We start from the raw sequence: 57671 nt of genomic DNA on the forward strand, positions 1-57671 counted from the left end.
AAAATAATCATATTCTTCGCTTTCATAACAACGTAAAAATCAGTTTGGATTTCGTGCAAAATAAAAGAGGCATTTGAAGCAGGAAAATTACTCATCCGCTTCATTTTTTCTTTATAACAGAAATTCGCTGGCTTATTTTATCCTTTTAATTCGGTCGCTACTTTTTCAAGTTCCATATACCAATCTTCGCCAAATCTCCGGATGAGGGCCTCGCGAACAAATTTATATACGGGAACTTCCAGTTCAGCACCTAGGGAACAGGCGGGATCACAAATATCCCAACGGTCGTAATTAACCGCGGAAAATTCTGAGAAATCCTTAATACGGATCGGGTACAAATGACAGGAAACCGGTTTTTTCCAACTGACAATACCCTGATTATAGGCTTGTTCAATACCACAGAGTGCGGTTTTGCCATCAAAAATCACATAAGCACAGTCTTTATTATCAATCAGCGGCGTCTCCAGGTCACCGTCGGTTCCTGTTACCCAGGTTCCCTGTGCTTCAATTGCCGCTATACCTTCTTTACGTAAAAAAGGCTTCACTTTAGGGTAGATTTCCTCCAAAATCCGGGTCTCCTCCGCACTTAGTGGCGCACCCGCATCACCATCAACACAGCAGGCACCATGGCAGGCTGAGAGGTTGCAGACAAAATCTTTTTCTAAAATATCTTCCGATACTATGGTTTTTCCTAATTGAAACATGGCATTAAAGTACTGTAATTATTGTATTATTTCGTAATCGGCAAAGATACAAAGGATATATTCACAAATATGCAATTCAGTGAATTATAGCTAAAAATTAATTTATTCATAGCCACAATGCCAATTTATTGCAATATTTTTGCACCTTTATAATAAAAAGAATTATGGAGTTTGATTTAGGGTTCGACTGGAGGGAAATTGTTACAGCTACGATGGTATTATTTGCCGTGATCGATATTTTTGGCAGCATCCCAATCATTATTAACCTGCGAAATAAAGTTGGAAAAATTGAATCGGAAAAAGCCTCTATAGTAGCCGCTGTCATCATGATCGCGTTTCTTTTTGTCGGCGAGGAAATCCTGAAACTCATCGGGATCGATGTCAATTCATTTGCTGTTGCAGGATCCTTTGTGTTATTCTTCCTGGCATTAGAAATGATATTAGGCATACGCCTGTACCGGGATGAAGAAGCGAGTACCGCCTCTATTGTTCCTATCGCCTTCCCGCTTATTGCCGGAGCCGGAACCATGACCACCCTCTTATCGCTGCGTGCAGAATACAAAACCATCAACATTATCGTTGCCATTGCCTTAAACATCATACTCGTTTATATCGTACTGAAAGCCTCTGCAAAAATAGAGCGGATCATCGGTCCCAATGGACTGGGTATTATCCGTAAGGTCTTTGGCGTTGTACTTTTAGCTATTGCTGTTAAATTATTCGCAACTAATGTTAAAGGTCTTTTTGAATAATTGAATATTTAATAATTTTATCGCATAATTTTCTTTCCAGAATACACACCTCATGAAAGTTTTCACTACAATACTCGTTGTTTTAGCCTTAGGCTTAATTGTCTTCAATGTTACATTACTGGATTTCAAAAACCCATTTGCAGGAGACAGCCTTGTGGCATTAATTGGAATTGCCAGTTCTTTCTGTGCGGTTTTAATTATCCTGATCTTCAGAATGTCCCGTATGGTAAACGAGAAAATAAAAAATCAATAGTCTATGTTTGACGTTTTAATCATCGGAGGCGGTGTTTCTTCGATGTCCTGTGCGCTGATTTTAGGATCTGCCCACAACAAGCCTTTCGTTGCTGATAAAAAAACAGGGATTCTTACCCACCAAAAAGCCTCTTCACTTCAGGACGCCCTTTTCAATAACGCTTATGGCATCCCTCCTGGAAAATTAGGCTCGGAATTATTGACCGAAAGTACCCAGCACCTCAAGGATATGTACCCACAGATCCAACAGATTCCAGATGAAAAAGCAATGAAAATTGAAGGCAGCTATCCTGCTTTTACGGTTATTACCAATAAAAACAGCTATACTACTAAAATTGTTGTGTTAGGCGTAGGTGCTTCCAATTCTTTTCAAATTGAAGGACTGATGCAATACGTCGTGCCCCATGCAAAAATGCCAGCGGTTAAACAACGGATCCAATTGACCAATACCGATCATAAAGTAGCCGAAGGCATCTACGCCATTGGTACACTGGCAGGATGGAGAAGCCAGCTGTCGATCGCTGCAGGTAGTGGTGCTTCTGTAGGAACTGATATCCTCACCCTATGGAATGACGGCAATCATGCCGATGCTCACGATAGCATTAGAAAATAATAGTACAAACTTACAGATACAAAAACAGCCGGTTCAAGCCGGCTGTTTTTGTATCTTATAATGTCTTAGCGTCGAGGGCTTTCTTTACCATCGCATCTTCTTTTAAAATGATCTGGTAATATTCTTTTTCCCCATACAGCTGCCGGGCAAATTCTGCCGTGAGGTAGCGCTTTACAAGGCCTTTGTTATGATCCAAAGGCAGTGTCACCCCATTGTTCTTCAGGTACTTTTTAAAGTTGGTAAAATAAGTGTCGTTTTTATCCATCTTCAAAAGAAAGTCCGGAAAGGCTACCCCTTCAAATTGCTTACGATCTTTATCCAACTGCTCAAAAACAAAATAACTCACAATCCCTGACTGCATCACCAATCCTATCGATTCGTCTCCATGCTTACCTTCTAACGGCACAAACACATCCGGAACAATACCACCACCGCCATACACAATTTTACCTTTTGGGGTTTTAAATTTCAGTGTATCAGCTATTTTGATACTGTCTGCAGCATAAAGTTCGCCGGTTTCATAACGGTGCCCAAATTCTTTAAAATATTCCGCAGCACCATGATCATACGATTTCTGAATTGATCTTCCGGTAGGCGTATAATAACGCGCTACGGTAAGGCGTACTGCCGAACCATCACCTAATGGCATTTCGCGCTGCACGAGGCCTTTACCAAACGAGCGTCGCCCGATGATGGTTCCCCTGTCATTATCCTGTATGGCACCTGCGAGTATCTCACTGGCAGAAGCACTATTTTCATTAATCAGTATGGCCAGTTTTCCGGTTTCAAAAATCCCGCCTTCAGTCGCATACGTTTTATCTTCTTTTCCGCCTTTATTTTTGGTCATGACGATCAGGGTTTCGTCTTTCAGCAATTCGTCCGCAATACGTACGGCTTCTTCAAGATAACCACCCCCATTTTCCCGTAAATCGATCACCAGGCGCGTAGCACCTTCCCCTTTGAGCTTGACCAGCTCCCTTCGGAACTCACTGTACGTCGTTTCTGCAAAACGGTTAATCTTGATGTATCCGGTATTTTTATCCAGCATGGCCGAAATGTCCACACTTTTTATCGGCACAACATCGCGTTTGACACGCACCTTGAATTTGCGGTTCTCTTCCTTCCGGTAAATTGTCAGGGTCACTTCGGAATCTTTAGCGCCTTTTAGCTTTGGAAACAAACTGTCATTTGGCAGCTTCCGGCCAAACAGCACATCATTATCCGCCATCAGGATACGATCCCCCGACTTGATTCCGGCTTTTTCAGATGGCCCGCCTTCTACCGTCTTGATTACGGCAAGCGTATCTTTATACATATAGAAATTGACACCAATACCCACAAAATCGCCTCTCATGCTCTGGGAGACTTCCTGTAGATCTTCGGAATTAATATATACGGAATGCGGATCGAGTTGCGCGAGTATATCATTGACAGTGATATCAATAATGGAGTCGGTATTGACATTATCAACATAGTCATTTTCGATAAAATCGATCAATCGGTTGAGTTTGCCTTTGTTCGTAGCATTGGTGGTAAATCCCGTTGCGGGTACCGAAAAGTTAATTTTGCCGCCAATCAGGATTCCGAGCGCCAACGCTCCACAAACCATAATAGGCACATACTTGGTATTCATCTTCATTGATCTGTCCTCATTTTATTCAACACTTGAAACATATTCCACTTCGACCCCTGCTTTTATCAAAAAATCAATACCGGAAGTATCTTTATAATTTTCATAATAGACCACTCTTTTTATTCCCGATTGGTGGATGAGCTTGCTGCATTCTTTACAAGGGGAAAGGGTGATGTATAATGTGGCTCCCTCACAGGATTGGGTAGAGCGGGCGACTTTTAAAATCGCATTGGCTTCAGCATGCAGCACATACCATCGGGTATATCCCCCATCGTCTTCGCAGCAGTTTTCAAAACCCGAAGGCGTACCATTATAACCATCAGAGATGATCATGCGGTCTTTCACTATGATAGCTCCTACTTTTTTGCGCTTGCAATAAGACAGCTGTCCCCATTCTTTGGCAATCCGAAGATATGCCTTATCGTATTTGTTGAGTTTTTTTACATTCATCCTCTGATGCAGGCCTGGTTTTTAAAGCTTATAAAATTAAGTTGCAATTTATTAGTTCTGCTGTTATTATCGTTAATTTTTTACCAAATTTTACTTTCGATAATCATTGGCAAAACTACACCAATTATGAATGCGGACATCGTTAAAGACCAGTCTCTTTTTGAAAATCTGAAAAAAGTCTGCACCACATACGAAAGGATCAGTATAACCAGTACCACAATCAGTTGCGCGGCTTCGATTCCCAGGGCAAATTCCAATAAAGGCAGTATTTTTCCCGAAGGCGATCCCGGCAATATGGTCTTGAAATAATTGGAAAAACCCAGTCCGTGTATGATCCCGAAAAACAGGGTCACAAAACCGGCAAAGTTAATATTATTAGTGTTCTTGGAAGACTTACCGGATGTAAAGAGATTGTAGGCTGCGGTACAAAGGATCGTAATAGGAATCAGGAATTCCACTACGTTGACATTGATTAAAATGATCTTATATACCGAAAGTAACAAAGCGGTTGTATGGCCTAATGTAAAAAGGGTAACCAGGACCAGGACCCTGCTCCATTCTTTAAAACTGTACGGTACGGTTAATGCCATCAGGAAAAGTACATGGTCATAGGCGTGAATATCCAAAACATGTTTTAATCCTATATTAAAATACAACCAGAACTCCGACATAAGTGATAACGTTTATAGTATTTGAGAAGCCAAACTTACAATTTATTTTGAAAATAAGCGATTGGTTTACAAAGTCATCCCCAGTGTTTTCGGCAAAACAGGTAACGAAATGAAAATCTTTCATAATATTAACGGTTAAAATTGAAATAGATTTATATTTGCAAAATATTTAAAAAAACGATTATGTCAATTTCAGATTTATTTGATAGCGGATTTAAAAACAGAAACAAAGGTCATTTTGCTTCTATTGTTCGTGTAGCAATGGAGAATGGCCACCTGAGTCCGGAAGAAAAGATTTTCCTCGATAAGCTTGCCACCCAATTAGAAATTTCTCCTGAAGAATATACAGAAATTTTAGCAAATCCTTTCCGATACCCAATTAACCCACCGTACCTGCACACCCAACGTTTGGAACGTCTTTATGACCTTTCCCGTATGGTATATGTAGAGCATGTATTGGGGCAGCGCCAAAAAGATATCCTTAAGAAATTTGCCCTTGCTTTAGGGTTTACCCCAGGCAACGTAACGTACATCGTAGACAAGTCCCTTTCGCTTTTAGTGCTGAATGTCGACCTTGACACTTTCCTTTTCGAAATGCAACACATGAACAAATAATAAAAAAGCCCTGAAATTCAGGGCTTTTTTTATCGCTATTTTAGAGCATTCCGTATGCCTACAAAACTGCTTTCTTCATAAACTCTTCGGCTTTTTCCACCATATTGTAGCTACCGCAGAAAAACGGTACGCGCTGGTGCAGTTCTGATGGCCGGATTTCCATAATACGCCCAAAACCATCAGAGGCTTTTCCTCCTGCCTGTTCCGCTAAGAAAGCCATTGGATTACATTCATACAATAATCGCAGCTTCCCGCTTGGTGCTTTGGAACTGGTAGGGTAAATGTAAATCCCTCCTTTGATCATATTCCGGTGAAAATCGGAAACAAGGCTACCGATATACCTTGAAGTATAGGGCCTGTCGCCTTCTTCCAACTGGCAATATTTGATATAATCTTTCACCCCTTGTGGGAAATGAACATAGTTCCCTTCGTTAATGGAGTAAATGTGCCCGTCTTTTTTATATTGCATGTTGGGATGTGACAGGTAAAAAGTCCCTATAGCCGGGTTCAGTGTAAAACCATTGACCCCATGTCCGGTCGTGTATACCAGCATGGTTGATGTCCCATAGATTACATATCCAGCCGCTACCTGGTTGATTCCCGGTTGCAGGAAATCTTCCAGCGTTACCGGGCTTCCGATAGGCGTTACCCTGCGGTATACGGAAAAAATAGTCCCTACAGACACATTCACATCAATATTGGAGGAACCGTCCAACGGATCCATCAAAACCACATATTTGTTATTATGGCTTTCATCTTTACCCTTGATTGTGATAAAATCATCATTTTCCTCGGAAGCGATACCACAAACGATCTCCCGGTTAATAAGTGTCTGAATGAACACTTCATTGGCATACACATCGAGCTTCTGCTGATCTTCGCCCTGGATATTCTGTTCTCCTGCCGCACCGATGATATCGACCAGTCCGGCTTTATTTACTTTATAGTTGACAACCTTTGCCGCCAGGCGGATGGAGTTGATAAGTCGTGATAATTCTCCCGAAGAATATTGAAATTCTTCCTGCTTTTCGATAATGTATTCCCCTAAGGTTTTGTTGCGTTGGTCCATGTACTAAAACGTTGTAGTTAACGTTCACAAATATCGTTTTTTTTGTGAAATAGAAATAATTATTACAGTATAGTTTTCCATAATTGTACATTTGCTGAAATTTAAACAGCAATTGTTAGTAAAGCATTCCCTTGTTTAGGAGCTACCAACATCAAAACCAATATTCCATGCAGATCCGTAAAGGAAATAAAGCAGATATGGCGGCAGTTTTGCTGCTCATCAAAGAGTTAGCCGCGTTCGAAAAAGAACCGGAAGCCGTAGTCATTACCGTGGCCGACCTCGAGCGGGACGGATTCGGGACAGTGCCGCTATTTCATACCTTTGTCGCCGAGATCGACAATGTGATTGTAGGCGTAGCTTTATATTACAACCGTTATTCCACCTGGAAAGGAAAGACCATTCACCTCGAAGACCTGATTGTCAATGAAAGCGTTCGGGGTAAAGGCGTTGGTTTTGCTCTATATTCCGAAATCATCCGGCAGGGCAAGACAGATAATGTCCGCCGAATCGAATGGAATGTACTGGACTGGAACACGGCGGCTGTAGATTTTTATGTAAAATCCGGGGCAGTAGTCCTGAAAGACTGGCAAACCGTACAAATGGACGAAGTGGGTATCGCCAGGTTCCTCCAGCAATAAATAGTATAGAATTCAAATTTTTGTGTTAGAATTATGAGAGTATTCAAATTTGGTGGCGCTTCGGTTAAAGATGCTGCCGGTGTCCGAAATGTTTTTGATGTGCTTCAGGTGGCCGGCTATGAAAATGTGATCCTGGTAGTTTCCGCTATGGGAAAAACGACCAATGCCCTGGAAGTGGTAATCAAAAACTATTTTGCAAAATCACGGGAACTGCAATCTTCTGTACAGGAAGTGCGCAAATACCATAACGAAATCCTGATTGACCTTTTTGAGGACGATAAGCATGCGGTCTTTGCAGCTGTCAACAAGCTTTTTTCCGACCTCGAGAATTTCCTGAGCGAGAACAAATCGCCCAACTATAATTTTGTCTACGACCAGATTGTGAGTTATGGAGAGCTCATCTCCACGACCATTATCAGCCACTATATGACCTTTAGGGGTATCACTACCGAATGGCTGGATGTGCGCAATTTTATCAAAACCGACACCAACTACCGGGATGCTACTGTAGACTGGGATGCTACGCAAAAGAATATTACCAAAAACGTCAAAACCAAACTGCTGAATATCACTCAGGGGTTTTTAGGATCTGACGAGAACAATTTCACGACCACGCTTGGCCGTGAAGGATCCGATTATACGGCGGCTATTTTTGCCTATTGCCTGAATGCCGAAAGTGTCACCATCTGGAAAGATGTACCGGGCGTGATGAATGCAGATCCCCGCTATTTTGAAAATGCCGTATTGCTCAACCAGATTTCCTACCGCGAAGCGATCGAGCTTGCTTTTTATGGGGCGACAGTAATCCACCCTAAAACGCTGCAACCACTGCAACGCAAAGAGATTCCATTATATGTCAAGTCATTTATCAACCCTACCCTTGCCGGCACAAGCGTAAGCAAGGGTGCCGATCTGGAACCGCACAGCCCGTGTTTTATCGTAAAGAAAAATCAGCTGCTGATCTCGCTGTCCTCGATCAACTTCTCTTTTATCATGGAAGAAAACATCAGCGAAATTTTCGCGTTGTTGCACCAGTTCAAGATGAAAGTACACCTGATCCAGAATTCTGCGATTAGTTTCTCGGTATGCGTAGATGATAAATTCGGGAATTTCAAGGAACTGAAAAGCCTGTTGTCCAAGAAATTCAAAGTCACCCATAATGACGATGTTTCGCTCTATACGATCCGTCATTTTACCGATGCCGCTTCCAAAATTGTAGAGAATGGTAAAGATGTCCTGATCAAGCAGGTGAGCCGCGAGACCATGCAAATCGTCACCAAGGCCGAATAACCTAATACCATACTGCCGGGAATACCGTTAAATTAAGTGGCGATCTCCCGGCAGTATTGATTTTTTAAGGGACAATACACTACTTTTGACGTTTTGGAGTTATTAAGAGTATGTTAAAAAAGTTACTTTTCCCGATCGTCCTTTTTTTCTGTTCCGTAGTAGCGGCCCAGGAAATCAATCCATCGCATAAAAGTATCCGCATTGCTGCCACTTCCGATACCATCCATATTGACAGTGTGAGCATCAACCCCAACGGATTCCGTGTCCGTACGGCCAGCGGACAGGTGATTGACAGCACCGCCTACACCATCAATTACCAAAAAGCAACCTTACTTTTCCGAAAAGGCAAAGCAGCACCAGGAGACAGCCTTACGGTAGACTATGTTAGCCTCCCCCATTTCCTGACCAAAGAATACAGTATTTATGATGACAGCAGGGTCGTCAGCAACAGTGCCTTAAATGGCAGTTTATACAAAGTCAACGCTACGGCCCTCAAGCGTTTTGTTCCTTTTGAAGGGCTAAATACTTCCGGTAGCATTACACGGGGCATCACAATCGGGAACAACCAGAATGCCGTGGTCAATTCGGCACTCGACCTGCAGATTACAGGTAAGATCTCCGATAAAGTAAGCCTTCGCGCCTCCATACAGGACAGCAACATTCCCTTGCAGGAAGGTGGCTATTCCCAAAAGCTGGACGAATTTGACCAGATATTCATCGAACTCTTTAGTGACAAATGGAGCATCCGCGCCGGGGATCTCTTCTTAGAAAACCGCAAATCCCGATTCCTGAATTTCAATAAAAAAGTACAGGGTGTCGCGGCCAATTTCGAATTCGGCACACCCGATAACAAGACTACCATATTTGCGTCTGCGGCACTCGTCCGGGGCCAGTATGCCAAGAGCACTTTTACCGGGCAGGAAGGCAATCAGGGCCCGTATAAACTCAAAGGCAGTAATGGAGAATTGTATGTCCTGGTCATTTCGGGAAGCGAACGGGTCTATGTCAATGGGATCTTGCTCGAACGTGGCGAAAACAAAGATTATGTGATTGATTATAATGCCGGGGAAATTGTATTTACCTCGCTTTTTCCAATCACTTCCGAAATGCGTATCAATGTCGAATACCAATTCACCGACCGCAACTATACGCGTTTTGTAACTTATGCCGGAGTAACCCATGAACGCAAGGACTGGAGTATTGGTGGCTATCTGTATTCCGAAAATGATGTCAAAAACCAACCGCTACAGCAAAACCTTTCGCCCGAACAGGTACAGGCGCTGGTTGATGCCGGTGATGATCCTACACAGATGGTGGCGCCATCAGCTTATATTGACAGCTATTCCGCCAACAAAATCCTGTACCGTAAAATCACGGTCAATAATGTGGAAGCCTTTGAATATTCTACCAATCCCGAAGATGTACTCTACAACGTCCGTTTCAACTTAGTAGGCAACAATCAGGGGAATTATACGATCGGGAATAATGCCGCAGTAGGTAAGATCTACCAGTATGTCGCCCCGGTTAGTGGCGTACCCCAGGGGAATTATGAACCGATCATCCGGCTGGTACCACCAACAAAAATACAGATCGCCACCCTGATGGGAAAATACAACCCGGACGAAAAGACCAATATCGATTTTGAAATCGGGGTGAGCAACAATGACCTCAACCTCTTTTCAACCCTCAACGACGATGACAATACAGGCATGGCAGGAAAGATCAATGCTAAAAAAAGGGTGTATGACAAAACCTGGCAAATTGATGCCTTTGCCAATTACCAGTTTGTCCAGAAAAACTTCCGGACCATTGAACGCCTTTTTACCATTGAATTCGACCGGGACTGGAACCTGAATACCACCACTACGGGGAATCAAAGTTTCCTGATTGCCGGTGCACGTTTTAACCTGCCGCAGAAAGGCTATTTCAATTACCAGTTTGAAAAACTGGATTTCTCCGATACCTTTTCCGGTAGCCGCCAGGTATTGGATGCCAATTTTAAGTTTGGGGGCTGGAGGCTGCTCAATCACGGAAGCTACCTCAAGAGCGATGGTACTTATGCCGAATCCCAATTCATCCGGAACCAGTCCCAGGCGCGGTATCATTTTGGCAAAAACTGGGCGGGTGGTACGTTACGATTGGAAAACAATGAGGAGAAAATCAAGGAAACCGGATTGTTCTCGGCTTTAAGCCAGCGGTTCACCGAGTTTGGTGTGTTTACCGGACGTGGGGATTCTACCAAAGTATTTGTGGAAATCGGTTACCTGAACCGGGTAAATGACAGTTTGCAAAACGGGTTGCTAAAACGCGTGAATGCCTCCAATTCCTTCTACCTGAAATCACGCCTGATCCAGAATGAGAAAAGCGACCTGTCATTGTTCGTCAATTACCGGAGCCTGAAATTTGAAGACCGCAGTATTCCCAATGAACCTTCACTCAATTCGAGGTTGCTGTACAACGATCGTTTCTTTGACCAGTTAATCCAGCTGACTTCAGCATTTGAAACCACTTCCGGAACCATCGCCCAACAGGAATTCACCTATATCGAGGTCGATCCCGGCCAGGGGATTTATATGTGGAACGATTATAATGGCAATGGCATCCAGGAGCTACAGGAATTTGAAGTTGCTCCCTTTATCGACCAGGCAAAATACATCCGGGTCTTCCTGCCCAACCAGGTATTTGTAAAAACACATCAGAATAAATTCTCCCAATCGGTCATCCTGAATGCGATGCAGTGGCAAAATGAAAAAGGCTTCCGCAAACTGCTGTCTTATTTTTACAACCAAACCTCCTATCTCGTCGACCGTAAGATCATCCGCGACAAAGACAATTTCGACCTCAACCCTTTTGGGAAAAATGGTGATGATGTCCTGGGCCTGAATTCCAGCCTCCGAAACAGCCTTTTTTACAACCGTGGTAAGCAGAATCATTCCGTGACCTATACCTACTTGAGCAATAAAGCCAAAAACCTGCTATCGGTGGGATCCCAGGAAAACCGGATCAATTCCCATCAATTGCAGTATGTGCATTTGTACAAAAAAAGCTGGCTTGTTACCTTGTCAGGGAAAACAACCGCAACGACAACCCTTTCCGAGAATTATGAGAGTAAGAATTATGAAGTCCATGCCCGGCAGGCTTCTCCTAAAATCTCCTACCTGTTTTCGAAGAATGCCAGTTGGGATGTCTTTTACGAATACCAGAAAAAGAAAAATGATATTGGTAACCTGGAAACACTCAACCAGCAGCGTATCGGGACTTCTTTTACCTACAACAGTGACAAAAAATTTTCGATGAATGGCGAATTCTCCTTTTACCAGAATGATTTTACCGGTATTGAAACCTCAGCCGTCGCCTATCAGATGCTGGAAGGCCTACAGGCGGGACAAAACCTCACCTGGCGGTTATTGCTCCAGAAGAACCTGACGCAATACCTCGACGTCAATATCAATTACCAGGGCCGGAAAAGCGAAACCAGCCAGACCATACATACTGGAAGTGTGCAGTTAAGAGCTTACTTTTAGCCCGAACTCTTTTTTATTTATTATATTTGGATTCTAAATATTTATAACATGAAGCTTTCATTACTATCAGGACTTTTACTGACTGCTTTGGTAACACTTTCATGCAAAAAAGAATTGCAGCCACAGGAAAGTTCAGCGACCGAAGCCCAAAATATAACCCCTAACACCAATGTGGTACCCAATCAGGGTGTTCCCGATCCAAGCATGCTGCAGGCTCCGGCTGTAGTAGCAGCTACAGCACCCGGCATGAATCCGCCACACGGGCAGCCCAATCACCGTTGTGATATTGCAGTAGGCGCTCCATTAAATTCTACACCGCAGGCACAAGCACCACAAACTGTTACTGCCGGTACACCACAAATGCCAACTCCCGTTACCGTGACCCCTACACAGGGCAAACCCGTGGCTACCGCACCGGGAATGAATCCACCACACGGGCAACCCAACCACCGTTGTGATATCGCAATAGGCGCACCATTAAATTCACCAAAAGCTGCCAGCACTCCGGCACCCGTACAAACACAAGTACAGACCCCCGTGAATGTAGCGGCCAATTCCAGTGCAGCAGTAGTTACCGCACCGGGAATGAACCCACCGCACGGACAGCCGAATCACCGTTGTGATATCGCAGTAGGCGCACCACTCGATTCTCCAAAAGCAGCAGCCAAAGCAGCTACATCAGGAGTTCCGGGTATGCTGGCACCTCCGGCCACCGCACAATAAAACAGTCTTTACAGCCATAAAAAAAAGGAATTACAGTAGTGTAATTCCTTTTTTTTATGATGTCCTGTGTCCTTTTAGTCACAGTGATCAATGCACAATACATTGGCACCAATATAATCTTCATACTTCCGTTCCAATTGCGTATCGTGTACAAGGATCATAATCTCTACCGATCCCGTCCCTACAGTGCCCTCCAAGATATGGCCACCAAAAGCATTGAAGTTTTTATCCGTCACCACACCATGTGCATGAACTGATACTTTCCCCTTCTGCCAGGCAATAGTCCCATTCATACTGGCTAATTCTACCTTTTTAAACATTTTGGGATCAAACTTGCGGGTTTCGAAGTTGAAGAACCCAAATTTCATATCCACAAAACCCATTCCGGTAAAGTTCGCGGCTGGTATTTTCTCCGCTTCTGCAAAAGCTTCCAGCTGGCTGATTATGTTGTCTCCCTGTAAAAGCACCATAAGGTAGCCCTGTGGCACTTTGACATACCGTTTGACAGTAGCATCAGGCCGTTGGGCCATTGCTGTCATCCCAAAAAATAAACTGAACAGTAGTGTAGCATAAAATCGCTTCATAGAAAATGGATTAAGTACCGGAACAAAACAGTTTCGGTGGTTAGTAGTGCCGATTAGTTACCGGTTCTTTTAAAAGGCCCCTGTGGAGCAATAATTTCGAGGTGCGTGCCATCCGGATCATCGAAGTAGGCTACGGCAGTTCCAAAACCCGCTTTGAGCCCATCTTCTTCCATAAAAGTAATCGGATCGCCCTGCAGCCTGATTCCTGCCTTACACAGTCGGGCGACGGCATCATCGATATTGTCTACTTCAAAACACAGGTGCATCGCACCGATTTGGTTGTTAGCATACTGTGCTTTCGAAGGTTCCGGTGCTTCATACTGCAGCAAATCGATGTTCAGGTTATCCAGGTGGATCGTCGCATAGCGAATCAGGGCTTTATCCAGCCCCAATACACCTGCCATCCGCTTGCCGCCTATTTTATCCTGAGGCGCTGCTTTCTTTCCGGTAAGGGCTTCATAGAACCGTATCGAAGCATCCAGGTTGGAGGTAACGATCCCCACGTGGTTTGCCCGGCTAAAGCCCATTGTTGCCAATGCTGTTGTATCGTTCATAACGGTCTTTTTTATCGTTTGTGCCTGGCCCAGCCCCACTGTCAAAAGCGTTGCTGCCAAAAGTAATGTACTTGCTTTCATCGCTTATAGTTTGGAGAGTGCCTCGTGGATAAAAGTAAGTTCTGCTGCTGAAATTGTCAGGTCCATGGCTTTGGCATTTTCAATCGCCTGTGCTGCATTTCGCGCTCCCGCCAACACCACCGTAATTCCGGGCTGCAGGCTGGTCCAGCGCAGTACCAACTGAGATAAGGATGCATTTTTAGCTTCCGCTATCGGAGCGATGGTATCCAGGAATGTTTTTACCGCATTGGCTTCAAACTGCCCAAAGTACCCATTTCTATGATCGTCTGCTTTTAGTTTGGCCTCCTTAAAATATTTCCCGGTTAGCAATCCGCGTTCCATCGGGCTATAGGCAATAACCCCAATATTCTTATCGATAGTGTAAGGTACAATATCTTTTTCAATGCCCCGGTTCAGCATGCTATACGATACCTGCTCTGAAGCCAGTACCACTGTTTTTTCTGCGGCTTTCAGTTGTGACAGGTCATAGTTGCAAACACCCGCTGCCCTGATTTTGCCCTGTTCGATCAGCCGTTGCAACGCTTCCATCGTTTCATCAATGGGCGTTGTAGCATCCGGCCAATGGATCTGTAGCAAATCGATATAATCCGTACCCAGGCGTTTCAGGCTTTCTTCCAGCTCCTTAATGATATTCGCTTTGGATCCTAATTTGTACACCGGGTAATTACGGCCATCTTCTGTAGCGTCAAAGAAATACTCCCCTTTGCCGTTATTGCTTCCGTCCCATACCAGCCCGAACTTCGTCAACAGTTGGATTTTATCCCGGCTTCTGTCCCGGATCGCTTCCCCAATCAGTTCCTCGCTACGACCCAGGCCATAAAACGGTGCAGTGTCTATTGAGGTCATGCCATGATCCAGTGCAGCATGTATGGCTTTAATCGAGTCTTCTTTTTCATTGCCGCCCCACATGGTACCCCCGATGGCAAAAGCACCATACGCGATTGCTGATACGTTGAGGTCAGATGTCCCTAATTTTCTATATTCCATGTTTTATGCTATTAAAGTTGTTTTGTAAAGTTGTGCCGGTTGCGCCAGCAATGCCCCCGAACGGGCTATAAAATCCTGTATGTAAGGTTGTGCGTTGTGCTGCTCCAGTCCTGCTTCATCTGCCCACAATTCGTGAAAGATAAATACGCGGGGATCTTCGCTGCTTTGGTACAGTTCATACTGCAGGCAGGCGGCTTCCTGTACCGATTGTTCCACCATTCCGCTAAGAAGGGTTTTCAGTGCAGCGGTACTCTCTGTAGTACCGGTAACGATTGCTGTTAAATGTATGGCCATGATTATGCGATAAATGTTTTTGTTAAATGAGCTTTGTAGGATTCAATATCTCGTGCCACATCAGCATTCTTTTCAATATCATGAAAATGCATGCTTTCCAGAGGTTCCATTCCGGTAAAGGCGTTCATACGATGGAAACCAAATAATGGCCCTTCGTCTACCGACTTCTGGCTGAAAAATTCGCCCGGCAGGGTAAAGGCTTCTTTTGGCGCATTCCAGGAAGTGGTCAGCATGTACTTACGGCCATGCAGCATACCACCTGTCCCATAATTGACCGTAGGATTGGCAGCAGTACGCCCGTCACTATGATAGATTCCTTTGGCATGCCCTTCGGTAAAGACCACATCAATGTATTTTTTAAAACCGTGGGGCAACTGGAACCACCATACCGGAGTATGATAGATGACCACATCGGCCCAAACGAATTTTTCGACTTCTTCTGCCGCAACATAATCACTGTTGATATCGGTTGTTTTTATTTCAAAGTCGGTATGCCCTTCAAAGAAGGAAAGTGTTTCCTGTGAAATGGTTTCGTTGAACCTTCCGCCGGAGTGGCCGAATTTCTGACCCCCATTAATGATGAATATCTTTGTCATTGTACTATTATTTTTTGATGGTACAAAGTTACCGCGCCTTTTCCTATTATTAAAATAACTTAATTCATACCTTTGTATCATAATTATAATAGCTACAATCATGGTAAATCTGGAATGGTACCGTACTTTTAAGGCGGTGTATAAATCGGGAACCCTTACGGGGGCAGCAGAAGTGCTGTTTATTTCACAGCCGGGTGTCAGCCTGCACCTGAGTTCCCTTGAGAATTATGTAGGCTACAAGCTTTTCGACCGTACCGGAAGGAGGATGGTGCCTACCGAACGCGGAAAGGTGCTCTATAATTTTATCATAGAAGCGCTGACCAAACTCGAGGAAGCCGAAAAAAACTTCCAGCGCAGTACCGAAAAACATACGCCTACCATCAGTATCGGGATGTGCTTTGAAACATTCCAGATTACGCTCGAACCTTATATTGCTACCTTGCCGTTTAATGTCATCATTATGTTTGGTGAATACCCGGAGATGGTCGAAAACCTCGAAAAAGGGATACTCGATATCATCATTACCCCACAGATGGTTCCGCGCAATACGATTGAATACCAGCCTTTTTCTTCCGAAACCATTGTGCTGGTCGGTGGGAATGATACTGATGTAGCAGCTTTTGAGGCCGTTGTCCAGCAAGAGGATCGTACAGCCGTTGAAAACTGGCTGAAAGAACAAAAATGGTACGGGACTACAGGCGATATGGAACACCTGCGCCGTTTCTGGCAATTGAATTTCAACAAATACCCGGATTTCCGCCCGAATTATATTGTACCCAACCTCAACTCCATCGTCCGTTGCCTGGCCAGTGGGATTGGGCTTTCTGTAGTTCCGGATTTCCTCTGCCGCAAAGAAATCGAAAACGGCAGTATTCAACTCGTGTGGGAAGGCAGCCCGAAGTTGGAGAATACCCTTTATTTTGCGACACGCAAGAAAACCATTTACGAAGATGAAATTGCAAGTATCAAAACCATCTTTTTAAAAGTGATGACCGCCACACCATCCGAAAATCCGTTACACTCCAACGGATTAACGAAAATGCCATCCGAAAGGGTATAACGCAACAAAGGATTTTCATAATGAAAATCCTTTGGCGTTCTTAGTGGTTTGGCAGATGTTTATTTAAAAATAATTTGCAGCACGCGGATCATAATCCGGTTGATGGGATACACCAGTCCGTTCGCGCAATAAGCAATACTCAGTTCTTCTTCCGGGTAGTACCACACCTGGGAAGCAAAACCATCTAAAGCACCGTGGTGCCCATGTCCGGGTTTACCGCAAAAACCAATCGGGTGGATGCCCATCCCGAAGGTATCCTTCTCCGTTAACAGGTACTCCAGTGTCTCCTGGGAAAAGAACTTTCCGGTGAACACGGCACGTATAAATAGCGTCAGGTCATAGGGTGATGCGACGACCGCTCCTGCACCATGGGCGATATCCATACAGGTCGAATCTTCCACTACCCAGTCCTCCTGGAAAGTATAGGAATAACATTCGTTATGCTGAACGGCAATCTTGCCACCATAATAGGTACTGTTGAGTTGTCCCCTATTACAGATCCGCTCTTTGATCAATTGTTTTAAAGACAGGCCGGTGACCCGTTCCGCTATAAATCCGAGGAAGATATAATTGGAATTCGAATATACCGCCATTTGGTCCGGTTCAAAATCGGGAGTGCATTGTATGATCCGGTCGATGACCTGCTGTTGCGTCTTCGGCACAATAGACCACGCCCTAAAGTTGGGTGTATCACTGATATCATGCAGCCCGCTCCTGTGGTGGAGCAGGTCACTGATCCGGATACGATCCCCGTTCGGGACACCCGGAATGTATTTGGACAGTACGGCATTGAGGTCCAAAAGGCCTTCTTCGTACAACTGAAAAATCAGGACGGCTGTAAAGGATTTTGAAATGGAACCTACCCGGTACCGTGTATATTGGTGTGCGGGGATTTTCCCGGTAGGAGTGGTAAACTTATACCCTACCGAATGCTGGTAGACAACAGTATCTTTTACAGCGATACAAATGCTGCCCATCCCCATATTATTGTCATAAAGCGTATTGAAAAATGTGGCTAATGCTTCTTTAGCCAAGTCGGAAATGATAGATCCGGTTTCCGGTACCGGCTGGTTTTGATACTGCATAACAGTGCTTTTTTAAAGGTTGTGATGTATTCGCTGCTGTAAGATTGCTGTCACAAAATTCCCCACCCCGTTATCATTATTGGAGGTGGTCATACAATCGGCTTTGGAGCGCACCAAGGCATTGGCATTGGCCATCGCGACCCCAATTCCCGATGCGACCAATAATTCAATATCATTCACATCGTCCCCAAAGGCAACCACATGCGACATATCGAGCCCCAGGCTTCCGGTAATGTATTCCACAGCACTGCATTTTGAAATCAGGCGTGGCATGACCTGGATGAATTTCCCTTCTTCGGTAATCAGCAACCGTTGGTCTTCCGTCAGGAGTGCTGTGATTTCATGGTGTGGAAAATTCCGGTCTTCGGCGATTACCGTGACCTTGTTTACCGCTTTCTCCAACAGTACTTCCAAAGGGTGGAGCTCCGCCTTAAAATCGGAATTTGGCTGCTTTTCGATACAGGGAGCATAAATGCGCCCACCCGATTCTATAGAGAAAAAGTAGTGGCTGTAATCCGTATGGAGTTTGGTAATCAGCGGGGCTATGTGCAGCGCATCCATGGTGATATTAAAGAGTTCCTTCCCCTCTTTCTGCGCCGTTGTACCGTTGGAAAACACCCAATAGTCCTGGCAGAATGCCTCATATACTGGCTTCGGGATCATGCTGGCGGGACGGGCCGTATTAAAAATAAGGTGCATGCCCAGCGCCCTGCATTCGTTTAAGGCGTCCACTGTAATAGGAGCCACTGTGCCGTCTGTTTGCAATAAAGTGCCATCAAGGTCGATGGACAGGACCTGTATATTCGTATAATTTTGAACTGTCATATCAGTAAGGATAATTATTGATTATAGTAGCCATTTGGGCTAACTGTTCCGGCGTATACCGCTGATGCACCGGGATTGTGGTGGTCGTTTCTAACAGATGTTCTGCATTCGGGCAGTCGGCACTGTATTTCCAGAGCACCGGATATTCATACAGCGGCCAGATATTGTATTTTTTCATATCCGATGGTATGCCCTCTTTTACGAGATAGCTGGCCAATGCAGCCCCACCCTGATCCGATTGCAGCAGCAGCCGTTGGTAACTCGGTATTGATCCCGGCACTACTTCCAGTTCGCGGACTGCCGGATGATCAATCTGTGCTATAATACTTTGGCTTTGTTGTGCCCGCAGGTTCAGATTGTCCGGGAGTTCTGCCAGGGCTGATATACCCTTTTCCGCTAAATAGGGACTCAGCCTGTAGTTCACCCCAAAATCAATTCCGTTGAGGTTCCCCATCCGGCTGTAGGACAGCGCCCGCCGGTAATATGCTTCATTATCCGTCAACAGGAAACCACCCTCCCCGGTCGAAAACATCTTATTCTTCTGGGTGCTGAAACAGGCAATATCACAAAACTGCGACAAAGGTAATCCGTTATACTGTGTCCCGGCACAATGAGCCAGGTCAAAAATCAGGGGAATTTCCCTTTCGGCCGCCCAAAGTTCAATCGCTTCCGCCGGGATGCCATACCCCCACATGGGGACTTCCACTATCGCTTTGGTCTTTCGGGTAAGCGAATGCTGTAATCCGGCGATATCCAGGCCAAAGTGGGTCCGGCAGCAATCCGAAAAAACCAGTTCAGCCCCGGTGGAAAGAATGGGAAACGCAGTACACAATGGTGCTGCGGCCGAAGTAATCACTTCATCCCCGGACTGGATCCCTACTGCCTGCAAGGCAACAATAATGGCCGCCGTACCCGAGGTGAGCGAAACACAATAGGCTGCATTAAAATATTTTTTGAGCGCATTTTCATAGTCGGTTACCGACGCGCTGTGGTCCAGGGCATCCATACCCGGAAACAATACAAAATCGGTGATGTCCATCTTATAATAGTGTTGAATGTTCTACTTCGGTTTTGAGCCGGCTGGATTTGTAATCCATGCCTTTCTGGATATCTTCCATCGCTTCATAGACCTTAATCATATCCGTCAGGGCATGTTCATAGGGCGTGTCGTGCAATACATGTTCAAAGAAGATATTCAGTTCCGTTTCATATCCGGCTTTCGAATACCCACTTTTCAACGGACTGGGCGTGTAGACCGTTACGCATTGTTTCGCTTTGAGGTCAAAGGGCGCAATGGCATTATTACCCGTGGTAATTTCAATATTGGCAAGGTCATCAATCCGTACCGTATTCCCCTGGTCGCTGATCATTTCCACCTGGTGGCGAAAGCGCGGATAATAGGAACCACTTTTCAGGCAACCGATGATCCCGTTTTCAAATTCGATCATGATCTGGAGCACCAGCGGATAGTCATTTTTAGAAAAGTGAACATCCAGCGTTTTATATTTCCCCCCAATCGAGAGGATGTAATCCAGCGGATGGATGAGTTGTGCCAGCAAGAAAGATTCTATCGTAGAGTCAAGGTTCCATAACGGTTCTTTGGGTTTGCTGCTAATGTGCTCAATAAGGACAAAGGACAGCGCACCAAAATCGGCATTGCAAATCACGTTTTTCAATATCTCATGCGAATCCGTATAGCTGAAATTCATACCTACTCCCGTTTTGATGCCCTGTGCGGCTGCGATCCCTACGAGGTCATTCAGCTGTTCCAGATTTCGCGTCGGCGGTTTTTCAATGAATACATGGATTCCATTTTGCATCGCATGTTTCGCTACCGCATAATGGATATCGGGATAGGAAGAGATCACGATCACATCGATATTTTCGGTCGCAATCATCACTTCATACGAGGTATACTGCTGGAACACCCCAAATTTATGTTCAAAAGCGTCCAGTGCCTTTTGCGAAACATCACAGATCGCTACAATCTTGGTGTACTGGCTGATGGAAATCGGGACAAACAAATTATCACACATTTGCTCGCCTAACCCGACCACCGCGATTCTTAGTTTTTTAGATTTCATAATTGCTTTGGGGTGTTACATAGTTTATTATACGTATCGGTAATGGTGCTTCGGGTGCCTTCAAAGGTGTTGACCGTCGCAATGTCGGCTATGGGTACCCATCGTACAGCTTTAGTCTCGGCAGCATTCAGGGTCAGTTCCCCTCCGATGGCTGTACCGATATAGGTCATGTCGATATGGTAATGGGCCGCCTCTTTTGAAGAAGCCGGTATCAGTTGCTGGTAGAGGTATTCGGGAGGCAGCAAACATTCCGCATCCGAAACCGGGTGCAGCTGGTGAAGGAAGGAAACCAGCCGGATCCCTATTCCCGTTTCTTCCAGCACTTCCCGTATGGCGGCTTCATTGGGATTTTCAACCGGTTCCACGTGGCCGCCCGGTACCATCCAGCGGTCAAACTTCCGGTGGTGGATCAATAATACATCGGTATCCTGCGCTAAAGTGCGGAATACGATTACACTAACAGTAGGTTGTTTTTTCATCAGGTGCTGTAGATTATATTTAAAAACAGGTCCAGTTCTTCTTTGCTAAGCCCTTCATGAACCGGAAGGGAAAATATCGTGGGAATCAGGGCTTCCGCATTCGGGCAGGACGAGGCATAAGGCGCGAACAGTGGCATCTTATACAAAGGCTGGTACTGGTACCGGAGCGGATCGGAAATGATATTGGATTGCCGTAATGCCTCTTCTATCCGGGCACGGCGGGCGATAGAAGTCTTGCAAACAATCGAATAATAATTGTCTTCGGAGGGCATGCCATTGGTAATTTCCCGGATATCATCCGTATACTGGTGGAGCTGTTCGGCCAGGTAACGCCCATGTTCCTGGCGCACTTTGATCTTGGCGGGTAATTTTTGCAGTTGCGTACTGCCTAAGGCGGCATTAATCGCACTCATCTTAAAGTTAAGCCCGGAGAAAAAACCATAAGCTCCTTGTACATTTCGGTATTCCGGATCGGTCCGGCACACTTCCCCAAAAGAGCGGAGCTCCATCAGGCGGTTGTAATCGGCCAGGGCCCGAATCAGGAAAAAAGCCCCTTCCCCGGTGGTGACCAGTTTTCGTTCATGGGTGCTAAAAATAGCATAATCCCCAAAGGAACCTAAGTAACTATCTTTCAGTCGGGTGCCGTGGCAATGGGAATTGTCTTCCAGTACTTTGATGCCTTTGGCGCGGCAAATATCCGAAATACGATCTACATTATTCGCATAGCCCCACATGGGGACATTGATCAGCAGCCGGGTTTTATCGGAGATTTTCTGTTGCAGGTCCGTCACGCAGACATTGAAATTCCCGGGTTCATTATCGACAAATACGGGAGTGGCTCCGGCATTCAATATCGGTAATATCGTCATCACCGGGGCCGTTGGCGGCAGGAGCACTTCGTCTCCGGGACCAATATCCTCCAGGAGCAGGATCATATAAATCCCCATAGTGGCATTGCTGCAGCACAAGGTATGGGGAACCTTAAAAAAATGGGCCAGATCCTGTTCAAACTGCTTTACAGCCGGGCCTTTGCCCGAAATACTGTCGGCCGTCAATGCAGCGACCACACTTTCAATATCCTCTTGCTCAATGTTGACATGGCAATTGTCGTACTTCTTCATGCGTATGTAAGTTTTAGGGTTACTTATCAAATGGTATAGTAGGATTATGCTGTTTTTTGTTGTTCCGATACACATCACTACCAGGACAACAAAATAGTTTACAGCTCTACTGGGCGGGGAGCCCCTATTGAAAGCTGTTTTTTTGAATTGTATTCTTATGGCTCGTACTTCCGAAACACCCGCCAATTCGCTTTATGTGTACCCATTGCTGAAATACAACAATATGACTACAACGTTTTCGTAAAATAAATACACCGTAGAGACACAATTTGCCGCGATATGTTTTTTTTATATCAGATAACGATATATTTCGTGTAAGAAAAAAGTACGTGCGCTATAGGAATGCCGTTCTGTAAACAAATTTGATGATACCTTGTCCCGACGATTCCCGACGAAAGTAATCGCATAATAATCCCCTGGAAACGGATACTATAATCAGGACGTAGCCCAATGGGTTTCGCTATACAGCAATAAGGGTTCCGGTAGCCAATTACCGGAACCCTTTTCGATGTTATGCTGTCCAAACGGTCAGCAGTGAATCATTGCTTAATCTGCCAATGTTTTCGGATCTACCGTACCGGATAAAATACCCTGGATTTCATCGCTGTAGCCTTTTACTGTAGTATAAGCGATTCGTTGTGCGGGGGTAAACCCGCTTAATCCTGCTGTTCTTGCTGCCGGAAGGCCATTAATGATTTCGTCCGCCAGGGTATTAAACAGTGCCAGTATCTCGGTCTGTGATAATGGAGCGGTTGCCGCTGCCGTTTTTGCAATGGTATAGCCCATACGTGCTGCTGCCATGCGCTGTTGCGGAGTTCCATGGTGCCCTGCATCCTGGAATTCACAGTCCCCAATCTGGAAGAACAACTGGTAAAAGTCGACTTCCTCACTCCACAGGTACTGGCTGCCTTCGGGATGGGTCATAAAATAAGCTGCCATAAAATCGGCACCCAGTTCATTATGCCGTGTCCATTCCGGTGTCGCCTGTTGATCGGTAACGTTATTAAACTGGATCTGGTGGGCCCATTCGTGTGCCAATATTCCTGTCCATGCAATCCCTTTTTCCACCTGTGCAACCTGCGCCATGATATCAATCATCCCATCCCCTATCACAATGGATCGGTTACCCCCCTGAATTTGTGCATAGGCATCCATCACATAAATCGGTGTTCGCAACGTCGAATTCTGGTCCGCATACGCAGCTATAATCAGGTCGGCTTGTGCTTCAACATCGCCCACGGTAGCCTGATTACAAATGCTATACGCATTCAATAGTGCCGTACGGTCTCCAAAAAAAGAATGGTGCTGGCCCAGTAGCGTCACAGGATCCCAAAATTGCCAGAAGCGCTGTAATTCCGTTTTTCGTTCCTGCATTAGTACCGTATATTCCCCATTCGCGCCAAAAGTAACATTAGTCGTATCACTTATAAAAGCATTGATTAAGAATAAGAGGCTCAATGTTTCCCCGTTCGTGACCGAAAAAGCATCCCGCTGCTGCCCATAGGCCCGGATGATATTCCCAAATTCCAGGTTATTGCATTGCTCCGTACTATTCATGGCCCGCCGTAATACGCTGCCATAATTATCGGCCAATCGACCCTGTGGTGGATCACAGACCAGTGCGAGAAGTTCCGGTGTTTCAACAGCCTTTGGCTCAGTACCGATGACGCTATTGTCATCATCATTTTTGTTACAGGCGACAAACCCTGCGCAGCATACTGCTATTGCTGCCGCAATTACTCTTGTTTTTGTTTTCATTCATTAAGGTTTTTAGTTAATTATTCCGTTACCGGATTACATTACCTAATGGCTTTGAGAAACCCTAAATACTAATTGGCTATTATTTTGGGTCTCGTGTACCGGAGGTAATTTCTTTGATTGTTACTATTTCGATGTTGGCCGAAGCCAAAGTACCGGACAGGCCTCTATTGCTTTAGGCTGAGGGGATGTTACTATCACTCTAAAAGCTGCCACTGACAACAACTGCTTCTTTTTTACATTTTCACTATAGTATCAGTAACCTAAGACTGCTTTTTACACTAATGTGATATGTATTTCAAACCATACCTGCTAAACATTCAGGCAAAGCTATCGTTTCAGAATACAACAAAATACCCCTAAAAGCCATATTAATAACAGTATAGGGTAGAAACGTTATTTTTTTAACAATCATACTCCCCATCTGAGCACCTTTGACCTGTGAGTTATTCGAGCGTTAGTCTTATTCGCTGTGAGCCAAAACCAAAAAAGCCTTCCGGTGAGGGAAGGCTTTGATAAGAGTATGCGGCAGCTGCTGCTACCGCTCAAAAATGAATTTAATATTAAGGTGTCACATACAAATAACCCGAACGTTCTACCGTACCACCGTGGGGTGTTTCATATTTCAGGATATAGAAATAAGTTCCTGCAGGCACGACCTCCCCTTTGCTAATGGTACCTTTTCCTTCGGAAATACCGCGGAATACATTACCATTCGTATGGTATCCATTCGTATGGTAAATACGGGCACCATACCGGTTAAAGATTTCAACGGAATTGTTTGGATAGCGTTCCAGCCCTTCAATATTGAAATAATCATTTTGCCCGTCACCATTAGGGGACAGCCCGTTGTATATCACAATACCGGAAACGGTAATCGTCGCTTCATCACGGTTGTTATCCGGATTCGGGTCTTCCGGGAACGAACTTTCAAGGTAGGCTACATTCAGGTAGTCTCCGGATCCCTTCACGATTGCCGTCACTTTTAAGGTCAGTGTTTCCCCACCTTCCAGTTGTGCAATAGTCCACAATCCGGTTAGGGGATTATAACTGCCACCCGTTGTAAAGGCTTGTACAAAAGTGTACCCATCCGGCAGGGTTTCGTTAATGACCACATCGGTAAAGGCTACCGTACCCAAGTTGGTCGCTGCAATAGTAAAGACCACTGTATCCCCTACTGCTACGGTACTGCTGGCATCTACCGTTTTGGTGATGGCAATATCTCCGCAAAGGGTGATCGTTACCCCAAAGGTGATCTCAACAATCGGGTCACAGTTGGCTGCATTGATATAAGCTACGCTCACCGTTCCCGCACCTGCTGTTATCCATTGTACGGTAACATAATTATCCGTCAGTTGACCACCGCTAAGGATAGTCCCGCCACTTATGAACCAAACGTAATCGGACATTCCGGCCACAGTTGTGTAGGTCACCGTTTCTAAGACACAGGCCTCCGGGTTCCAGCCGGAAGTATCGCCCGGCAAATCGGTTCTTAGAACCGCCGTTACTTCCAGGCGTATTTCACTTTCGCAACCCGATACCAAATCCGATTCGGTGGCATAATACACCGTTCCATCCGTTAGCAGCTGATTCAATGGAAGCGGATTGCCTCCCGTTGGTGTAGCATACCAATTGAAGTTGGTTGCATTGACCTGCAGGTCTGCTACCGTTGGATTATCAATCCCACAGAATGACTGTATGGGATCATTTGTAGTCGGTGTAGGCACATGGGCTACCGTCAGTGTGATGGGTTTGCCCGTGTACGGATCGTTGATGCACACATCATAACCCGATACCGCGATATAATAGGTTACCGTTGTCGCTGGTGCTACACTATAGGTCGCACCGGTATGGACCAATTGGGTTAATTCAGGATCACTATACCAGGTATACACAGGGCTCACTACAGTACCACTCGCGGTCAGGAGTACGGTGTCACCCGTACAGACATAACGGTCGGCAATTGTAATATCGGCCGCTGTGGCTTTTCTGTTTACTGTAACCGTTGCCGTTTGGGCAGTACCCGGCGTATTTTCACAATAGCCGTCTCCCGCTACCGTAACATAATATGCAGTTGTCACCACCGGGCTCACGGTAAGCTGTGCTCCCGTACCCAATACTGTCATCAGATTGCTATCGGCATACCAGGTAAATACCGGATTCGGCACCAGGGTACTGGCTGTTAAAACAGCGGTTTCATCCACACAGATCGTTACCGGATCCACCCCGATCAGGGCAGCCCAGGCAGCAGGGGTTAGCGTAACCATCACGGCCAAACGTTGGGTACTTTCACAACCACCTGCAGTCTGTGAGGCATAATAGGTTGCCCCCTGAACTACTACCGTTGCAGGGTCTAAAGCTACTCCACCCGTAGCCGAAGCATACCATTGTATCGCATCACCGGTAGCAACCAGGTTGGCGACTGTAGGTATTGTTGCCGTGCAAAAAGATTGTGTAGTAGCACCTGTTGGTGGTGCCGCATCGTTTAAGATCACGGTTATCGCCAAACGCACTGAGCTTTCACAACCGCTCGCATCGGTTAGCGAAGCATAATAAATACCACCATCCGTTAAGGCTGTTGTTGGAGGAAGAATAGTTCCGCCTGTTGGCAAATTATACCACGTTACATTCGTTTCATTCACCTGTAAATTGGCCACTGTTGGCACGTTGATCACACAGAATTCCTGCGTCAAATCTGGAGTCGTTGGTGTCGGCGCATCGTTTAAGATGACGGTTATCGCCAAGCGTATCGAACTTTCACAACCGCTCGCATCGGTTAGCGAAGCATAATAAATAGCGCCATCCGTTAAGGCTGTGGTTGGAGGCACAATAGTTCCGCCGGTTGAAGCAGTATACCACGTTACATTCGTTTCATTCACCTGTAAATTAGCCACTGTTGGCACATTGATCACACAGAATTCCTGCGTAGGGTCTGGAGTCGTTGGCGTTGCCGCATCATTTAAGATCACGGTTATCGCCAAGCGTACCGAACTTTCACAACCGCTCGCATCGGTTAGCGAAGCATAATAAATGCCACCATCCGTTAAGGCTGTTGTTGGAGCGATAATGGTTCCGCCTGTTGGCAAATCATACCACGTAACATTCGTTTCATTCACCTGCAGATCGGCTACCGTTGGCGTGTTGATCACACAGAATTCCTGCGTCAAATCAGTAGTCGTTGGTGTCGGCGCATCGTTTAAGATGACGGTTATCGCCAAGCGTACCGAACTTTCACAACCGCTCGCATCGGTTAGCGAAGCATAATAAATACCACCATCCGTTAAGGCTGTTGTTGGAGGAACAATGGTTCCGCCTGTTGGCAAATCATACCACGTAATATTCGTTTCATTCACCTGCAGATCGGCTACCGTTGGCGCGTTGATCACACAAAATTCCTGCGTAGGGTCTGGAGTCGTTGGCGTTGCCGCATCGTTTAAGATTACAGTTATCGCCAAACGTACCGAACTCGCACAGCCATTAGCATCCGTCAGCGAAGCATAATAGATACCACCATCGGTTAAGGCTGTGGTTGGAGGCACAATAGTTCCGCCTGTTGGCAAATTATACCACGTAACATTCGTTTCATTCACCTGTAGATCCGCTACTGTTGGTGCATTGATCACACAGAATTCCTGCGTCAAATCAGTAGTTGTTGGTGTGGCCGCATCGTTTAAGATGACGGTTATCGCCAAGCGTACCGAGCTTGCACAACCGCTCGCATCCGTAAGCGAAGCATAATAAATAGCGCCATCCGTTAAGGCTGTGGTTGGAGGCAAAATAGTTCCGCCTGTTGGCAAATTATACCACGTAACATTCGTTTCATTCACCTGTAAATTGGCTACTGTTGGCGCATTGATCACACAGAATTCCTGCGTCAAATCTGGAGTCGTTGGCGTTGCCGCATCATTTAAGATTACAGTTATCGCCAAACGTACCGAACTCGCACAGCCATTAGCATCCGTCAGCGAAGCATAATAGATACCGCCATCCGTTAAGGCTGTTGTTGGAGGAACAATGGTTCCGCCTGTTGGCAAATCATACCACGTAATATTCGTTTCGTTCACCTGCAGATCCGCTACTGTTGGTGCATTGATCACACAGAATTCTTGCGTCAAATCAGTAGTCGTTGGTGTCGGCGCATCGTTTAAGATGACGGTTATCGCCAAGCGTACCGAGCTTGCACAACCGCTCGCATCCGTAAGCGAAGCATAATAAATAGCGCCATCCGTTAAGGCTGTGGTTGGAGGCAAAATAGTTCCGCCTGTTGGCAAATTATACCACGTAACATTCGTTTCATTCACCTGTAAATTGGCTACTGTTGGCGCATTGATCACACAGAATTCCTGCGTCAAATCTGGAGTCGTTGGCGTTGCCGCATCATTTAAGATCACGGTTATCGCCAAGCGTACTGAGCTTGCACAGCCGTTAGCATCCGTCAGCGAAGCATAATAAATGCCATTATCCGTTAACGCTGTTGTTAGAGGCACAATGGTACCGCCAGTCAAAGCATCATACCACGTAACATTCGTTTCATTCACCTGCAGATCCGCTACCGTTGGCGCATTGATCACACAGAATTCCTGCGTAGGGTCGGTAGTCGTTGGCGTTGCTGCATCGTTTAAGATCACGGTTATCACCAAGCGTACCGAACTTTCACAACCGTTAGCATCCGTCAGCGAAGCATAATAAATGCCAGCGTCCGTTAACGCCGTAGTTGGAGCGATAATGGTACCGCCTGTTGGCAAATCATACCACGTAACATTCGTTTCATTCACCTGTAAATTGGCTACCGTTGGCGCGTTGATCACACAGAATTCCTGTGTGGTGTCAGTAGTCGTTGGCGTTGCCGCATCATTTAAGATCACGGTTATCGCCAAACGTACCGAACTCGCACAGCCGCTCGCATCCGTCAGCGAAGCATAATAGATACCAGCATCGGTTAAAGCTGTAGTTGGAGGCACAATGGTACCGCCTGTTGGCAAATCATACCACGTAACATTCGTTTCATTCACCTGTAGATCCGCTACTGTTGGCGCGTTGATCACACAGAATTCCTGCGTGGTGTCTGGAGTCGTTGGCGTTGCCGCATCATTTAAGATCACGGTTATCGCCAAGCGTACCGAACTTTCACAACCGCTCGCATCGGTTAGCGAAGCATAATAAATACCACCATCCGTTAAGGCTGTTGTTGGAGCGATAATGGTTCCGCCTGTTGGCAAATCATACCACGTAACATTCGTTTCATTCACTTGCAGATCCGCTACCGTTGGTCCGTTGATCACACAGAATTCCTGCGTGGTGTCTGCAGTCGTTGGTGTTGCCGCATCGTTTAAGATGACGGTTATCGCCAAACGTACCGAACTTTCACAGCCATTAGCATCCGTCAGTGACGCATAATAGATACCACCATCCGTTAAGGCTGTTGTTGGAGGAACAATGGTTCCGCCTGTTGGCAAATCATACCACGTAATATTCGTTTCATTCACCTGCAGATCGGCTACCGTTGGCGCGTTGATCACACAAAATTCCTGCGTAGTGTCTGTAGTCGTTGGCGTTGCCGCATCGTTTAATATTACTTCAATATCCAGGCGCACCGTACTTTCACAACCGCCAACATCCGTCAGGGCAGCAAAATAATGCCCGCCATCGGCTAACGCTGTCGTTACCGGCAGGCTATTCCCTGCGGTAGCAGCATCATACCATACAATAGTAGTTTGATCGACCTGTAAGTCGGCTATTGTTGGGGCATTGATCACACAGAATTCCTGGATCGGGTCTCCGGTCGTAGGTGTGGCAATATCGGTGACATTGACGGTCACGTCTTTTCCGGTATTCGGTTCGTTTTCACAATAACCATCACCCAAAACTGTCGCATAATACGTTGTGGCTGCTATTGGGCTTACCGTTAAAGTAGCTCCTGTAGGATCACTGCCATCCGCTGGTATTTCCAGGGTCAGGGCAGGATCGCTGTACCATTTAAAAATCGCATTTGGAATCGCACTGCTCGCTACCAAAGTAGTTGCAGTCCCGCGGCAAATACTTGCCCCGGAAGCGGTAATATCCGCAGCAACCGCATACGGTTTTACGTTGACCACAAGCTCAAAAGCGCGCCCTGGAATATTTTCGCAAAGGCTTGCAACGGTATCCTGTACCGTCACAAAGAAACTGGTGGTCGTCAGGATAGGTGGTGTCGTATAATCGGGTCCGGTATGCAGTAGGAAAGCCAACGTATTGTCGGTATACCATTTGAATTTCGGACTGGTTACAAAGTTGGAGCGTACACTCAGGTCGGCCGATGCACCATAACATACCGGTGGCACAGGATCGGACTGGATCATCGTTTCATTAGCCGTAGGAATGATGTAGACCTGAATGTAAGTACGTCCCGAGCTTTCACAACCGCCTATGGTCTGAGAGGCATAGTATATACGCTGATTTACTGCTGCCGTAGGATCCAATGGCGTGCCACCCGTACTGGTGCTATAGAATAACACATTGGTACCCGTGACCACAATATCGCCTATCGTAAATCCATAGCCACTGCAAAAACGTTGTGGGCTGACGGCCGTTGGTGCTGGTGTATCGGTTAAGATCACTTCAATATCCAGGCGCACGGTACTTTCACAACCGCTAACATCCGTCAGGGCAGCAAAATAATGCCCGCCATCGGCTAACACTGTCGTTACCGGCAGGCTATTCCCTGCGGTAGCAGCATCATACCATACAATATTCGTTTGGTTCACCTGTAAGTCGGCTATGGTTGCGGCACTAACCACACAGAATTCCTGCGTAGGATCGCCTGTTGTAGGTGTCGCAATATCATGGACCGTAATGGTCAGCACTTTGGCATTAGACGGTTTGGACTCGCAATAACTTGGACCGGAAGTCGTAATATAATAGGTAGTCGTTGCAGTAAGTACCGGAGTGGTAAAAATCGCAGGATTGCTATGGGCCGTAAATTCTGCTATTTTATTGGCCGGATCCAGGTCGGCAGTAGTATATACCCTTGTAGTCGGCACTATTATTGCGGAATCTATTGTAATAGGCACCGAAGCTGTCGTACCGCTACAAATGGCCTGATCGGCTGCTGTAATAGCATTGGCATCAGGATTTCGCATATAAACCCGGACTACTGTTTTCGTCTGGCTGCTGTTTAGCGCTTCACATTTGTTGTCGCCCGCTACTGTAACGATCCATTGTTTGGTTATCGTCGCAGGATCGGGAGGTGTAAATTCCGGTCCGGTATGCAGCAAGGCACCCCCAATCCCAAATTCATACCAACGGAAAACCGGGTTGATTACCGTAGTACTGGAAGCACTGAACGTACCATATTCGCCATCACAGACGTAGATAGGTGTCTCTTGAATATCAATATCCGTAAAGTTTTCTGCCAGCGGCTTAAAGTTAGCCACCACCTGCAGTCGGTTTACGCTTTCACAGCCTGTCAGCAGTTGTGCTGCATAATAGGGCGTGCCATCCGTTAAAAGGGTGGTGTCCGGAAGCAGATTCCCTCCAACAGCGGCATCATACCACACCACATTCGTTGGCGAAGTCACTAAATCGGCTACTGTAGGTGCGTCTGCCGCACAAAACAACTGTGGGCTTGCCCCTGTAGGTAATCCTGGTGCCGCAGTAAGCGAAGCGCGTACCGCAAGGCGGGCCGTACTTTCGCAGCCCGTCACAGGATCCGTTTGGGACGCATAATAAAAATTAGTATCGACCAAAGCCGTCGCAGGATCCAATAAGGTTCCTCCTACATTGGCCGTATACCACTGAATGTTGTTTCCAGTTGCCAACAGTTGGGCTACAGTGGGTGCGGCAGCAGCACAAAAAGTTTGTGTAGTAGCTCCTGTTGGTGCTCCCGGTAGTGGGATCACCGTTACGGTATGCGTTCCCGCGACACTACCGTTACATCCGGTAGCGGTAGCGGTAATCACAGCTTCCCCGGAAAAGGCAGTATTCCAGCGAATGGTGGCACCATTTACCAAGCTGGTAATGGTGCCGGCAGATGCGGGTGTTATCGTATAGTTATTTCCAACGGGAACTTCATTATTGCCTACCGCATAGTACAACTGGGTCGCTCCCGCACAAATGGATGAGGTAGCCCCTAAATCAAAAGCCACACTATCCACCCGTGCGCGCACCGTTATTACCGTGCTTGCGGTAGAGTTGACACCATCACAACCGTATACCGTTCCGGTCACTGTTGCCGGGCCATAATAATCCGGATTCCAGGTGATTTCTCCCGGTGATTCCAAGCCATAAGGTGGAAAATCCTCAAATGGCAATGTGGCTATCGTACCCGCTTCCGGTGGAGTCATGGAATAAATAATAGTTCCACCCCTCCTACTTGTTACACCATACATCATGGAAGTTACCGTACCCTGGCAAACAGAGCTGATAGGGGTAGGAGCCGATGGGCCTCTTCCTTTCAGATAAATAGTATCTGCTTTTCGCTGTTTGTTTATAATATGTGTCGCACTTATAGGTCCATTACAACCCATCACGGTAGCTGTTACCGTCACTTCTCCACCTGGAAACCAATAATTTCCGACGGTACTACCGTAGGTTGCCCATACAATAGTTCCCGTTGTGCTAACAATATCACCTATTCCATTTCCAGTAGGTGACATTGTATAAGTAATCGTACGGCCATAGGGGTCTACGGCAGTATAAGGTTGTGCCAGAGGAACCGGATCTCCACAAATTTCAGAAGTGGGTCCCAGGTCAAATACCGGAACGGCCGCAGGATCAATCACGGTTACCGTATGTACGGCATTCGTTGGCCCATTACAGCCTGCTGCTTCCGCAGTAATTGTAGCGGTACCCGAGAATCCAATTTCCCAACTCACTAATCCCGTTGCCGGATCGATGATCCCGGCTACGGATGGCGTAAGGTTATAAGTCATTCCGGTACTGTTGGCTGCGGTAGCAGTATAGGTTTCCGTAGCACCTGCACAAACACTGGAAGTAGCCCCCAGTGCAAAAACAGGTGTAGTCACATCCGGCGTAAGCTGTACCTGTACGGCCAGTCGTGTGGCACTTTCACAACCCGTTCCCGAATCGATCAGCGCCCCATAATAGGTCGTGGTATCAACCAATAGTGTCGTTCCCGGAAGCGATGCTCCTCCGGTGTCGTTACTAAACCAAACCACATTCGGTTCGGTAGTGACCAAATCGGAAACTGTAGCGCCTGTACAAAATGTTTGTGTTGCGGCTCCCGTAGGAGGCGCAACCAGTGGACTTACCGTAATGGTTACTACTTTGGCGGTGGCAGGCGTGTTTTCACATACCCCATCACCTTGTATCGTTACATAATATGCTGTGTTATCCGTTAAGAGTGGTGTCCCAAAATAAGCCGTAGTGGATACTACAGTACTTAATGTTGGGTCACTATACCAGGTATAAACCGGGTTGGTTACTGTAGTTGTATTGGCAATCATTTCCAGCCCGATACCGGAGCATACCGTATGATCAAAAACCTGGGTAATATCTGCAGCGGTAGCGGTACGGTTAATGGTTACAGTCACCGGCAGGCGGTTCAGGCTTTCACAACTGCCCTGTCGTATCGCGCCATAATAGGTGTTTCCCGATACTAAGACAGTAGTAGCATTCAGTGCTGTACCTCCTGTTTCGGCAGCATACCAAACTATACCGGCCTGATCTGCTACCAAATCAGAAACACGGCCCCCCGTACAAAACTGTTGGTCAAGCATACCGGTAGCATCCCCGGGTTGTGGATTCACTATCACGGCAACAACCTTCCCGTTATTAGGCTGGTTAGGGCAATAGGCATAACCGATTAACTGTACATAAAAGGTAGTCGTTTCCGTAAGCACTGGGGTAAAATTAGCCCCATCATGCACTAAGAAAGCGGGATCCAAGCTCGGATCATTGTACCACTTTATACCGGTTTCGGTACCAGTATCAATAGTAGCCGTTGCTACCAGCTCCTGGGTTTCCCCCAGGCATAATGGGCGATTGCCAGTTACAGTAATGCGGTCCGGCTGATAAGCGGGTAATACATACACATCTACACGTTGTGCTTCCGCAGGGCTATTTTGGCAGTTGCTGTTTCCGGTACGGGTCGTCGCGACCCAATAGCTACGCGTTGCCTGACCGAAAGCAACCGGTATTGTAAAATCGGTTCCGGTATTGACTAAGTTCGTTAATCCTGCATTGGAATACCAGTATACGTTGGTAAATTCCGATGCTACGGTGGCCGTCAGGGTAACGGTGCTTGGTAAAGGTATGTCACATACCTGTACTGAATTTTGGGTGATAATATCCGAAGCCAGTGGCCGCTCGGCGGCAATGGCCTGTACGGTCACTGCCGGGCTTTCGCAAGTATCGGTATTTTTAACCGTTACATAATAAGTTGTATTTACAGTTAGTGCAGGAGTAGTCAAATAACTATAAGTCGAGACTACATTGGTCAGGGCCGCATCATCATACCAGGTAAAAACAGGATTGGTCAATGGGCTGGTCGCCGTAAAACGTACTCCAGTCCCCGTACAAAAATAAAGCTCCGGTACTGCCACTATAGGCGCATCGGCAATAGGTGTAAGTGTTACTACTACTGAAATGGGCACTTCCCGTGCACATACCGAATTTTCTATGGCGATACCATAATACGTTTGTCCATCCACTAAAGGCGTGGCCGGATCATAAGGCGTCCCCGAAACCGGGGCATCATACCAGATTACGGAAACCGCATCGGTTACTAAGTTGGCTACGGTAGCTCCGGCACAAAAAGTCTGTGTTGGCTCAAAGTTGAGCTCCCGGTCAATCATCGTCACGTTGTGCATACCATAAACAGGTGTGCTACATCCTATGGCTTCAGCTTCAATCGTTGCTGAAATTCCGCTGTAATCAGGATTCCAGGTCACGGTTCCGGTGTCCGGATCAATAGTCCCTGCTTCCGGTGGCCTAAGGCTATAGGTCAGGCTTGTACTATTGACGGATGTGGCCGTATAGGTAACCGTAGATCCAGGGCAGGCCTCAGAAAAATCACCTAATGCAAAAACAGGAATTTCCGCATCTGGTGTAATCTGTACTAACACCGGTAGCCTATCGCTTTCATTTTCACACGGCCCAAACGGATTGAATTGTGCTGCATAATAGGTTGTACCACCCACTACATTCCCATTAACGTCCAACGGTGTTCCACCTGTTGGGGTATCATACCATCGAAAATAAAAGCTGCTGTTTATATTAATTTGCCAAAACACGGCATAAGAGCAAAAAGTCTGTACTGGATCCCCTGTTGGTGTGGGCTCTTTTGGAGGTACTATTACATTGACTTCTTTGGCTGGGCCAGGGGTATCTTCACAAGTACCATCCCCTGTTACTGTTACATAATACGTCGTAGTCGTTTCCAATGCTGGCGTTGGGGTAAAATCCGCAGTCGTGGCTACTACCGTAGTCAAAATCGGATCACTATACCAGGTATAGGCCGGATTGGTGATTGGGGTAGTCATAGATGCGGTTAGCGTTACGAGATCCCCTGCACATATATTGACGTCCGCTGCTTCCGGTGTCCCTGCATTTGCAATCGTTATTGTTACGGGATGGGCATCGCCAGCTACATTTTCACAGTATCCATCGCTGTTGACTGTAACATAAAATTTAGTGTCCATAGTCAATACCGGTGTCGTATAGGTAACAGTAGGATAAGTGGGAGCAGTGCGGATACTGGTAAACAGTAAGTTTGTCAGTTCCGGATCGCTATACACTTTTATAGTCCCATAGGTAATTGTGGGCGCGGTAATTGCTAAAGTAGCCGTTTGTCCCCTACAGATGGACTGATCATCTACCTCAATATCACCAGCCGCTGCCTGAGAACGCTTCACCTGGCGTGAGACTACTCCTGAACTTCCGCCACCTATCCTGCTTTCACATTTATCGTCACCGCTCACTGTGATACGATAATATTCATTGATGGTCAGGTTAGCCGGATCCGGCGGGATAAATACCGGACCGGTACCTACCAGTATATAGGTATTACTACCTGCGGATTGATACCAACGGAATACGGGATTGCTCACTGTGGTGGTGGAAGCCTCAAAACGGCCATATTCCCCTACACACACATAGATGGTGCTTGCCGTAATATCCGTTGAAATTGCCCTTGGAGTAAGTGTTACCACGACCTCAAGTCGCGTTGGGCTCACACAGCTTCCCGATTGCAATTCACCATAATAGGTGGTATTGGTTAATAAAGTTGTAGGAGTAACTGGCGTGCCTCCAGTAGCAACAGTGTACCAGACTACTCCCGTTTCGTTTGTCACCAAATCCGATACCCGTGACTCGGCACAAAATGTTTGTGCCGCATCGCCTGTTGGCGTCGGTGGTACCGCTGTGATGTTCACCGTTACAGCCAGGCGTACTTCGCTTTCGCAAATTGCGTTTTCTACGGCAGCACCATAATAGGTTTGGCCGTCTACCAATACCGTGGTTGGAGCAAGAAGCATCCCCGCAGTTGCAGCATCATACCACATAATAGTCGTGGCATTGGTTACCAGGTTGGCAACAGTGGCACCTTCGCAAAAGGATTGCGTGGCATTCCCGATGGGCGTGGGTGGATTCGGATTCACGGTAACCGTGATTTCATAGGCATCCCCCACTACATTTTCGCACACACCATCACCTTTTACGGTAAGATAATAAGTCGTTGTCACAATAGGGCTGGCTTCAAACTCAGGCCCATTCTGTAGTACAGTAGTCAGTGCTGCATCATCATACCAGGTAAAAACCGGATTGGTTACCGTAGGACTGGTAGCACCAAAATATCCCGTAATACCGGGACAAATTGTATAGTTTGGTAACGGGTCAATATCCGCAGCAGTTGCCGTACGGTTAAGGCTTACGTTTACTGTTTGGGCAGCACCGGGTACATTTTCACAAGCACCGGGACTTTGTATCGTTACATAATAGGTCGTATTTATGGTGGGTGACGGTTCATACACCGCTCCCGTATAGAGTTCATTAGCAGCTCCAAGCGCAGCATCGCTATACCATTTTATCACCGGGTTGTTGATCACCGTAGTGCTGGAAGCCGTTAAAGTAGCGGTTCCTCCGGGACAGATGGCCTGCGGCGCTACTTGTATATCCGAGGCAACGGATGGACGCTTGCCGACAAGGCTCACTCCTTTATAGTCGGCTCCAACGGTAGGAGTAACCAGTTTTTCACATTTATTATCCCCACTTACAGATACAATATACGGCCAGTTGTGGGTCGCATCCGGTACTTCATGCCTATAACTGCCGTAAAGATGTGTCGACTTCTCCTATAGTGTTCTACCAGATCCTATCTATTTTTGGGCTGCTGAAAGAAGCGATGAAAATGTACAACATCCCCCTCACCGGAAACCAGCTGGATAATGAGCAGATCGTCTCCTACATCCACCAGAATATTTATACGCCCAAACAGGTACAGATCAAAGCGGTTGCGGAACATTTTAATATTGCCCCGACCTATTTCAGTGCCTACTTTAAAAAGAACTTCGCGATTACCTATCGGGACTACATCAACAAACTGCGGATCCAGCTGATCGAAAAACGCATTGCCAACGACCAGCTGACCATCAAACAGATCGCCTATGAATTTGGGTTTACCGATGAAAGCCACCTCTCCAATTACTTTAAAAAGCGGAAGAACATCAACCCGAGCAATTATAAAAAACAGGAGGAGCATCCTACGGTATAACCGGGACAAAAAAAAGACCCGCTGCACTGCAACGGATCCATTTTAGATTAAATCAACAACCTCCCGGTTGCCGTCACTTAATCATCGCACTAACGAAAAGTGTGCCTTGAATTCTCTTTGGGACTGGTTTTCTGTAAAGATCACCTTGAACCAATAATCAGTAGACGGTAATGGCTGCCCATTAAAGTTCCCATCCCATCCGGCTCCGGAAGGTTTGATAGCGGTAATGAGTTTCTCATATCGGTCGAAAATATAAATGATAGACGCTTTCTGGTCCCGCAACGACCAAATGTTCCAGCTGTCATGGTATCCATCGCCATTGGGCGTAAAATATTTGGGGTAATCGATCACCATTACCGTTACGGTGATAATGTGCCCGCAACCCTGTGCATCCTTAACATGCACTTCGTGCAAACCGCTGCTCACATGATGGAAGTAATTGTTATACTGCTCCGGGCCATTATCCAGCCAGTACACAAAATCACCGGTTCCTGTAGCTACTGCCTGTATGGTGGCATCATCTGAAAAATAACCGGATACCACTGCTGCTGTAAACGTTTCCGGTCCGCTTGATACCACTACCGTAGTCGTAGCCGTAGCTGACGGGCAACCGTAAGGCGAAAATATGGTGACAGCATAACTTCCTCCGGCACTCACCGAAATCATCGGGCCATTTTGGGACATCAGCTGTCCGTTATACCGCCATTCAAAAGTATAGCCCGTAGCCGGGAATCCGGTATCGATTATCGCATTCTGCATTACATTGCCATTGGCATCCAGGCACACCGGATAACTGTCCTCCAAATCCACCATAATGGGGGGAATACTGGTGATCCTTAACTCCCGCACCGTATAACATCCGGTCGCATTTTCAATACGCACATAAATTGTCGCATTTGTTCCCGTAATAGTATAGGCATTGGGGGGCGTAATTGCCGGGCTGCCATTCTGGGCATTCGCAAGTGTGGTAAAATAACCCGCAAGCGTTAGCCCCGGTTGTGCTCCCAGTAACTCGGCTGCATACACGGTAAGGTCAAAACTGTTCTGGTTGACATTGCAACTGTCCTTTACCAAAGGCGGCAAAGGTGCCGGACTGCCAATCACCTGTATTTCCAGTGTCGTATAGGACTTACACCCTGTGGCATCGATTACCTCGACAATCAGGGTCTGGCTGTTGGCTACTGTAGTTGTGAAATGCTGGGCGTCGGCAATTGGTGTCCCATTGGCCAGGGCGGTTGCATCTGCATAATACAACACCTGTAACGTCGCATTACCGGCCGTAATGGCATTATTTTTTTGAGTCAGGTCAACTTCGGTAAAACCATCCTGGACCCCGGCATCACAAACCACCAAAGGTTGTGGGGTGACTACGGCAGGCCCGGTACATTGCACATCGGTATCGGTACATTGAGGGCAACTGAGATCGGGATCAAAGGTAGGGCTGCTCACATTTACCGTATTTACCAGGTTTCCGGTATAACTGTCCGGTACCTCGATACTCACAGTATAAGTACTGCTGCTCCCGTTGGCCAACATTGGGATCACATCGCTTAAAGCACCTGTGCCTCCCGTACCATTGCCGGCCCAGCTCATCTGAGTGATTCCCGCTGGAAAGGCATCGGTCACCTGGATGTCATGGGCATTGGATGGCCCGTTATTGGTTATTGTAATCGTATACGTCACGGTACTTCCCGGGACATATACCGTTTGATTGTTTGTTTTTACCGTTACCAGGTCCGCAGCGGTGGTTACCGTGACTATAGTCGGATCGAGTAATGCGGGGGTAGACGGATCATCTGAAATCGTGGTAATCGCCTGCGCATCCGGACTCTGACCTGTTACAGTGGCCTGGTTGGAAACGGATCCCACCAGTACATCCGCAGCCGTAATGGTATGGGTAGCCGTTACTGTAACACTCTGCCCCGGAGCCAATACGGGAATCACTGCCGGGTTGATACTGCCTGCATCAGCATTGGTATCGGTGACGGTTACTGCCGTTAGTTGGGTTTGCCCGGTATTTGTGAGTACCAGGTTGTACGCCACCACTTCCCCTTCATTGTAATAAATCAATTGTGGGGCGGCTTTGGTCAGGCTCATACTGCTGAGGTGGGCAATGGCCTGTGCGGTATTATTGGCCGGATCGGGATCGGGATTGGTTCCCGTAATTGTGGCACTATTTACAAAATCACCGGTACCATTCATCGTCGCGACCATTACCAGCGTTACCGGGCTGTTGACGGCCAGGTTACCAATAGTCCATAGTCCGGTAGTGGCGGTATACGTGCCTACCGACGGGGTGGCACTTACAAAAGTATAACCACTGGGCAGCAGGTCGGTCACGACCACATTGGTATCGGCATTAGCGCCATTATTAATAGCTGTAATTAAAAATGTAGCCTGGTTGCCCGCGATAGCAGCTACTTCTTTTTGCACTTCGAGGTCGCTACAGGTGGTGTGGGTAACAAATACCGGAGCTGAAGGTGCGGTAAGCCCGCAACTGCGCGTCCCGATCACGGTATAATTCCCGGAAGCCTGAATGTCATAGGTTTCCGCAGTAGCACCGGGTATTGCCACGCCCTCCAGGTACCATTGGTAGGGTGATAAACCCGCTGTAGTAGAAAGGGTGGTCTGGCACATATCGGGAGAAATCACTTCTGTAGGGGGTGACGGGCTATCATTAAAAGCAGAAAAGAACCCGGACATCGAAAAGCCTTCCCCCTGCTGGATGATACTGGTGGTCATTCGGGCGGCCGAAGTAATCTTGATGACTACCGGATTCCCAATATTGGCATTCGTAAAGCGGATCATGTAAAATCCCGTGGTCCCGATTTGTATCCTTGAAATTCCGGTAACGACTTCCATATTGGCCCCATTAATAAATACCGGTTCTGTGGCACTCTCGAGTATGGTGTACCCAAAATAGGATAAATTGGTATTGTTGTAACTGATGAATTTCCGGGTGGTGATTTTGGTCGATCCCGCACAGCCCCCAATGGGCAATACGGTAGACACATCACTCTCACAATCGACTGCTGTGGCGGAATAAATGACTACCGGCTTATCGGCACTGACAAAGGAGGAGGAATAGATCGTCGCGGCATCCCCATGATGGATACTCACATAACTCCCGGCATTGGCCAGGTTATAGGTGGCGGTACTGATTTGAGTTCCGGCAGCATTATAATTGATCACATTGACTACGGTATTCGCTTGTGAGGCAATGATGGTACTTTGCTCCGGATGGTTGGGGGCGGTACCGGCAGTACCATTTCCGCGGACCAGCATATAGAGCATCCCTAATTTATTGACCGGTGCAATCTGGTCGACAGAACCATCCTCTCCATTCCCGCCACAGGCCTGTGGGGTATCACCGTACGTTCCGGTATTGGCGACCACGGCTTTATCGGCAGAGAGTAAGGCGCCCATGGGTGCCGTAAACAATCGGCTTTGCCCGGCATTTAAGGTGGTCAGCACTACCCCGTTCAGGCTCACGACGGTAGCATCCTGCACGGCCATCACAGCATAGAGCGGTGCGCCGCCGTAAATCCCGGTATAACTGCTGCGGTAATAACCAAGCCGGAAGCTCAGCCCCAGCCCTTCATTCCCGAAACTGACCAGTGAGGCGTTGCCTTTGATATTGGTCACACTGGTACCCGGGGTGTCCGAAGCGATGTTCCGCATGTTTACGGCTACGGGACCGGTCGCAGTGACAATAAGCCCACGGTCGTTATAATTGGTATTGGTGTTATTTCGCGGCGTATTCACCGGGTTCCCGACAAACCGATAGGAAACGGGAGCCGCTGCCGTAACGGACAACGTTGTAAGAAATGTTCCGTCGCTTTTTTTAAGTTCGACTGATAAAGGTCCGGGCTCCTGTGTGGAAACCACAATTTCGTTGGCATCACTCCAATATTGCCAGGGTCAAGGGGCGATGTAATGGGTTTCGGCATTCTGTGCCTGGGTGTGTAGTGCCGAAAATAAAATTAGTAGGAAGAATAAGGGTAAAGTTCTTTTCATTCGAGGCTGTTTAGGATGGTATCCTTCAAAACTATTAAAAAAAGGTTAAATTACTGTTGTGTTTATTTAACATTAAAGGGCTTTTTTATTACATAAATACCTCATAGCGAATACACTATGAGTCAGCTACGGTATTAGGGTAAAAAAAACATAATTGTCCTTTTTTACTCCTTAATTATTTTTTGGATCCTGGACGTCCCATCGGTAAAATCAACCTGAATGAGGTAAATGCCCCGCTCTAAACTGCCAATGTTATGCTGCCCGCCTGTGCCCTTAAGCACTTGTTGCCCTAAAAGGGAATAGAAGGTCACGGATTGTATTTCCTGTACGGAAGTGATTGTAAGCTGTTGTTTCACCGGATTCGGGAATAGGGAGAATAGGATCGTTTCATACATGCCTGTTCCCAGGGTCGGTGTTACATCAATCGTATAATCTTCGGCTTCCCCAATGGAATTAGTGGAGCAGGCCGTCCAGCCATCCCATCCTTCTACCGCTTTAATACGGATGCGGGTGGTTCCCGTAAGTGCCGTTTCGGGTACCGGTACGGTGAAGGTCACTGTAGTCCCTTCGGCAGTGGCCGACGCATACACCTGTTCCGAATCCTCAAAAACCTCATCCTGGTTCCAGTCGATCCAGGTTTTCAGATAGGCAGTATTGGCAGAGCATCCTACGGTAAAACTTACTGTGCTATTTTTAGATGCAGTCAGCGTTTGGGCCGTATAATCTCCATATCCATTGGTGGAGCAACCGCTATTGGTATTGGACAAATTGGTTGTTCCCCCGGTTGTCACCACACTGTTGATGGACAACAGGCTGCAGCCATTGACAAAGGCTACCGGACAATATCCCGCTTCGGGTTGTGGCGCTACTGGTGTGGTGGTACCAATCGTAAATTTCTTCACCATCGTTCTGTCCACCGATTCATCGGCATACGCCAGTACGAGGTTGGCCTCGTTATCGACGATCAGGCTATTCCATTTGGCTTCGCCGGTAGCCACAACGCTTCCTAACGCATGCCATTGCGTACCATCAAAAGCCATAACACTATTCTTATTGTTAGGGCTGTTTTCAAAATTACTAAAAGCCACATACGGACTACCCGCAGCACTTACCGCTATACTCACATAATGGACCCGGTATTCGGAAAAATTCTCCGCGCCCACCTGTGACCAGGCCGTACCATTGTATTTTTTGACATTGATTTTATTGCCCGCTGAGGATGGTGAGGTATAAGCAACGTAAAGGTTATCCTGTGCATCAATAGCCATCGAAGCCCGGTATTGTTCTGAAGATGTAGCATAAGCCACAAATCCGTTTCCGCCTACCGCAGTCCAAGGTTGTGTGGTGGATGCCACAGTATTGTTTTCATACACATACAGGTTCCCCCCATTGACAAAACTCACATATACTTTACCATTGCTGCCGGCAACCATATCAAGATACGTAGGGACTCCCTGTGCAAAACCGGTAGTACCTACCTGTTGCCATACCCCATTGACCAGTTTTTTTACAGTACCCTGTGCTTCCCCATTGGCGGCCAGCAAGGTGCCGTCCGCTGCTACTGCTGAAGCCTGGAAATTGACACTGCCTGTCGTCACTTTGGGCAATGCACTCCAGGCAGTACCGTCAAACTTCCGTACTTCCATCCCGCTGTCCGGCCATCCCACCTGATTGGTATAGATGATGTTGCCTTCGGTATCGATGACAAGAGAATTATAGGTCGCGGTACCGGTTGTAATTCCGGCAGTACCACCCGGATAACTCCAGGCGGTTCCGTTAAATTTCTGGACTGTCCCTTTAGCCACGGATCCGTCATAATAGGAAATATAGTAATTTCCGTTGGTGTCTTTGGCAAGATTCTGGAAACTGCCCCAGGTCGGGGAAATGCCATTGGGATCTCCAACAGCCTCCCACTCCTGAGCCTGCAGCATTAAAGGACTCAACACTGCACAACAACTAACTATCGTTCTTGCCATTCTATTTTTGCCGGAATGCAGTACGGCTGTAATGTAGTTTTGGAACATATTTAAAGGTATCTGATTAATTCAATAGTATGCTTATTTGTATTTAGTCTAAATAATTATAATATTTGCAAAGATCTTTATTAAAAGAAATACCCTTGTATGCATGACGGATTAAATTGTATGGCGTACGGATTAAATTGAATACTATGGCAAATGAATTAATGGCTACCGCAAAAGTTCCTGATATTGCAATCCCAATTGACTTTTACCGCTATGAAACGGATGGTATTGTAGAACATTCGATCTCGATCACGGATTGCCTTTTGGAGGCCAGCTACCGCAAAATACTTTTTAAGCACATCCATCTGTGCCACGGCACTATCACAATAGGGAAAGGAAAATCGATACGCATTGTCAGTCCTGAGCCGGTGTTCTACATGAATTTTTCGCTGCAGGGTGAATCGACTGTACGGTATAGCAGTGGTAAAACGTTACACTATACCCCCTTGCAACATAACCTGCAGTATGTGCCAGATCCTGAATTTTATATTGACCCGGGCAAACAAGCCGGCCTCAACACTTTTTTCCTGATCATCTTCCGGGAAGAATACCTACGGCAGCTACTGCCTGAGAATTATGATTTCCTGGATTATTTTATGAATGCGAGGACGTCTGAAAAAGTGGCACTATTGCATCAGGACAATTGCAGTATCACCCATGAAATGCAGAGTATTATAAATGAAATCATAGGTTGCAAACGAAAAGGGATTTTGAAATGCTTGTTCCTCGAAGCGAAGATCATTAAGTTATTAATGCTTCAACTTGAACAATTTGAACTGTTACACTACAGCCGGGAATCGTATACGTTATCCGACTATGACCTCAAAAAAATCCACTATGCCAAAACACTGGTGGAGCAAAACCTGACCCACCCGCTTTCCCTGCTCGAATTGGCACGGCAGTCGGGGCTGAATGATTTTAAATTGAAAAAAGGATTTAAAGAGGTATATGGCAATACGGTATTTGGGTACCTCAAAGTATTGCGAATGCAGGAAGCCCGGAAATTATTGCTGGACAAGGAGCAGTCCATCAACGCGATTGCCCACTATTGTGGTTATCGGTTTGTGCAAAATTTCACCAGGGCATTCAAAGAAGTCTATGGCAGTACCCCGGAGAAGTTCCGGAAGTCCTAAGGTGCTTCTGGCTGTGTTCCTACCTTATCCAATGGCAGGCGGAGGTTATTTTTTAATTTCTTGAATTGAGTGGGTGTAAGCCCTGTTAATTTTTTAAACTGAGACGATAAATGCTGTACACTGCTGTACCCTAAATTCCAGGAAATCTCGTTGAGGTTCAGCTCATCATACAACAGGAGCTCTTTGGCTTTTTCGATGCGCTGCTGTATGGCATACTGTTCAATAGTAATGCCCTGCGTAATGGTAAAAAGGGATGATAACGAACTGTAATCTTTATCAATCGTGTTTTGGATATAAGTGCTCAGGGACTCTTCTCCATCATTTTTACCGTGATGGATATAGGCTATAACAGCACTTTTAATACGCTCCACCACAATGAATTTCCGGTTATCCAGCCACTCAAAACCGAGTCCGGCTAATTTTCCCTTTACTTCTTCTTCCTGTTCGGCCTCGAGGTCCCGGGCGAGTTCGATCTCTCCCAGCCCTACTGCTTTAAATGGAATGTCCATTGCATCCAGCAGTTGTTTTACCACCAGAATGCAACGGTCGCATACCATATTTTTGACATAAAACACCTTCATTAATCGAGGGGTGTTGCCTTATATCCTGCCTTTGCCAAAACCGCAATAAGCTCACTTTCGGCAATATCCTCTCCAGAAACAGTCAGGGTTTTATCCGGATTTGCCGTATCTACTTTCCATTCGGAGATTCCCTTTTGATCGTCCAGTACCGGAGTTACTTTTGCCACGCAGGCACCACAATTGATATTCGTTTTAAAGTGTATGGTTTTCATATTTAATTTTATTTATAAGCGATAATAATACAATAATTCTTCGTTTTCATATCCTGGAGGATACTCGGGCTGACCTCAGTACCCTGGTAGGTATCCCGAATTTTAAAACCGGCGGTTGTTAGCAATCCGCACAGTTCTTCGGTTGAATAGAGTTGGAATCCGTAAGCGACAAATGGTAAAGACGCCATGAATTCCCTATCCCGGAATGCCAGCACAAGCTCTCCTGTGCCCTTCAATACCCGGTAGATTTCCTGTAACAACTGTGTCGGGTCTTCCCAAAAATACACGGTATTCACCGAAAAAACAACTCCAAGGCTTCCGGAGTCCATCGGGATATCTTTGCCGTTGTACCAATCGAACTGCCGCCCAGTAGTGTTTAACTGTCGCGCTTCCTGGTACATGGTCGTGGAAATTTCAAGCCCGTGGTAATCCGCATTCGGGTACATTTCGGAAAGTGACCCCACATGTGCCCCATTCCCATACCCTAATTCTAAAACTGATTTGCCATCGGCATCCAATACTTTCAGGGTTTCCCGGATCATGTGCCCATTGGTTTCCTGCATCTGCTGTCCGGTTCCTATGCCGTCCTGCCCTGAGGGACAGGAAAGCTGTCGTGCTATGGTTTCATAATCGTTTTTTTTCATAGTTTTTTCCTTTTCAGCAGCAGGCTATTGGCCACCACACTCACGGAGCTCAGTGCCATTGCAGCCCCGGCATACATCGGATCCAGTAAAAATCCGTTAATCGGGTACAATAATCCGGCAGCAATCGGGATCCCAATCAGATTGTAGATGAAGGCCCAAAACAGGTTTTGACGAATGGTTGCTACTGTTAGTCGGGACAACTGAATAGCCTGTGGTATTTTGGTCAGGTCAGACGAAATAATGGTCATTTTGGCCACATCCATCGCGATATCACTGCCTTTGCCCATTGCAATACTCACATCGGCCTGTGCCAGTGCGTTGCTATCGTTGATTCCGTCTCCAGCCATCGCCACAATCTTACCTTGTCTCTGTAGTTTTTTTATAAAATCGGCTTTTTCTGCAGGTAGCACATTGCCTCTGTATTCATCGATTCCGAGGTTATCGGAAACGGCTTTCGCGGTTTGTTCGTTATCACCCGTCAGCATGTATACCCGGATACCTTCTTCGTGGAATTTGGTAATTGCGGCTTTTGATGTTGGCTTGATCCTGTCGGCTAATGCGATACCTGCAAGAAGCGTGGCAGCACTACTGAACAACACGACAGTCTGGGCTTCATCCAGGCGGGCCTCCATCCATTGCTGTGCTTCCGGAGGAACCGGGATATTCCGTTTGGCGGTAAGCCCGGGATTCCCGATACTGTAGGTAATACCCTGAAACGTCCCTTCAATTCCTTCACCAACTTTGTTCTCGATAGCAAGCTGATCTAAAAAACGGGCGTCGGATTTAAGGTATTCTATAACGGCGTCAGCCAGTGGATGTTCTGATGATTTTTCTATACTGTATAATATGTCCTGCAGGGTTTCGGTTTTATCGGTAAACCATCGAATTGCGGTTACAGCCGGTTTGCCTTCGGTGATGGTACCGGTTTTATCCAGTATTACAGCATTGACTTTTTTAGCCGTTTCGAGGCTTTCGGCATCCTTGATTAATATTCCATTCTCGGCCCCTTTCCCTACGCCCACCATAATTGCGGTTGGGGTAGCCAGCCCTAAAGCACAGGGACAGGCAATGACTAATACGGTTACGAAGGCAATCAAGCCCTGGCTGAATCCGTTGGGGCCACCTAAAAATACCCAAAGGAGGAAACTCAGCACTGCAATTCCCATAACCACCGGTACAAAAACGCCTGCGATCTTATCCACCAGCTTTTGAACGGGTGCTTTACTACCCTGGGCATCCTGAACCATCTTGATGATCTGGGCGAGTACGGTATCGCCTCCTACTTTTTGGGCTTCAAACTGGAAACTGCCCTTTTGGTTGATGGTTCCTGCGAATACCGGTTCGCCTACTGTCTTTGCCACAGCCACAGGTTCGCCACTGATCATGCTTTCGTCTACATAACTGCTTCCGGAAGTTACTTTACCATCTACCGCAATACGTTCTCCGGGTTTTACCAATATAATGGCTCCGGGCTGTATGGTCGCGATGGCCATTTCCATCTGGTACCCTCCTTCGTGTACCACCGTTACAAACTTGGGCTGTAATCCCATCAGTTTTTTAATGGCGGAAGAGGTATTGCCTTTGGCTTTTTCTTCCAGTAATTTGCCTAAAAGGATAAAAGCAATGACTACCCCGGCAGCTTCAAAATACACATGCGGATGGATGCCCAGCCTGTGCCAGAATTCCGGAAAAAGGGTATTGAATACACTAAAGATGTAAGCTGTACCGGTGCTGATGGCGACTAAAGTATCCATATTGGCGGACCGGTGTTTCGCCTGCTTCCAGGCACCAACAAAAAATTGCTGCCCATAATACAAGACCATCGGTGTGGCTAATGCCCACATGATATAATTGGCATAGGGCATGCTCATAAAAAACATCCCAATTGTGACCAAAGGAATGGATAACAGCACGGCACCAATCACTTTACGCTGTAAGGCTTTTTGCTGATTGTTTCGAATATCTTCCAGGGATTCCCGGGCTTCGTCACCTTCATCAATGATCAGGTCATAGCCGGATGCCTGCACGGCCGCTTTTAGCGCCTGGCTATCGGTAATAGTAGGAATGAATTCTATTTTGGCAGCATTGTTCGCATAGTTAACGGCTACGGCTACGACACCCGGAATCTGTTTCAGGGTACCTTCGACACTGCCGGCGCAGGAAGCGCAGGAAAGATTGGTCACCGCATAGTTTTTCTTCACCGTGGTGACGCCATACCCCAGGTCACGAATTGCGGCAACGGCTTCCGATAGGGTCTGAGCCGGAAGATCTGCAGTTACCACGGCGCGCTTGTTGTTGAGTTCCACGGTATGGGATGTAATCTTTGGGATTTTGCCCAGGCCATGATCTACAATCATCGCACAGTGCTCACTGTCTACCGCTTCTAAAGGAATGTTATAGGTATTTTTGACTGATTTGTCCATAATTTGTTGGCTTGTGCCGGAACAGGAAAAAAGTCCTGGCTACTTCGATAACAAATTTCGGGATTAATCTACCGGAACTATTATAAAATTCCGGATAATATTTATATATAAATTGTAAGACAACCTGTTCCCTATTTAAAAGGATTAAAGGAAACACCTACCGAAAAGTACCCCGTACCATCCTGGGTTGTGTTGTAAATATAATCGTTGGTGGATTTGCCCCTTTCGGTCAGCCGGGAATTGAAAACATTGGCTATCCCCCCTTTAAAAGTAGCAATAACCGATTTGTGGAGTTTATGCTCATAGGTGATTCCGGAACGCAGTTCCAACTGCCGGAAATCGTAGACACGAGCCAGTCCGGGTTGGTTCAGCGCCACATAAAACCCTTCGCTCCCGAGCTCGGTCCCGAGTGACAGCCTACCATTTTCGAAAACCGGCCGTTTGAACAATAGCCGTTGCGGCAGTATAAAATCAAAGGTCCAGGGTGAATTTTCAAACCGGTGTTCCAGCGTAAATACAGGTAATACCGGAACTACCGAAGCGGGATCGAGCAGTCCTATGACCCCGGCCGTCATCGTAGTCCGTTCTGTTTTTTTCAGTACCAGGGTGGCGGCAAAAAGCCCTTTTAGCCGTTGTACATCTTTTTCGGTACCATCTGCTATAACTGAAAAATTATAAATGAAAGGCTTTTTGAACAATCGCGCAAAATAGGTAAAACTCACAGCAGCCGACAAGTAATGGAAATCCATAGTCTTACTGTAGACCGGAATGGAAGCATCCTGCCTGTTGGACACATCGGCCAGTTCAAACGATTCGTATTTGTAATTGAAGGAAGAAGTAAGTGTCCAGCGGGGCTTTCGCAAAAAAGGGATATTGGCGGCCACCCGCAGCTTCATCCGGTTTTGGATTTCACCCGATTCATAGTCGCGCCCGAAAAGCTTAGCATCATAATCACTGGGAAGGTATTGCTGGTACTGCACGTCAAAAACCCGGGCGACGGCAAATTTATCCGCTATTTCTTTCCGGACTTCTTTCTTTACTGCAGTTTCATCCTGTGCGTTCGCTGCAAAGGATAGGAATACGGTAGAAAATACAACGAATTGCTTTCTCATTAGGGTGCTTTATTTAATAGGGTTGGGTGGATACATTTATAGTTTACCGGATAAGCTGTCACCAAGGTATAAATCCATAAAGTTCTTACGGTAAATGTCTCCTATCGGAATCTCGGCATTATTCAGGTAGATTGTATGATTATCAAACGACAGGATATGGTTCATATTGACCACATAGGACTTGCTGACCCTTACAAATATGGTTTGGGGCAATTGGTGGTAAATGGTTTTCAGGTTCATGGCCGTGATGATCTTATTGTCATTCACATACATCACCACATAGTCTTTTAGCCCTTCGATATACAGGATATCTTTAAAGAATATTTTGTAGAATTTACGCTCGGCTTTGATCAGCATAAAATCGGACGCGACACTTTCAAGGCTACTTTTGGCATTGGTCTGTAGCAACAGTTGCTGGTAGTTTAATGCTTTGTTGATCGCCTTTTCAAAACGTTCTTTCAGGATGGGTTTTACTAAATAGTCAATGGCATCGACTTCATAACTTTTCAGAGCATACTGGGAATAGGCTGTTGTAAAAATAATGAGCGTATCTCCTGCAATCGTCTGTGCAAATTCGAGCCCGTTGACGCCGGGCATCTGAATGTCCAGGAAGATCAGGTCCACCTGATTTTCTGCCAGGAATTCGCGGGCTTTTTTTACTCCATTGAAACAGCCGACCACGCGGAGTTCGGGAAAATCATTCACCAGCAATAACATGCCTTCGCGTGCCAGAGGCTCATCGTCTATAATAATACAATTCATAACGGTAAGGTTAAATGGATGGTATATAAGGTATCGGAATCCACGATTCCCAGTTGGAAACTATTGCCATACAGCAATTCGAGCCGTCGTTTGATATTCACCAGCCCCAATCCGGACTTTTCGGAAACGAGCATTTCTTCAGGTTTGGTATTGATGCACCGGAATACAACTTCCTTCGCGTCAATCTTAAATTCCACGGTTACCTTTGATGGATGTTCGGCATCGAAACTGTGTTTTATCGCATTCTCTATAAAGGTCGTAAAGAGGTTTGGCGGCAGTATCAGGCGGGACAATATATCCTTGCTTCCGGACTCATTCACCATGTTTATTTCATGTTCAAACCCGTCACGGCGGATGGTTTCCAGATCCATAAAATCTTTCAGGAACTGGATCTCAGCAGCCAACAGTACCGCATGCTGGTTATTATCATACAATTGGTAGCGCAGGAAATCGGATAATTTCAATATAACCAGGGAAGCTTTTTCGGGATCCCTTTTAACCAATACATTGACATTATTCAGCATATTGAACAAAAAATGGGGATTGATCTGGTTTTTAAGTTCTTTGAGTTCCATTTGCAAAGAATTCTTTTCCAGTTCATTAATCCGGATATTATCCACCGACCAGCGCTGGAACAACTTGATGGAAGTAGATGCGAATACGATTAATGTCAGCAGATTGGTCACACTGAGCAGCTCCCGGAACAGGCTTGAAAACCGCTTGACTTCTTTGGTAATCCTGTAAGCTTCAAAATAATGTTCGCGCACCGCTTTCAGGGCCAGGTAACTGAGCCCAATCATCACTACCAGGCTGAACAGGTAGGTGAAATATTTTTCCCGGAACAACAGCTTAGGGACAAGCAGGTACATATTCACATATACTATAATCAGGACATAGGCAATCCACATCAGTTTATGGTAATAATGGTACTCCCCAAAATATTCTTTGGGTTCCCGGGAGTCATAGAAGGTCGCCATAATATAGGCAAAGATCAGCAAGTGCCTGAATATCCTGTATTTTGGTTCTATCAGAAACTGGATAAACCAGTTATTATAACAAATATCTTTCAAACGTTTTTATTTTGCAGTATGGATCTAAAGTACGAAATACGTGAAATAGCGGCTACCTAAGAATTAAATTATACAAAACCCGTAGTAATTTATACCAAAAGTCCTGTCGCTACCCAAACGAGCTACTGCTCGGACTATCTAAAAAAAGCAACAGCAACAGTTGCACTACTCCTGAACTCTAAAAAAACGCTTTTGGTATAAAATACATCCGCTTTTGTATAAAAAACGAGAATACAGTTGTACTCCTACTTACTTTTGAAATAAAAATCATGGTAGTAGCGGAAACAATAGAAGACCAAATTGATATGATCGAAAACTCCGGTCTTTCAGTGAGCGACCAGTATAAAAAAATAAGCGAACTCACCGATCGCTGGAAATTCACTACCTGTTATCCTTCGGATGCGACACACCCTGATTATTCGGAGGCTGTAGAAATCCAGTTTTCAGACCTTGACCTGCAGGAAGGCAAAAACGAATTGAAAATGCTGTTCCGGGATATTGAAAAGGAACTGGATCTGGAACAACGGAATGGATTCTACAATATCAAATTTAAAAAACACAACCGCAATTTTACTCCCGAAGCTATCAATGCTTTAAAACAAGAAATTCTCTCCGGTATCCGAGGGAAGATTATGGTATATCATTATATCCGGCAGATCCAGAAAATTGAAAATGATACCGTCCAGCTGCACACCAACGATTGGTTTTATATTAAAACCTGCAGTAAAAACAATATCCTGGGCTCGCTTCAGAAAAATGCTTCCGGGAATACGAACGGCAAGAAACAATGGTTCGTCATGGTATTGAGTGCCATCCAAAGCCAGTGCAGCCATTTTACCTTTGCGCCTTCTGTATTTACGACTGCCTATGCATCGGGATTCGATAAAATATTTCTTTTTGACTTCTATAAAGGCGAAGTCCTTGAACTCAAAACCGAACCGGTTTACTCTTAACCTAAAAACCCCGGATAATGTCCGGGGGTTTTGTTTTATAAGGCAATTCTATCGTTTACATTTCTATCGGATGCGGAATCGTTTCCGCAGCTGCAGTACCCGCCTGTTTACGTTTTGCCATCTTATTGACACGGTAGATAAAATAAATACTGAGTAAAGAGAATGCTGCCACTACATATCCTACTGTATCATAATGCCCGATCGGGCTCGTTTTTGTTTCCTGTACGATGATCATCCCAGCTGCTGCAGCTGCAATTCCACCTGCAATTTGCTGTAAAGAAGCATTGATACTCATAAAAGCACCACGGTCTTCAGGATCCGGAATTGCACTCGTGAGCGCCATTGACGGAATCATACGGCTCAGAATACCCCCCATCATCAGGACATTAAAGATCAGGATGATCCAGAATGGGGTTGCGGATAAATTGGTATAGGCTATTACAATGATCACAGTCCAGATTGTTGCCAGTGTAAAAATCCTGAATTTACTGAACCTGTCACTCAAACGTCCCACAAAAGGCATCAGTACCAGGGAACTGATTCCGGATACCATAAATAGTAATGGCAATTCCTCGGGAGTGATGTGCAGGTTATTGACTGCAAAAACACTTCCAAAAGGCATCATCATGAATCCACCCACTGCCAATACTGCTGTTGCTGCAAATCCAACTGTATAACTGCCTTTCGTCAATGTGTGCCACAGGTGTTTGAAAGCCGACTTATCGTGTTGTAAACCGAGGTGCTTGTTGATGGGCTGCAGTATGGTAAAAATCAGCACTGCAATCCCAATGGCCATAATGGCAATCATGACAAAAGGCGCTTCCCATCCCCAGGCATTTGCAACATACAAACCTATTGGAATTCCCAATACCTGGCTGGCACCAAAACCCATCTGTACAAAGCCCATGACACGTCCGCGTTGCTGTAAAGCAAAAAGGTCGGTAACGATAGCCATCGAAATAGACCCGATAACACCACCAAATAAACCGGTGATAATACGGGCTGCAACCAAAGCCTCGTATGACGTGGCCATACTGCATAAAAAGGTACCGATAATAAATCCGGTATAAAAGAAAAGCAGTAATTTCTTGCGATCAAAACGATCGGCAAATCCTGCGGTGAGCAGTCCTGAAATCCCGGCACTAAAGGCATAAGCCGAAACGGCAATACCAAAAGAAGAAGGTTTCATGCTCAGGGATTTTATAAGCATATCGCCCAACGGTGACATGACCATAAAATCAAGCACAACGGTAAATTGTGTCATGGCTAAAATAAAAATAACCAATTTTTGATACCCTGTAAAAGGTATGACTTCGTGAGTTTTCATAAAATTGTTTTTAATCCAGAGCATGGGTGCCCTGTATATCCTGTAATTTCCGATTTTAAAACTAAGGCCAAATGCTAGTGGCCTCCGGTTGTTGGTAAGTGGAACCTGCAAAAGTAGTGCAGTGCTTATATACTATAGAAATATGCTTATCGTCTGTGATACGATTCAGAAGTTGCAACAATAGTAGCTAAGCTACTTTCCTTTAAATTACCATAGGTTTACATTTTTTGAGGATGCAAATATATTAAGATTTTAATCGCCTGCAAGATTTAGCCTGAAAATAATTACGCAACAAATTCCTCTATTCTCCTGGTAGTAAACTCATAGAAATTATGAGGAAAGCAATATATAGAACGATTATACATTACGCTAATCTGATCCTCCAATGCCCATCGAAACTATTTAAATTAGTATTTTAGTAGGATCTAAACTAAAAAGCAGCATCATGAGAAAACAGTTTTTCATTTTCGGGATTACTTTTCTTTTACTCTCCATAATCATCACTTACCATTATAAGTACAGCATTTTTTTCCCGTTGACCGTATTTGCACTTATACTATTGGGAATTGCCAATAGCTTCCAGCACAAACATGCGATATTGAGGAACTTTCCCCTTTTAGGATATTTCCGGTATCTGTTTGAGTTTATCGCACCCGAAATACAACAATATTTTATCGAGCGTTCCACCGATGGGAAGCCTTTTTCCAGAAACCAACGTTCCTTAGTCTATCAAAGGGCCAAAAACATCGATGCGACAACCCCTTTTGGTACCCAACTGAACCTGAACCATGCCGATTATGAAGGGATCAAACATTCTATTTATCCAGCCCCTGTCAATGAGGAGCTGCCGCGTGTTATTGTGGGAGGCCCGGATTGCCGGCAACCCTACTCTGCTTCCCTGCTGAATATTTCTGCCATGAGTTTTGGCTCCCTCAGTGAGAATGCAATTGTAGCCCTTAATAAAGGGGCGGCGAAAGGGAACTTTTACCACAATACGGGTGAAGGCGGACTCACCGACTTCCACTTACAGGGTGGTGATGTGACGTGGCAAATTGGAACCGGTTACTTTGGCTGCCGCGATGACCATGGAAATTTCAGTGCTGAGAAATTTGCGGTTAAGTCCAATAATCCCCTGGTAAAAATGATCGAGATCAAATTATCACAGGGTGCCAAACCGGGACATGGTGGTGTGTTGCCCGCTGCTAAAAACACGGAACAGATTGCCCGCATCCGCGATGTAAAACCTTTTACCACGATATTATCGCCTCCGGGACATTCGGTATTTTCAGATGCGAAAGGCCTGATCCAATTTGTGGCTCAACTCCGGGAATTATCCAATGGAAAACCAATCGGATTCAAATTGTGTATTGGCCATACGGAAGAATTTGAAACCATCTGCCAGGAAATGATCCATCAAAACTGCTATCCCGACTTTATTACTGTCGATGGTGCCGAAGGGGGTACGGGTGCTGCGCCATTAGAATTTTCGGATGGTGTAGGTATGCCGTTAGAACCGGCGTTAATTTTTGTCAATAAAACCCTGGTTCGTTTTGATATCCGCAGTAAAATCAGGCTGATCTGCAGTGGGAAAATCATTTCCGGTTATTCTGTCTTAAAAGCTGTAGCCCTGGGCGCCGATATGTGCAACAGTGCCCGTGGTTTTATGTTTTCACTGGGCTGTATCCAGGCGTTGCGCTGCAATAACAACCAATGCCCTACCGGCGTGGCCACACAAGACAAAATGCTCATGAAAGGATTGGTCGTTACTGATAAATCCGAACGCGTGTACCACTTCCATAAAAATACGCTGCATTCTGCTAATGAGTTATTGGCTGCAGCCGGTAAGAAAAGTTTTAGCGAGGCCGATATCAATATTTTCATGCGTGGTGATGAATTCAAGAAACTATCCGATCTCTATTTCCCGGATATTCTGGGTAACGCACTAAAGGAATAACTTCCGGAAAATCGTATCCGTATTTATTAGTACCTTCGCTGTATGTTTGATTTTCGATTAGAAGTTTTCCGCACCGTAGCCCGACGCCTTAATTTCACTAAAGCGGCGGAGGAACTTTACATTAGCCAACCTGCTGTATCCAAGCACATCCAGGAAATTGAAAATCATTTTAAAAGCAAGCTTTTCGAACGCAATGGTACCAAAATCAAACTGACTGCCGCCGGAAAACTCCTCTTGCAGCATACAGATGAATTATTCGCCATCCACCGTGAGATCGATTTCGAAATGAACCGCCTGATCCAACAACAAAGCGGGAAACTGCGTATTGGTGCGAGTACCACTATTGCCCAATATGTATTACCTCAGGTATTGGCTGCATTCCATCAGAAATTTCCGGATGTCAAAGTGATTCTCTCCATCAACAATACGGAACAGATCGAGAAAGCCTTACTCAACAAAAAAATAGACATCGGGATTATCGAAGGCCATTCCCGGAACCCGCTTCTGAAATATAGCGAATTCATAAAGGATGAAATTGTGCTCGTAGGCAAAATGCACAACCGCTGGTATGGCAAGACGCTATTGCCGAAAGAACTGCCCGGAATTCCGCTCTTACTTCGGGAACCTGGCTCCGGGACGCTGGAAGTTATTGCGCATGCCCTGAAAAAATTTGACATCAAAATTTCGAGCCTCAATAATGAGATGGAACTGGGCAGTACCGAAAGCATGAAACTTTACCTGCTGCATTCGGATTGTTTTGCTTTTCTGTCGATTCATTCTGTTGCCAAAGAACTGCGCAATAAAGAATACAGTGTGGTAGATGTGGAAGGACTGTCTATCGAACGGTATTTTTACTTTATACAAGCCCAGGGACAGTCGGGATCATTGCCGGAATTATTTATGAAGTTTTGCCTCCATCATAACTTTAAGTAATCGGGCATTACAAAATGCTATTTCTTTAGTGTGGGATAATTGAAGTCCTTTGTCGTCCCTTAAACGGCTTATTTCAATGGAATCCACTACGAACACCAATCAGAACGGCACACAAAAACTCAACCTTACGACCCGGAAAATTATTTTTTTTATTGCCCTGGTGGCATGCCTTTTTCCTTTTGTCTCCCCTCCTATTGCATTGGTTATTGGATTGGTTATTGCGCAGTTTGTAGGGCATCCATATGCCCACCTGAACAATAAAGTCACACAATTGTTACTGAAAGTATCGGTTGTCGGCCTTGGGTTTGGCATGAATGCCGACAGCGCCCTAAAGGCGGGTAAAGAAGGATTACTCTTTACCGTAGCGTCAATTTTT

At 46.0% G+C, this 57671-nt stretch carries 43 protein-coding genes (1 of these 43 cut by a window edge); 15 read left to right on the forward strand and 28 right to left on the reverse strand.

Features of this window, described 5'->3' with window-relative positions:
• Nucleotides 1–137: 137 nt before the first annotated feature.
• Nucleotides 138–704 (reverse strand): DUF3109 family protein, encoded by a 567-nt coding sequence (locus FK004_RS02340; RefSeq protein WP_108735795.1) that lies wholly within the window; start codon nucleotides 702–704, stop codon nucleotides 138–140.
• 164 nt (nucleotides 705–868) lie between these two features.
• Here FK004_RS02340 and FK004_RS02345 point away from each other — a divergent pair, with 164 nt between their 5' ends.
• The 3 genes from FK004_RS02345 to FK004_RS02355 are packed head-to-tail and all read left to right on the forward strand — an operon-like array spanning nucleotide 869 to nucleotide 2321.
• Nucleotides 869–1456 carry a MarC family protein gene (locus tag FK004_RS02345; protein WP_108735796.1) on the forward strand — a complete coding sequence of 196 codons (588 nt, stop codon included), beginning with the start codon at nucleotides 869–871 and terminating at the stop codon, nucleotides 1454–1456.
• 52 nt (nucleotides 1457–1508) lie between these two features.
• Nucleotides 1509–1709, forward strand: a complete 201-nt coding sequence (locus FK004_RS02350) for a hypothetical protein (RefSeq protein WP_108735797.1) — start codon at nucleotides 1509–1511, stop codon at nucleotides 1707–1709.
• A 3-nt stretch (nucleotides 1710–1712) separates the two neighbouring features.
• Entirely contained in the window at nucleotides 1713–2321 is a 609-nt protein-coding gene (locus tag FK004_RS02355; RefSeq protein ID WP_108735798.1) for an FAD-dependent oxidoreductase, read from the forward strand.
• 55 nt (nucleotides 2322–2376) lie between these two features.
• Here FK004_RS02355 and FK004_RS02360 read toward each other — a convergent pair whose 3' ends face one another.
• The 3 genes from FK004_RS02360 to FK004_RS02370 all read right to left on the reverse strand — a co-directional run bounded on the left by FK004_RS02360 (nucleotide 2377) and on the right by FK004_RS02370 (nucleotide 5075).
• On the reverse strand, nucleotides 2377–3960 hold the full coding sequence (locus FK004_RS02360) for a S41 family peptidase (protein ID WP_108735799.1): 1584 nt from the start codon (nucleotides 3958–3960) through the stop codon (nucleotides 2377–2379).
• Nucleotides 3961–3975: 15 nt separating this feature from the next.
• A complete protein-coding gene (locus tag FK004_RS02365; RefSeq protein WP_108735800.1) occupies nucleotides 3976–4404 on the reverse strand; it encodes a deoxycytidylate deaminase in 429 nt (142 codons plus the stop codon).
• A gap of 80 nt (nucleotides 4405–4484) precedes the next feature.
• Nucleotides 4485–5075 (reverse strand): HupE/UreJ family protein, encoded by a 591-nt coding sequence (locus FK004_RS02370; protein ID WP_108735801.1) that lies wholly within the window; start codon nucleotides 5073–5075, stop codon nucleotides 4485–4487.
• A 183-nt stretch (nucleotides 5076–5258) separates the two neighbouring features.
• Between FK004_RS02370 and FK004_RS02375 the strand changes: the two genes are divergently transcribed.
• The gene (locus tag FK004_RS02375; RefSeq protein WP_108735802.1) at nucleotides 5259–5690 is read left to right on the forward strand and encodes a tellurite resistance TerB family protein; all 432 of its coding nucleotides are present in this window, start codon (nucleotides 5259–5261) and stop codon (nucleotides 5688–5690) included.
• A 58-nt stretch (nucleotides 5691–5748) separates the two neighbouring features.
• Here the strand turns inward: FK004_RS02375 and fbp are convergent, their stop codons facing one another.
• Nucleotides 5749–6759: a class 1 fructose-bisphosphatase gene (gene fbp / locus FK004_RS02380; RefSeq protein ID WP_108735803.1), complete on the reverse strand. Its 1011-nt coding sequence runs from the start codon at nucleotides 6757–6759 to the stop codon at nucleotides 5749–5751.
• 167 nt (nucleotides 6760–6926) lie between these two features.
• Between fbp and FK004_RS02385 the strand changes: the two genes are divergently transcribed.
• From FK004_RS02385 to FK004_RS02400, 4 genes are all read left to right on the forward strand, one after another.
• Nucleotides 6927–7397 carry a GNAT family N-acetyltransferase gene (locus FK004_RS02385; RefSeq protein WP_108735804.1) on the forward strand — a complete coding sequence of 157 codons (471 nt, stop codon included), beginning with the start codon at nucleotides 6927–6929 and terminating at the stop codon, nucleotides 7395–7397.
• A 33-nt stretch (nucleotides 7398–7430) separates the two neighbouring features.
• Nucleotides 7431–8687 (forward strand): aspartate kinase, encoded by a 1257-nt coding sequence (locus tag FK004_RS02390; RefSeq protein WP_108735805.1) that lies wholly within the window; start codon nucleotides 7431–7433, stop codon nucleotides 8685–8687.
• 110 nt (nucleotides 8688–8797) lie between these two features.
• Entirely contained in the window at nucleotides 8798–12211 is a 3414-nt protein-coding gene (locus FK004_RS02395; protein WP_108735806.1) for a hypothetical protein, read from the forward strand.
• Nucleotides 12212–12259: 48 nt separating this feature from the next.
• Entirely contained in the window at nucleotides 12260–12934 is a 675-nt protein-coding gene (locus tag FK004_RS02400) for a hypothetical protein (RefSeq protein WP_193844351.1), read from the forward strand.
• Nucleotides 12935–13008: 74 nt separating this feature from the next.
• Here FK004_RS02400 and FK004_RS02405 read toward each other — a convergent pair whose 3' ends face one another.
• Genes FK004_RS02405 through FK004_RS02425 form a run of 5 tightly spaced genes read right to left on the reverse strand, consistent with a single transcriptional unit; the run spans nucleotide 13009 to nucleotide 16030 of the window.
• The gene (locus FK004_RS02405; RefSeq protein WP_108735807.1) at nucleotides 13009–13518 is read right to left on the reverse strand and encodes a PPC domain-containing DNA-binding protein; all 510 of its coding nucleotides are present in this window, start codon (nucleotides 13516–13518) and stop codon (nucleotides 13009–13011) included.
• 53 nt (nucleotides 13519–13571) lie between these two features.
• The gene (locus FK004_RS02410; RefSeq protein WP_227871657.1) at nucleotides 13572–14153 is read right to left on the reverse strand and encodes a VOC family protein; all 582 of its coding nucleotides are present in this window, start codon (nucleotides 14151–14153) and stop codon (nucleotides 13572–13574) included.
• A gap of 3 nt (nucleotides 14154–14156) precedes the next feature.
• Complete coding sequence (locus tag FK004_RS02415; protein ID WP_108735808.1) at nucleotides 14157–15140, reverse strand: aldo/keto reductase; 984 nt, start codon at nucleotides 15138–15140, stop codon at nucleotides 14157–14159.
• 3 nt (nucleotides 15141–15143) lie between these two features.
• Nucleotides 15144–15434: a putative quinol monooxygenase gene (locus FK004_RS02420; protein WP_108735809.1), complete on the reverse strand. Its 291-nt coding sequence runs from the start codon at nucleotides 15432–15434 to the stop codon at nucleotides 15144–15146.
• A 2-nt stretch (nucleotides 15435–15436) separates the two neighbouring features.
• Nucleotides 15437–16030, reverse strand: coding sequence for an NAD(P)H-dependent oxidoreductase (locus FK004_RS02425; protein ID WP_108738729.1), 594 nt, complete (start codon nucleotides 16028–16030; stop codon nucleotides 15437–15439).
• A 100-nt stretch (nucleotides 16031–16130) separates the two neighbouring features.
• Here FK004_RS02425 and FK004_RS02430 point away from each other — a divergent pair, with 100 nt between their 5' ends.
• Entirely contained in the window at nucleotides 16131–17090 is a 960-nt protein-coding gene (locus FK004_RS02430) for a LysR family transcriptional regulator (protein ID WP_108735810.1), read from the forward strand.
• 59 nt (nucleotides 17091–17149) lie between these two features.
• On the opposite strand, the gene FK004_RS02435 is transcribed toward FK004_RS02430, so the two are convergent.
• From FK004_RS02435 to FK004_RS02470, 8 genes are all read right to left on the reverse strand, one after another.
• On the reverse strand, nucleotides 17150–18175 hold the full coding sequence (locus FK004_RS02435) for a serine hydrolase domain-containing protein (protein ID WP_108735811.1): 1026 nt from the start codon (nucleotides 18173–18175) through the stop codon (nucleotides 17150–17152).
• 12 nt (nucleotides 18176–18187) lie between these two features.
• Entirely contained in the window at nucleotides 18188–19000 is an 813-nt protein-coding gene (locus FK004_RS02440; RefSeq protein WP_108735812.1) for an HAD-IIB family hydrolase, read from the reverse strand.
• A 1-nt stretch (nucleotide 19001) separates the two neighbouring features.
• Nucleotides 19002–20039 (reverse strand): DegT/DnrJ/EryC1/StrS family aminotransferase, encoded by a 1038-nt coding sequence (locus FK004_RS02445; protein WP_108735813.1) that lies wholly within the window; start codon nucleotides 20037–20039, stop codon nucleotides 19002–19004.
• A gap of 1 nt (nucleotide 20040) precedes the next feature.
• Nucleotides 20041–21084 (reverse strand): Gfo/Idh/MocA family protein, encoded by a 1044-nt coding sequence (locus FK004_RS02450; protein ID WP_108735814.1) that lies wholly within the window; start codon nucleotides 21082–21084, stop codon nucleotides 20041–20043.
• Entirely contained in the window at nucleotides 21081–21563 is a 483-nt protein-coding gene (locus FK004_RS02455) for an NUDIX hydrolase (protein WP_108735815.1), read from the reverse strand. Before FK004_RS02455 ends, FK004_RS02450 begins: the two co-directional genes overlap by 4 nt.
• A complete protein-coding gene (locus FK004_RS02460) occupies nucleotides 21563–22684 on the reverse strand; it encodes a DegT/DnrJ/EryC1/StrS family aminotransferase (protein WP_157956004.1) in 1122 nt (373 codons plus the stop codon). The genes FK004_RS02455 and FK004_RS02460 overlap by 1 nt, the downstream gene beginning before the upstream one ends.
• Nucleotides 22685–23230: 546 nt before the next feature.
• Complete coding sequence (locus FK004_RS02465; RefSeq protein WP_108735817.1) at nucleotides 23231–24442, reverse strand: hypothetical protein; 1212 nt, start codon at nucleotides 24440–24442, stop codon at nucleotides 23231–23233.
• A gap of 563 nt (nucleotides 24443–25005) precedes the next feature.
• Nucleotides 25006–37590: an Ig-like domain-containing protein gene (locus tag FK004_RS02470; protein WP_108735818.1), complete on the reverse strand. Its 12585-nt coding sequence runs from the start codon at nucleotides 37588–37590 to the stop codon at nucleotides 25006–25008.
• A 128-nt stretch (nucleotides 37591–37718) separates the two neighbouring features.
• Between FK004_RS02470 and FK004_RS02475 the strand changes: the two genes are divergently transcribed.
• On the forward strand, nucleotides 37719–38150 hold the full coding sequence (locus tag FK004_RS02475; protein ID WP_227871658.1) for a helix-turn-helix domain-containing protein: 432 nt from the start codon (nucleotides 37719–37721) through the stop codon (nucleotides 38148–38150).
• 81 nt (nucleotides 38151–38231) lie between these two features.
• Here FK004_RS02475 and FK004_RS02480 read toward each other — a convergent pair whose 3' ends face one another.
• Together FK004_RS02480 and FK004_RS02485 are read right to left on the reverse strand one after the other, a co-directional pair.
• Nucleotides 38232–42038: a T9SS type B sorting domain-containing protein gene (locus FK004_RS02480; RefSeq protein ID WP_157956005.1), complete on the reverse strand. Its 3807-nt coding sequence runs from the start codon at nucleotides 42036–42038 to the stop codon at nucleotides 38232–38234.
• 293 nt (nucleotides 42039–42331) lie between these two features.
• Nucleotides 42332–44143 carry a GEVED domain-containing protein gene (locus tag FK004_RS02485; protein WP_157956006.1) on the reverse strand — a complete coding sequence of 604 codons (1812 nt, stop codon included), beginning with the start codon at nucleotides 44141–44143 and terminating at the stop codon, nucleotides 42332–42334.
• A gap of 194 nt (nucleotides 44144–44337) precedes the next feature.
• On the opposite strand from FK004_RS02485, the gene FK004_RS02490 reads away from it, so the two are divergent.
• Nucleotides 44338–45324, forward strand: coding sequence for a helix-turn-helix transcriptional regulator (locus tag FK004_RS02490; protein WP_108735821.1), 987 nt, complete (start codon nucleotides 44338–44340; stop codon nucleotides 45322–45324).
• On the opposite strand, the gene FK004_RS02495 is transcribed toward FK004_RS02490, so the two are convergent.
• The 7 genes from FK004_RS02495 to FK004_RS02525 all read right to left on the reverse strand — a co-directional run bounded on the left by FK004_RS02495 (nucleotide 45321) and on the right by FK004_RS02525 (nucleotide 52128).
• Nucleotides 45321–45905: a helix-turn-helix domain-containing protein gene (locus tag FK004_RS02495; protein WP_108735822.1), complete on the reverse strand. Its 585-nt coding sequence runs from the start codon at nucleotides 45903–45905 to the stop codon at nucleotides 45321–45323. The genes FK004_RS02490 and FK004_RS02495 overlap by 4 nt on opposite strands.
• Complete coding sequence (locus FK004_RS02500; RefSeq protein ID WP_108735823.1) at nucleotides 45905–46117, reverse strand: heavy-metal-associated domain-containing protein; 213 nt, start codon at nucleotides 46115–46117, stop codon at nucleotides 45905–45907. Before FK004_RS02500 ends, FK004_RS02495 begins: the two co-directional genes overlap by 1 nt.
• Before the next feature lie 8 nt (nucleotides 46118–46125).
• Complete coding sequence (locus tag FK004_RS02505; protein WP_108735824.1) at nucleotides 46126–46761, reverse strand: class I SAM-dependent methyltransferase; 636 nt, start codon at nucleotides 46759–46761, stop codon at nucleotides 46126–46128.
• A complete protein-coding gene (locus tag FK004_RS02510; protein WP_108735825.1) occupies nucleotides 46758–49184 on the reverse strand; it encodes a heavy metal translocating P-type ATPase in 2427 nt (808 codons plus the stop codon). Before FK004_RS02510 ends, FK004_RS02505 begins: the two co-directional genes overlap by 4 nt.
• Nucleotides 49185–49315: 131 nt before the next feature.
• Nucleotides 49316–50296, reverse strand: a complete 981-nt coding sequence (locus FK004_RS02515) for a hypothetical protein (RefSeq protein WP_108735826.1) — start codon at nucleotides 50294–50296, stop codon at nucleotides 49316–49318.
• Between the two features lie 36 nt (nucleotides 50297–50332).
• Nucleotides 50333–51058 carry a LytR/AlgR family response regulator transcription factor gene (locus FK004_RS02520; protein WP_108735827.1) on the reverse strand — a complete coding sequence of 242 codons (726 nt, stop codon included), beginning with the start codon at nucleotides 51056–51058 and terminating at the stop codon, nucleotides 50333–50335.
• Entirely contained in the window at nucleotides 51055–52128 is a 1074-nt protein-coding gene (locus FK004_RS02525) for a sensor histidine kinase (protein WP_108735828.1), read from the reverse strand. Before FK004_RS02525 ends, FK004_RS02520 begins: the two co-directional genes overlap by 4 nt.
• Before the next feature lie 269 nt (nucleotides 52129–52397).
• On the opposite strand from FK004_RS02525, the gene FK004_RS02530 reads away from it, so the two are divergent.
• Entirely contained in the window at nucleotides 52398–53081 is a 684-nt protein-coding gene (locus FK004_RS02530) for a hypothetical protein (RefSeq protein WP_108735829.1), read from the forward strand.
• Between the two features lie 55 nt (nucleotides 53082–53136).
• Here the strand turns inward: FK004_RS02530 and FK004_RS02535 are convergent, their stop codons facing one another.
• Nucleotides 53137–54408 carry an MFS transporter gene (locus FK004_RS02535; protein WP_108738731.1) on the reverse strand — a complete coding sequence of 424 codons (1272 nt, stop codon included), beginning with the start codon at nucleotides 54406–54408 and terminating at the stop codon, nucleotides 53137–53139.
• A gap of 445 nt (nucleotides 54409–54853) precedes the next feature.
• Here FK004_RS02535 and FK004_RS02540 point away from each other — a divergent pair, with 445 nt between their 5' ends.
• The 3 genes from FK004_RS02540 to FK004_RS02550 form a co-directional block, all read left to right on the forward strand.
• On the forward strand, nucleotides 54854–56362 hold the full coding sequence (locus FK004_RS02540) for an FMN-binding glutamate synthase family protein (protein ID WP_108735830.1): 1509 nt from the start codon (nucleotides 54854–54856) through the stop codon (nucleotides 56360–56362).
• Between the two features lie 42 nt (nucleotides 56363–56404).
• Nucleotides 56405–57295, forward strand: coding sequence for a LysR family transcriptional regulator (locus tag FK004_RS02545; protein ID WP_108735831.1), 891 nt, complete (start codon nucleotides 56405–56407; stop codon nucleotides 57293–57295).
• A gap of 76 nt (nucleotides 57296–57371) precedes the next feature.
• Nucleotides 57372–57671 carry the 5' end (the start) of a YeiH family protein gene (locus tag FK004_RS02550; protein WP_108735832.1) on the forward strand. It continues 669 nt past the right edge of the window, so the window shows 300 of its 969 coding nt (coding positions 1–300); its start codon is at nucleotides 57372–57374; its stop codon lies beyond the right edge, outside the window.

The organism is Flavobacterium kingsejongi, from assembly GCF_003076475.1.
Taxonomy (GTDB): Bacteria; Bacteroidota; Bacteroidia; order Flavobacteriales; family Flavobacteriaceae; genus Flavobacterium; species Flavobacterium kingsejongi.

Coding starts and splice junctions, on each gene's coding strand:
- FK004_RS02340 (WP_108735795.1), bottom strand. CDS start 704: ATGTTTCAATTAGGAAAAACCATAGTATCGGAAGATATTTTAGAAAAA.
- FK004_RS02345 (WP_108735796.1), top strand. CDS start 869: ATGGAGTTTGATTTAGGGTTCGACTGGAGGGAAATTGTTACAGCTACG.
- FK004_RS02350 (WP_108735797.1), top strand. CDS start 1,509: ATGAAAGTTTTCACTACAATACTCGTTGTTTTAGCCTTAGGCTTAATT.
- FK004_RS02355 (WP_108735798.1), top strand. CDS start 1,713: ATGTTTGACGTTTTAATCATCGGAGGCGGTGTTTCTTCGATGTCCTGT.
- FK004_RS02360 (WP_108735799.1), bottom strand. CDS start 3,960: ATGAAGATGAATACCAAGTATGTGCCTATTATGGTTTGTGGAGCGTTG.
- FK004_RS02365 (WP_108735800.1), bottom strand. CDS start 4,404: ATGAATGTAAAAAAACTCAACAAATACGATAAGGCATATCTTCGGATT.
- FK004_RS02370 (WP_108735801.1), bottom strand. CDS start 5,075: ATGTCGGAGTTCTGGTTGTATTTTAATATAGGATTAAAACATGTTTTG.
- FK004_RS02375 (WP_108735802.1), top strand. CDS start 5,259: ATGTCAATTTCAGATTTATTTGATAGCGGATTTAAAAACAGAAACAAA.
- fbp (WP_108735803.1), bottom strand. CDS start 6,759: ATGGACCAACGCAACAAAACCTTAGGGGAATACATTATCGAAAAGCAG.
- FK004_RS02385 (WP_108735804.1), top strand. CDS start 6,927: ATGCAGATCCGTAAAGGAAATAAAGCAGATATGGCGGCAGTTTTGCTG.
- FK004_RS02390 (WP_108735805.1), top strand. CDS start 7,431: ATGAGAGTATTCAAATTTGGTGGCGCTTCGGTTAAAGATGCTGCCGGT.
- FK004_RS02395 (WP_108735806.1), top strand. CDS start 8,798: ATGTTAAAAAAGTTACTTTTCCCGATCGTCCTTTTTTTCTGTTCCGTA.
- FK004_RS02400 (WP_193844351.1), top strand. CDS start 12,260: ATGAAGCTTTCATTACTATCAGGACTTTTACTGACTGCTTTGGTAACA.
- FK004_RS02405 (WP_108735807.1), bottom strand. CDS start 13,518: ATGAAGCGATTTTATGCTACACTACTGTTCAGTTTATTTTTTGGGATG.
- FK004_RS02410 (WP_227871657.1), bottom strand. CDS start 14,153: ATGAAAGCAAGTACATTACTTTTGGCAGCAACGCTTTTGACAGTGGGG.
- FK004_RS02415 (WP_108735808.1), bottom strand. CDS start 15,140: ATGGAATATAGAAAATTAGGGACATCTGACCTCAACGTATCAGCAATC.
- FK004_RS02420 (WP_108735809.1), bottom strand. CDS start 15,434: ATGGCCATACATTTAACAGCAATCGTTACCGGTACTACAGAGAGTACC.
- FK004_RS02425 (WP_108738729.1), bottom strand. CDS start 16,030: ATGACAAAGATATTCATCATTAATGGGGGTCAGAAATTCGGCCACTCC.
- FK004_RS02430 (WP_108735810.1), top strand. CDS start 16,131: ATGGTAAATCTGGAATGGTACCGTACTTTTAAGGCGGTGTATAAATCG.
- FK004_RS02435 (WP_108735811.1), bottom strand. CDS start 18,175: ATGCAGTATCAAAACCAGCCGGTACCGGAAACCGGATCTATCATTTCC.
- FK004_RS02440 (WP_108735812.1), bottom strand. CDS start 19,000: ATGACAGTTCAAAATTATACGAATATACAGGTCCTGTCCATCGACCTT.
- FK004_RS02445 (WP_108735813.1), bottom strand. CDS start 20,039: ATGGACATCACCGATTTTGTATTGTTTCCGGGTATGGATGCCCTGGAC.
- FK004_RS02450 (WP_108735814.1), bottom strand. CDS start 21,084: ATGAAATCTAAAAAACTAAGAATCGCGGTGGTCGGGTTAGGCGAGCAA.
- FK004_RS02455 (WP_108735815.1), bottom strand. CDS start 21,563: ATGAAAAAACAACCTACTGTTAGTGTAATCGTATTCCGCACTTTAGCG.
- FK004_RS02460 (WP_157956004.1), bottom strand. CDS start 22,684: ATGAAGAAGTACGACAATTGCCATGTCAACATTGAGCAAGAGGATATT.
- FK004_RS02465 (WP_108735817.1), bottom strand. CDS start 24,442: ATGAAAACAAAAACAAGAGTAATTGCGGCAGCAATAGCAGTATGCTGC.
- FK004_RS02485 (WP_157956006.1), bottom strand. CDS start 44,143: ATGGCAAGAACGATAGTTAGTTGTTGTGCAGTGTTGAGTCCTTTAATG.
- FK004_RS02490 (WP_108735821.1), top strand. CDS start 44,338: ATGGCAAATGAATTAATGGCTACCGCAAAAGTTCCTGATATTGCAATC.
- FK004_RS02495 (WP_108735822.1), bottom strand. CDS start 45,905: ATGAAGGTGTTTTATGTCAAAAATATGGTATGCGACCGTTGCATTCTG.
- FK004_RS02500 (WP_108735823.1), bottom strand. CDS start 46,117: ATGAAAACCATACACTTTAAAACGAATATCAATTGTGGTGCCTGCGTG.
- FK004_RS02505 (WP_108735824.1), bottom strand. CDS start 46,761: ATGAAAAAAAACGATTATGAAACCATAGCACGACAGCTTTCCTGTCCC.
- FK004_RS02510 (WP_108735825.1), bottom strand. CDS start 49,184: ATGGACAAATCAGTCAAAAATACCTATAACATTCCTTTAGAAGCGGTA.
- FK004_RS02515 (WP_108735826.1), bottom strand. CDS start 50,296: ATGAGAAAGCAATTCGTTGTATTTTCTACCGTATTCCTATCCTTTGCA.
- FK004_RS02520 (WP_108735827.1), bottom strand. CDS start 51,058: ATGAATTGTATTATTATAGACGATGAGCCTCTGGCACGCGAAGGCATG.
- FK004_RS02530 (WP_108735829.1), top strand. CDS start 52,398: ATGGTAGTAGCGGAAACAATAGAAGACCAAATTGATATGATCGAAAAC.
- FK004_RS02535 (WP_108738731.1), bottom strand. CDS start 54,408: ATGAAAACTCACGAAGTCATACCTTTTACAGGGTATCAAAAATTGGTT.
- FK004_RS02540 (WP_108735830.1), top strand. CDS start 54,854: ATGAGAAAACAGTTTTTCATTTTCGGGATTACTTTTCTTTTACTCTCC.
- FK004_RS02545 (WP_108735831.1), top strand. CDS start 56,405: ATGTTTGATTTTCGATTAGAAGTTTTCCGCACCGTAGCCCGACGCCTT.